At 73.0% G+C, this 56706-nt stretch carries 49 protein-coding genes and 1 rRNA gene (1 of these 50 only partly in view); 34 read left to right on the forward strand and 16 right to left on the reverse strand.

Annotated elements, in window-relative coordinates; translation table 11 throughout:
- The 3 genes from rrf to ACFWZH_RS32670 form a co-directional block, all read left to right on the forward strand.
- Positions 1-93 (forward strand): 5S ribosomal RNA (rrf, locus tag ACFWZH_RS32660); the annotation flags it as partial.
- 167 nt (positions 94-260) lie between these two features.
- A complete protein-coding gene (locus tag ACFWZH_RS32665) occupies positions 261-1460 on the forward strand; it encodes a hypothetical protein (RefSeq protein WP_384439704.1) in 1200 nt (399 codons plus the stop codon).
- Positions 1397-2143 (forward strand): hypothetical protein, encoded by a 747-nt coding sequence (locus ACFWZH_RS32670; RefSeq protein ID WP_384439689.1) that lies wholly within the window; start codon positions 1397-1399, stop codon positions 2141-2143. Before ACFWZH_RS32665 ends, ACFWZH_RS32670 begins: the two co-directional genes overlap by 64 nt.
- Before the next feature lie 98 nt (positions 2144-2241).
- Here ACFWZH_RS32670 and ACFWZH_RS32675 read toward each other — a convergent pair whose 3' ends face one another.
- The 5 genes from ACFWZH_RS32675 to ACFWZH_RS32695 all read right to left on the reverse strand — a co-directional run bounded on the left by ACFWZH_RS32675 (position 2242) and on the right by ACFWZH_RS32695 (position 8925).
- Positions 2242-4041 (reverse strand): IucA/IucC family protein, encoded by a 1800-nt coding sequence (locus ACFWZH_RS32675; protein WP_384439560.1) that lies wholly within the window; start codon positions 4039-4041, stop codon positions 2242-2244.
- A complete protein-coding gene (locus ACFWZH_RS32680) occupies positions 4038-4610 on the reverse strand; it encodes a GNAT family N-acetyltransferase (RefSeq protein WP_384439562.1) in 573 nt (190 codons plus the stop codon). The genes ACFWZH_RS32675 and ACFWZH_RS32680 overlap by 4 nt, the downstream gene beginning before the upstream one ends.
- Positions 4607-5926, reverse strand: coding sequence for a lysine N(6)-hydroxylase/L-ornithine N(5)-oxygenase family protein (locus ACFWZH_RS32685; RefSeq protein ID WP_384439565.1), 1320 nt, complete (start codon positions 5924-5926; stop codon positions 4607-4609). The genes ACFWZH_RS32680 and ACFWZH_RS32685 overlap by 4 nt, the downstream gene beginning before the upstream one ends.
- Before the next feature lie 31 nt (positions 5927-5957).
- Positions 5958-7499, reverse strand: coding sequence for a pyridoxal phosphate-dependent decarboxylase family protein (locus tag ACFWZH_RS32690; protein WP_384439568.1), 1542 nt, complete (start codon positions 7497-7499; stop codon positions 5958-5960).
- 157 nt (positions 7500-7656) lie between these two features.
- The gene (locus tag ACFWZH_RS32695; RefSeq protein ID WP_384439571.1) at positions 7657-8925 is read right to left on the reverse strand and encodes a DUF1015 family protein; all 1269 of its coding nucleotides are present in this window, start codon (positions 8923-8925) and stop codon (positions 7657-7659) included.
- Between the two features lie 176 nt (positions 8926-9101).
- Between ACFWZH_RS32695 and ACFWZH_RS32700 the strand changes: the two genes are divergently transcribed.
- Positions 9102-10127 (forward strand): HAD-IIA family hydrolase, encoded by a 1026-nt coding sequence (locus tag ACFWZH_RS32700; RefSeq protein WP_384439574.1) that lies wholly within the window; start codon positions 9102-9104, stop codon positions 10125-10127.
- A 61-nt stretch (positions 10128-10188) separates the two neighbouring features.
- Here the strand turns inward: ACFWZH_RS32700 and ACFWZH_RS32705 are convergent, their stop codons facing one another.
- Together ACFWZH_RS32705 and ACFWZH_RS32710 are read right to left on the reverse strand one after the other, a co-directional pair.
- The gene (locus tag ACFWZH_RS32705) at positions 10189-11079 is read right to left on the reverse strand and encodes a siderophore-interacting protein (protein ID WP_384439577.1); all 891 of its coding nucleotides are present in this window, start codon (positions 11077-11079) and stop codon (positions 10189-10191) included.
- 88 nt (positions 11080-11167) lie between these two features.
- Complete coding sequence (locus tag ACFWZH_RS32710) at positions 11168-12193, reverse strand: ABC transporter substrate-binding protein (protein ID WP_384439580.1); 1026 nt, start codon at positions 12191-12193, stop codon at positions 11168-11170.
- Positions 12194-12348: 155 nt separating this feature from the next.
- On the opposite strand from ACFWZH_RS32710, the gene ACFWZH_RS32715 reads away from it, so the two are divergent.
- The 3 genes from ACFWZH_RS32715 (at position 12349) to ACFWZH_RS32725 (ending at position 15390) form a co-directional block, all read left to right on the forward strand.
- A complete protein-coding gene (locus tag ACFWZH_RS32715; protein ID WP_384439582.1) occupies positions 12349-13329 on the forward strand; it encodes a FecCD family ABC transporter permease in 981 nt (326 codons plus the stop codon).
- Positions 13326-14420, forward strand: coding sequence for a FecCD family ABC transporter permease (locus ACFWZH_RS32720; protein ID WP_384439585.1), 1095 nt, complete (start codon positions 13326-13328; stop codon positions 14418-14420). Before ACFWZH_RS32715 ends, ACFWZH_RS32720 begins: the two co-directional genes overlap by 4 nt.
- A gap of 121 nt (positions 14421-14541) precedes the next feature.
- On the forward strand, positions 14542-15390 hold the full coding sequence (locus ACFWZH_RS32725; protein WP_384439588.1) for an ABC transporter ATP-binding protein: 849 nt from the start codon (positions 14542-14544) through the stop codon (positions 15388-15390).
- Here ACFWZH_RS32725 and ACFWZH_RS32730 read toward each other — a convergent pair.
- Positions 15374-15721: a sterol-binding protein gene (locus tag ACFWZH_RS32730; protein WP_384439591.1), complete on the reverse strand. Its 348-nt coding sequence runs from the start codon at positions 15719-15721 to the stop codon at positions 15374-15376. The two genes, ACFWZH_RS32725 and ACFWZH_RS32730, sit on opposite strands and share 17 nt — an antisense overlap.
- 74 nt (positions 15722-15795) lie before the next feature.
- Here ACFWZH_RS32730 and ACFWZH_RS32735 point away from each other — a divergent pair, with 74 nt between their 5' ends.
- Genes ACFWZH_RS32735 through ACFWZH_RS32745 form a run of 3 tightly spaced genes read left to right on the forward strand, consistent with a single transcriptional unit; the run spans position 15796 to position 17907 of the window.
- Entirely contained in the window at positions 15796-16146 is a 351-nt protein-coding gene (locus tag ACFWZH_RS32735) for a hypothetical protein (protein ID WP_384439594.1), read from the forward strand.
- A 7-nt stretch (positions 16147-16153) separates the two neighbouring features.
- Positions 16154-16969 carry a TlyA family RNA methyltransferase gene (locus ACFWZH_RS32740; RefSeq protein WP_384439597.1) on the forward strand — a complete coding sequence of 272 codons (816 nt, stop codon included), beginning with the start codon at positions 16154-16156 and terminating at the stop codon, positions 16967-16969.
- Complete coding sequence (locus ACFWZH_RS32745) at positions 16966-17907, forward strand: NAD kinase (RefSeq protein WP_384439600.1); 942 nt, start codon at positions 16966-16968, stop codon at positions 17905-17907. Before ACFWZH_RS32740 ends, ACFWZH_RS32745 begins: the two co-directional genes overlap by 4 nt.
- A gap of 41 nt (positions 17908-17948) precedes the next feature.
- Here the strand turns inward: ACFWZH_RS32745 and ACFWZH_RS32750 are convergent, their stop codons facing one another.
- Both ACFWZH_RS32750 and ACFWZH_RS32755 read right to left on the reverse strand, forming a co-directional pair.
- Complete coding sequence (locus tag ACFWZH_RS32750; protein WP_384439603.1) at positions 17949-19517, reverse strand: S41 family peptidase; 1569 nt, start codon at positions 19515-19517, stop codon at positions 17949-17951.
- A 204-nt stretch (positions 19518-19721) separates the two neighbouring features.
- Entirely contained in the window at positions 19722-21071 is a 1350-nt protein-coding gene (locus ACFWZH_RS32755; RefSeq protein WP_384439606.1) for an FtsX-like permease family protein, read from the reverse strand.
- A gap of 175 nt (positions 21072-21246) precedes the next feature.
- Here ACFWZH_RS32755 and recN point away from each other — a divergent pair, with 175 nt between their 5' ends.
- The 3 genes from recN (at position 21247) to ACFWZH_RS32770 (ending at position 25439) form a co-directional block, all read left to right on the forward strand.
- Positions 21247-22983: a DNA repair protein RecN gene (gene recN, locus ACFWZH_RS32760; RefSeq protein ID WP_384439692.1), complete on the forward strand. Its 1737-nt coding sequence runs from the start codon at positions 21247-21249 to the stop codon at positions 22981-22983.
- 60 nt (positions 22984-23043) lie between these two features.
- Positions 23044-23835, forward strand: coding sequence for a hypothetical protein (locus tag ACFWZH_RS32765; protein ID WP_384439695.1), 792 nt, complete (start codon positions 23044-23046; stop codon positions 23833-23835).
- Between the two features lie 440 nt (positions 23836-24275).
- Complete coding sequence (locus ACFWZH_RS32770) at positions 24276-25439, forward strand: glycosyltransferase family 4 protein (RefSeq protein ID WP_384439609.1); 1164 nt, start codon at positions 24276-24278, stop codon at positions 25437-25439.
- 47 nt (positions 25440-25486) lie between these two features.
- Here ACFWZH_RS32770 and ACFWZH_RS32775 read toward each other — a convergent pair whose 3' ends face one another.
- Both ACFWZH_RS32775 and ACFWZH_RS32780 read right to left on the reverse strand, forming a co-directional pair.
- Entirely contained in the window at positions 25487-27124 is a 1638-nt protein-coding gene (locus ACFWZH_RS32775) for a PucR family transcriptional regulator (RefSeq protein ID WP_384439612.1), read from the reverse strand.
- A 148-nt stretch (positions 27125-27272) separates the two neighbouring features.
- Positions 27273-28343 (reverse strand): LacI family DNA-binding transcriptional regulator, encoded by a 1071-nt coding sequence (locus ACFWZH_RS32780; protein WP_384439615.1) that lies wholly within the window; start codon positions 28341-28343, stop codon positions 27273-27275.
- 141 nt (positions 28344-28484) lie between these two features.
- Between ACFWZH_RS32780 and ACFWZH_RS32785 the strand changes: the two genes are divergently transcribed.
- The gene (locus tag ACFWZH_RS32785; protein WP_384439618.1) at positions 28485-29549 is read left to right on the forward strand and encodes a glycoside hydrolase family 16 protein; all 1065 of its coding nucleotides are present in this window, start codon (positions 28485-28487) and stop codon (positions 29547-29549) included.
- Positions 29546-30727, forward strand: a complete 1182-nt coding sequence (locus ACFWZH_RS32790) for a beta-1,3-glucanase family protein (protein WP_384439621.1) — start codon at positions 29546-29548, stop codon at positions 30725-30727. The genes ACFWZH_RS32785 and ACFWZH_RS32790 overlap by 4 nt, the downstream gene beginning before the upstream one ends.
- Before the next feature lie 63 nt (positions 30728-30790).
- Here ACFWZH_RS32790 and ACFWZH_RS32795 read toward each other — a convergent pair whose 3' ends face one another.
- Positions 30791-32593, reverse strand: a complete 1803-nt coding sequence (locus tag ACFWZH_RS32795) for a glycoside hydrolase family 15 protein (RefSeq protein WP_384439698.1) — start codon at positions 32591-32593, stop codon at positions 30791-30793.
- A gap of 412 nt (positions 32594-33005) precedes the next feature.
- On the opposite strand from ACFWZH_RS32795, the gene ACFWZH_RS32800 reads away from it, so the two are divergent.
- The 10 genes from ACFWZH_RS32800 to ACFWZH_RS32845 all read left to right on the forward strand — a co-directional run bounded on the left by ACFWZH_RS32800 (position 33006) and on the right by ACFWZH_RS32845 (position 45490).
- Positions 33006-34661, forward strand: a complete 1656-nt coding sequence (locus ACFWZH_RS32800; RefSeq protein WP_384439624.1) for a CTP synthase — start codon at positions 33006-33008, stop codon at positions 34659-34661.
- Between the two features lie 107 nt (positions 34662-34768).
- The gene (locus ACFWZH_RS32805; protein WP_384439627.1) at positions 34769-35395 is read left to right on the forward strand and encodes an NUDIX domain-containing protein; all 627 of its coding nucleotides are present in this window, start codon (positions 34769-34771) and stop codon (positions 35393-35395) included.
- 170 nt (positions 35396-35565) lie between these two features.
- On the forward strand, positions 35566-37749 hold the full coding sequence (locus ACFWZH_RS32810) for a tetratricopeptide repeat protein (protein ID WP_384439630.1): 2184 nt from the start codon (positions 35566-35568) through the stop codon (positions 37747-37749).
- A 168-nt stretch (positions 37750-37917) separates the two neighbouring features.
- On the forward strand, positions 37918-39033 hold the full coding sequence (gene ald, locus ACFWZH_RS32815; protein ID WP_384439701.1) for an alanine dehydrogenase: 1116 nt from the start codon (positions 37918-37920) through the stop codon (positions 39031-39033).
- 492 nt (positions 39034-39525) lie between these two features.
- Positions 39526-40542, forward strand: coding sequence for a ParA family protein (locus ACFWZH_RS32820; protein ID WP_384439633.1), 1017 nt, complete (start codon positions 39526-39528; stop codon positions 40540-40542).
- Positions 40539-41189 carry a hypothetical protein gene (locus ACFWZH_RS32825; protein WP_384439636.1) on the forward strand — a complete coding sequence of 217 codons (651 nt, stop codon included), beginning with the start codon at positions 40539-40541 and terminating at the stop codon, positions 41187-41189. The genes ACFWZH_RS32820 and ACFWZH_RS32825 overlap by 4 nt, the downstream gene beginning before the upstream one ends.
- A 181-nt stretch (positions 41190-41370) precedes the next feature.
- Positions 41371-42498: a segregation and condensation protein A gene (locus ACFWZH_RS32830; protein ID WP_384439639.1), complete on the forward strand. Its 1128-nt coding sequence runs from the start codon at positions 41371-41373 to the stop codon at positions 42496-42498.
- Entirely contained in the window at positions 42495-43196 is a 702-nt protein-coding gene (scpB, locus tag ACFWZH_RS32835) for an SMC-Scp complex subunit ScpB (protein WP_384439642.1), read from the forward strand. The genes ACFWZH_RS32830 and scpB overlap by 4 nt, the downstream gene beginning before the upstream one ends.
- Positions 43196-44317 carry a pseudouridine synthase gene (locus tag ACFWZH_RS32840; protein WP_384439645.1) on the forward strand — a complete coding sequence of 374 codons (1122 nt, stop codon included), beginning with the start codon at positions 43196-43198 and terminating at the stop codon, positions 44315-44317. The genes scpB and ACFWZH_RS32840 overlap by 1 nt, the downstream gene beginning before the upstream one ends.
- A 126-nt stretch (positions 44318-44443) precedes the next feature.
- Complete coding sequence (locus ACFWZH_RS32845; protein WP_384439648.1) at positions 44444-45490, forward strand: ADP-ribosylglycohydrolase family protein; 1047 nt, start codon at positions 44444-44446, stop codon at positions 45488-45490.
- A gap of 39 nt (positions 45491-45529) precedes the next feature.
- On the opposite strand, the gene ACFWZH_RS32850 is transcribed toward ACFWZH_RS32845, so the two are convergent.
- Positions 45530-46261 carry a DNA polymerase beta superfamily protein gene (locus ACFWZH_RS32850; RefSeq protein ID WP_384439651.1) on the reverse strand — a complete coding sequence of 244 codons (732 nt, stop codon included), beginning with the start codon at positions 46259-46261 and terminating at the stop codon, positions 45530-45532.
- Positions 46262-46496: 235 nt separating this feature from the next.
- Here ACFWZH_RS32850 and aroH point away from each other — a divergent pair, with 235 nt between their 5' ends.
- The 5 genes from aroH (at position 46497) to der (ending at position 50968) form a co-directional block, all read left to right on the forward strand.
- Positions 46497-46859 (forward strand): chorismate mutase, encoded by a 363-nt coding sequence (aroH, locus tag ACFWZH_RS32855; protein WP_384439654.1) that lies wholly within the window; start codon positions 46497-46499, stop codon positions 46857-46859.
- Positions 46856-47941, forward strand: a complete 1086-nt coding sequence (locus ACFWZH_RS32860) for a prephenate dehydrogenase (protein ID WP_384439657.1) — start codon at positions 46856-46858, stop codon at positions 47939-47941. Before aroH ends, ACFWZH_RS32860 begins: the two co-directional genes overlap by 4 nt.
- Before the next feature lie 86 nt (positions 47942-48027).
- The gene (gene cmk, locus ACFWZH_RS32865) at positions 48028-48759 is read left to right on the forward strand and encodes a (d)CMP kinase (protein WP_384439660.1); all 732 of its coding nucleotides are present in this window, start codon (positions 48028-48030) and stop codon (positions 48757-48759) included.
- Positions 48756-49412: a lysophospholipid acyltransferase family protein gene (locus ACFWZH_RS32870; RefSeq protein ID WP_384439663.1), complete on the forward strand. Its 657-nt coding sequence runs from the start codon at positions 48756-48758 to the stop codon at positions 49410-49412. The genes cmk and ACFWZH_RS32870 overlap by 4 nt, the downstream gene beginning before the upstream one ends.
- 95 nt (positions 49413-49507) lie before the next feature.
- A complete protein-coding gene (gene der / locus ACFWZH_RS32875; RefSeq protein WP_384439665.1) occupies positions 49508-50968 on the forward strand; it encodes a ribosome biogenesis GTPase Der in 1461 nt (486 codons plus the stop codon).
- A gap of 78 nt (positions 50969-51046) precedes the next feature.
- Here the strand turns inward: der and ACFWZH_RS32880 are convergent, their stop codons facing one another.
- Together ACFWZH_RS32880 and ACFWZH_RS32885 are read right to left on the reverse strand one after the other, a co-directional pair.
- A complete protein-coding gene (locus ACFWZH_RS32880; protein WP_384439668.1) occupies positions 51047-51388 on the reverse strand; it encodes a hypothetical protein in 342 nt (113 codons plus the stop codon).
- Positions 51389-51506: 118 nt separating this feature from the next.
- On the reverse strand, positions 51507-52316 hold the full coding sequence (locus ACFWZH_RS32885) for a hypothetical protein (RefSeq protein ID WP_384439671.1): 810 nt from the start codon (positions 52314-52316) through the stop codon (positions 51507-51509).
- Between the two features lie 284 nt (positions 52317-52600).
- Here ACFWZH_RS32885 and ACFWZH_RS32890 point away from each other — a divergent pair, with 284 nt between their 5' ends.
- From ACFWZH_RS32890 to ACFWZH_RS32905, 4 genes are all read left to right on the forward strand, one after another.
- The gene (locus ACFWZH_RS32890; RefSeq protein WP_384439674.1) at positions 52601-53299 is read left to right on the forward strand and encodes a transglycosylase family protein; all 699 of its coding nucleotides are present in this window, start codon (positions 52601-52603) and stop codon (positions 53297-53299) included.
- A gap of 157 nt (positions 53300-53456) precedes the next feature.
- Positions 53457-54710, forward strand: coding sequence for a glycosyltransferase family 4 protein (locus ACFWZH_RS32895; RefSeq protein ID WP_384439677.1), 1254 nt, complete (start codon positions 53457-53459; stop codon positions 54708-54710).
- Positions 54707-55699 carry a hypothetical protein gene (locus ACFWZH_RS32900; protein ID WP_384439680.1) on the forward strand — a complete coding sequence of 331 codons (993 nt, stop codon included), beginning with the start codon at positions 54707-54709 and terminating at the stop codon, positions 55697-55699. Before ACFWZH_RS32895 ends, ACFWZH_RS32900 begins: the two co-directional genes overlap by 4 nt.
- 107 nt (positions 55700-55806) lie before the next feature.
- Positions 55807-56706, forward strand: the 5' portion of a protein-coding gene (locus ACFWZH_RS32905) for a helix-turn-helix transcriptional regulator (RefSeq protein ID WP_384439683.1). 114 nt of this gene lie beyond the right edge of the window; the window shows 900 of its 1014 coding nt (coding positions 1-900); it begins with the start codon at positions 55807-55809; its stop codon lies beyond the right edge, outside the window.

A 56706-nucleotide genomic window follows, 5' to 3' on the forward strand; every position in this document is an offset into this window, starting at 1 on the left:
ACGCCCGGTTACATTCCGAACCCGGAAGCTAAGCCTTTCAGCGCCGATGGTACTGCAGGGGGGACCCTGTGGGAGAGTAGGACGCCGCCGAACAATATTTCAAGGACCCTTGGTCCCAGCGTTCATGCTGGGACCAAGGGTCCTTTTTGCTGTTTTGAAACAAGTACAGCCCGAAGCGCGCCGAACTGGTCGGTGCGCGAGAATGAATGCAGTACCGAAGACAGGAGTCACGTCGATGTCCACCAACTCTTCCGACGACCGTGGGGAGCGCCGCCCGCAGCGGCGCGACGACGGTGACCGCGGTGGTTTCCGGCGTGATGACCGGGGGCCGCGTCGCGACAGCCGCGACGGCGACCGCGGTGAGCGCGGCGGCTTCCGCCGTGACGAGCGTGGTGGCGGGCGCGGTGGGTTCCGCCGCGATGACCGTCCCGCCGGCGGCGACCGCGGGGGTTTCCGTGGTGGCGACCGTCGCGACGACCGGCCGCGTGGCCCGCGTCGTGACGATGAGCGTGGTGGCGGGTTCCGGCGCGAGGAGCGCGGCGGGGACCGTCCGGGATTCCGTCGTGACGACCGCTCGTCCGGTGGTGACCGCGGTGGCTTCCGTCGTGATGACCGGCGTGACGAGCGTCGGGACGATCGTGGTGGTGACCGTGGCGGGTTCCGTCGGGACGATCGTCGTGATGACCGCGGGGGCGACCGTGGTGGGTTCCGGCGTGACGACCGCGGTGGGTTCCGCGGTGGCGAGCGTGGCGGGGACCGTCCCGGGTTCCGGCGTGACGAGCGTCGGGACGATCGTGGTGGGGACCGCGGTGGTTTCCGTCGGGACGATCGTCGGGATGAGCGGCGTGATGACCGCGGTGGCGACCGTCCTTCGTTCCGTCGGGACGACCGGCGTGATGAGCGTCGGGATGACCGTGGCGGTGACCGCGGCGGGTTCCGTCGGGACGACCGCGGTGGCGACCGTGGTGGGTTCCGGCGTGACGACCGGGGCGGGGATCGTCCGGGCTTCCGTCGGGATGACCGCTCGTCCGGTGGTGACCGCGGCGGGTTCCGTCGGGACGACCGGCGTGACGACCGTGGCGGCGACCGCGGTGGGTTCCGGCGTGATGACCGCCGTGATGACCGCCGTGATGAGCGGCGTGATGACCGCGGTGGTGACCGTCCTTCGTTCCGTCGGGACGACCGGCGTGATGAGCGGCGGGACGACCGGGGCGGCGACCGTGGTGGGTTCCGTCGGGACGACCGCGGTGGCGACCGTGGTGGGTTCCGGCGGGACGACCGGGGCGGGTTCCGCAGGGATGACGAGCGCGGTGGGCGTCGGCCGTACGGCGCCGGCCGTGGCCGGGACGACCGTCGTGACGAGCGGCGGGACCGGGACCGGGAGCCGATCAAGCGGCTGCCGATTCCGGAGGACGTCACCGGTGACGAGATCGACAAGGATGTGCGGCAGGAGCTGCTGAGCCTGCCGAAGACGCTCGCCGACGACGTCGCCAAGAACCTGGTGATGGTCGCGAAGCTGCTGGACGAGGACCCGGAGCAGGCCTACGGGTACTCGCGGGTGGCGCTGCGGCTGGCCTCCCGGGTCGCGGCGGTGCGTGAGGCCGCGGGCTTCGCGGCGTACGCGGTCGGCAAGTACAGCGAGGCGCTGGCGGAGTTCCGGGCGGCGCGGCGGATGACCGGCGGTGTCGACCTGTGGCCGGTCATGGCGGACTGCGAGCGCGGTATGGGCCGTCCGGAGAAGGCGCTGGCGATGGCCGGTGAGCCCGAGGTGCAGAAGCTGGACCGGGCCGGGCAGGTCGAGATGCGGCTGGTCGCGGCGGGTGCCCGCAAGGACATGGGGCAGGCGGACGCCGCGGTGGTGACGCTGCAGAGCCCGGAGCTGGCGTCGAGCGCCGTCCACCCGTGGACCGCGCGGCTGCGGTACGCGTACGCGGACGCGCTGCTGGAGGTCGGGCGCGAGGACGAGGCGCGTGACTGGTTCGCCAAGGCGCTGGAGGCCGATCAGGGCGGCACGACGGACGCCTCGGACCGGCTCGCCGAGCTGGACGGGGTGGAGTTCACCGACGTGCTGGAGGAGTCCGGCGAGGCGGAGCAGAGCGACGACGCCGGGGCGGACTCCGGTGAGCGGCCCGACAAGGGCTGAGCCGGCGGGGGCCGGGCCGATGCGGGCTCGGGCCGTGTGAGCGAAGACGAAGGGCGGGATCCCGGTGGGGTCCCGCCCTTCGGCGTGTTCGGGGAGGGTCAGGGGGCGTAGGGGGCGATGGGGTTGCGGAGGGTGCCGATCAGCTGGAGGGCGCCGGCGGGGTCCTGCAGGTCGACCATCTCCTGGTTGTTGCGCAGCTGGAGGCGGTTGAGGCAGGACAGGGCGAACTCCTCGGCGAACATGTCGTACCGGTCGAACTTGTCGGCGAGGTGCGGGTGCGACGTCTGGTAGTCGGTGACGCATCCGGCGACCGTGCGCCAGAAGGTCTCCTCGTCGAGGACGCCGAGGTCGTCGAGGGTGCCGCTGAGGAAGCGGAAGAAGCAGTCGAAGACGTCGGTGAAGACCGACAGGAGCTTCTTGTCCTCGGGGACGTCGGCGCGGATGCGTTCGACGGTGGGGGGCAGGACCGCGTCGGGGTCCATGACGGCGATCTCTTCGGCGATGTCCTTGAAGATGACGCGGGCCACCGCGCCGTCCTCGACGACCAGGATGGCGTTCTCGCCGTGCGGCATGAAGACCAGGTCGTAGGCGTAGAAGGCGTGCAGGACGGGGGTCAGGTACGCGTCGAGGTAGCGGCGGAGCCAGACGGCGGGCTCCAGGCCGGATTCCTTGATCAGGGCGGCGGCGAAGGAGGCGCCACCCTGGTCGGTGTGGAGCAGGGAGGCCATGGTGGCCAGGCGCTGGCCCGGTTCCAGGGTGGGGACGGGGCTCTCGCGCCACAGGGCGGCGAGCATCTTCAGGTACGGGGAGCCCTTGTGGGTGGCCGCCTCGTACTGGCGGTGGTGGTAGCCGATCGCGGCGCGCTCGCGGATGATCGAGAAGCGGGCGGCCCGGAGGGTGTCGTCGGCGGAGATCAGGCGGGCCAGCCAGTCGTTGATGGCCGGGGTGGCCTCCATGTACGAGGCGGACAGGCCGCGCATGAAGCCCATGTTGAGGACCGAGAGCGCCGTCTTGACGTAGTGCCTGGTGGGCTCGGTGGTGTTGAAGAAGGTACGGATGGACTGCTGGGCGAGGTAGTCGTCGTCGCCGGGGCCCAGGCAGACCAGGCGCTGCTGGGCGACCTCCGCGGCGAAGGTGACGGACAGTTTGTTCCACCACTGCCAGGGGTGGGTGGGGAAGAGGTAGTAGTCGTCCGGGTCGAGGCCCAGGGTGGTGAGGGTGGTGTGGAAGCGGTCGCGGGTGGTGGCGTCGAGTTCGTCGCGCACCAGTGAGTCGTAGTCGAGGCCGGCGCCCGCGGTGAAGGTGGCGTGGTCGCGGCGGGCGGCGAGCCAGATCAGCCGGACGGGGGCCGCGGCCTCGGGGGCGTAGGCGTGGTACTCGTGGATGCCGAAGCCGAGGCGGCCGTTGTTGGCGACGAAGCAGGGGTGGCCCTCGGTCATGCCGGTCTCGACGGCCTGGAAGCCGGCCGTGGCGAGTTCGGTGGCGGTGGGCTGGTCGGCGGCGAGCTTGTAGGCGGTGCCGGAGAGGGTGGAGCTGATCTCCTCCAGGTAGACCGGGAGGATCTGGGCGCCGAGTCCCAGGGCGTCGCGGTGTTCGATGAAGAACTCCACGGCGTCGAGGGGGAGTTCGTCGTGGTCGCGGTGGCGGGTGATGCTGTCGGGGTCGATCTGCCAGTGGTCGAGCGCCTGTCTGCGGGCGGCGAAGCGGTATTCGGTGGTGCCGTCGTCGCTGCGCAGGGCGTAGTGGCCGTCGTGGGGCAGGCGCCTGGGGGTGAGCAGCCGTTCGTGGGCGAACTCGGCGAGGGCCTTGCGTATCAGCAGGCGGTTGGCGCGGGCCCACAGCGCGGGGGTGAGGTGGGCGACGGCGTCCTGGGCGGTCGGCCGGGTGCCGGCGGTCATCGGTGGTCTCCTTGGGCGGCCAGGAACTGGTCGCGGGTGCAGGTGCTGAGGCAGGCGTCTTTGGAGGGGAGCGAGACGGTGCGCTGGACCTCGAATCCGACGGCCTTGTTGAGGGCGTGGACGGCGGTGTTGCGGGTGTCCGGCTCGACGACGACGCGGCGGGTGGCCGGGTCGGCGAAGAGCATCTCCATGACGGTGGTGAGCACGGCGAGGGTGAAGCCGTGCAGGGGGGTGGCGGTGGGGGCGGTGAGGAAGTGCATGCCGACGTCGCCGGGCCGGGCGGCGTGGATGCCGACCAGTTCGCGGTGGGCAGGGTCGTAGCGCTCCATCAGGAAGGCCGGGGTGCCGTTGTGCAGGCCGAGGAAGGCGTCGTGGAAGGGGTCGGCGGCGATCCGCGCGAACTCCTTCTCGACGTCCGTCAGATCGCAGTCCTGCATGAGCCAGAAGACGGCTTTGGGGTGGGTGACCCAGCCGTGCAGCAGCTCGGCGTCGGCGGCCGGGTCGACCGGGCGCAGTGAGAACTCCCCCAGTGCGGGGTCGGTGCGGGTGAAGGCGGGGGCCTCGCTCATGCGGGGATCTCCATGGGGTGGTGCGGGCCGGCCGGGGCGGCGAACTCCTGGAAGGCGATGGCCTTTTCGACCGGGTAGTACTCGCGGCCGAGCAGCTCGCGGACGATGCACGAGTTGCGGTACGCGGCCATGCCGAGGTCGGGCGTGACGAAGCCGTGCGTGTGCAGCTCGGCGTTCTGCACGAAGATGCCGTGGCCGGTGGTGTCGATGCTGTAGTTGCGGGCCACGTCGTAGCGGCCGGCGTCGTCCCAGGCGATCCGGTCGCGGACCGGGGTGAGGAAGTCCGGTACGCGGTAGCGGTAGCCGGTGGCGAGGATCAGCCCCTGGGTGTCGAGGACGAAGCCGGTGCCCTGCTCCTCCTGGTGCAGGCCCAGGGTGTAGGTGCCGGTGGTCTCGTCGTAACTCGCGTGGTTCAGGGCGGTGTTGGTCAGCAGGCGGGTGGGGACCGGGCCGGCGAGGTTCTTCTGGTAGAGCAGATCGAAGATGTCGTTGATCAGGGCGGAGTCGATGCCCTTGTAGAGGTGTTTCTGGGTGGCGTTGAGGCGGTCGCGGGTGGCCTGGGGGAGGGCGTGGAAGTAGTCCACGTACTCGGGGGAGGTCATCTCCAGCGTGAGTTTGGTGTATTCGAGCGGGAAGAAGCGCGGGGAGCGGGTGGCCCAGGTCAGGTGGTAGCCGTGGCTGTCGATGTCCTGGAGGAGGTCGAAGTAGATCTCGGCGGCGCTCTGGCCGCTGCCGACGAGGGTGATGGAGTCCTTGGCCTGGAGGGCGGCCTTGGCGTCCAGGTAGTCGGCGTTGTGCAGCAGATCGCCGCCCAGGCCCTGGCAGGCCTCGGGGATGTGCGGCGGGGTGCCGGTGCCCAGGACGAGTTTGCGGGCGCGGTGGGTGGTGCGTTCGCCGGTGGGCAGGTGCTCGGCGTGGACGACGTACAGCTCTTCGCGGGCGTCGTACTCGACTGTGGTGACCTGGTGGGCGAAGCGGATGGAGTCGAGTTTGCCGGCGGCCCAGCGGCAGTAGTCGTTGAACTCGGCGCGCAGCGGATAGAAGCTCTCGCGGATGTAGAACGGGTAGATCCGCCCCGATTCCTTGAGGTAGTTCAGGAACGAGAAGGGCGAGGTGGGGTCGGCGAGGGTGACCAGGTCGGCCATGAAGGGCACCTGGAGGTGGCTGCTGTCGAGCATCATGCCGGGGTGCCATTCGAAGGACGCCTTGTTGTCCAGGAACAGGCCGTCGAGTCCGTCGATGGGCTCGGTCAGGCAGGCCAGGCCCAGGTTGAAGGGGCCGAGGCCGATGGCGATGAAGTCGTAAGGGGCGGACACAGGAGGGCTCCGAGGGGGTCGGCTTGGGAGGTCAGCGCGCGCTGAGCGCCGGCTGGGGCTGCTCGGTGAGGAAGCTGCCGGCGTGCTCGGCGATCAGGTCGAGGACGGTGGCGATGTCGTCGAGCGTGGTCTCCGGGTTGAGCAGGGTGAACTTGAGGTAGTGGCGTCCGTCGACCTTGGTGCCCGCGACGATCGCGTCGCCGGAGGCGAACAGGGCGTCCCGGGCGTGCAGATTGACCCGGTCGGCCAGCTCGGGGTCCTGGTCGGTGCCGGGGAGGTAGCGGAAGACCAGGGTGCTGAGCTGGGGCTCGACGACGACTTCGAAGCGGGGGTCGTCGTGGAGGAGTTTCCAGGCGTCCGCGGCGCGGTCGATGACCTCGTCGAAGAGCTCGCCGAGGGACCGGGCGCCCATGATGCGCAGGGTGAGCCAGAGTTTCAGGGCGTCGAAGCGGCGGGTGGTCTGGATCGACTTGTCGACCTGGTTGGGGATGCGCTGCTCGGTCATCCGGCGCGGGTTGAGGTAGTCCGCGTGGTAGGTGACATGGCGCAGGGTCGTGCGGTCGCGGACCAGGACGGCGCTCGAACTGACCGGCTGGAAGAAGGACTTGTGGTAGTCGACGGTCACCGAGTCGGCGCGTTCGATGCCGTTGAGCAGCTCGCGGCGGCGGGAGACCAGCAGACCGCAGCCGTAGGCGGCGTCGACGTGCATCCACGCGCCGTAGCGGTCGCACAGCTCGGCGATCTCGGGGAGCGGATCGATGGAGCCGAAGTCGGTGGTGCCGGCGGTGGCGACGACGGCCATGGGTATCAGGCCGTCGCGCCGGCAGCGGGCCAGCTCGTCGGCCAGGTCGGTGGTGCGCATCCGCTTGTCCGCGTCGGCCGGGACGCTGATGACGGCTTCCGCGCCCAGGCCGAGCAGGGTGGCGGCCTTGCGGATGCTGAAGTGGCTGCACTCGGAGGTGAGGATGCGCAGCCGGGGCAGTACGTCGGTGAGCCGGGCCGGGCCCCCCTGGGCCGGGGAGCCGTCGCGGGTCAGCTCCCGGCGGCAGGCCTCGTCGCGGGCGAGCAGCATGGCCTGGAGGTTGGACTGGCTGCCGCCGCTGGTGAAGATGCCGTCGGCCTGCTCGCCGAGGCCGATCCGGTCGGCCGTCCAGTCGATCAGCCGGCGCTCGATGAGGGTGCCGCCGGCGCTCTGGTCCCAGGTGTCCAGGGAGGAGTTGACGGCGGAGAGCACGGCCTCGCCGACGAGGGCGGGGATCACCACGGGGCAGTTGAGGTGCGCGAGATAGCGCGGATGGTGGAAGTAGACGGCGTCGCGGAGGTAGACCTCCTCGAGTTCGTCGAGCGCGGCGGCCGGGTCGTGCAGCGGGGTGTCGAGGTCGACGCCGGCGACCGTGGGTGCGAGGCCGTCGACGGAGATGCCGGTGAACGGGCGGGCGGTGCCGGCGATTTTGGCGCTGATCCGCGTGACGCTCTCGGTGACGGCGCTGTGGTAGCGGTGGGCCGTGGCGTTGTTGAGCAGATACGTCCGGCTGTCGGCCGGGTCCTCGGCGGAGTGCGCGAGGAGACTCATGGAGCGGTCCTCCCTGGTGCGGACTTGACCACGTCCTGCGCAGGGTGGGGTGTGTGCGCAGGGGCAGGGAGACCCGCCCGAGACGTAGTGAGGTAAGCCTAACCTAACTACGTCTCGGGGCTGGTCACAGGTGCCGCGGGCGGGCGGACGCCGGGATTCAGTTGGTGTCGGACTCGTCCAGGGTGCGCAGGACCAGACCGGTGGCGGGCTTGGGCCCGAAGGAGGTGGACTTGCGCGGCATCGTCACACCGCACTCGGCGAGTTGACGGACCGTCTCCTCCGATGTGGCGCGCATCAGGACGGCCGAGCCGCCGTGCCGGGCGGCCTGCTCGACGGCGGCCTCGGCGTGGTGCAGATACCCGATGTCGGACGGGTGGTCGGGGACGTGCCAGACCTCGTCCAGCAGGACCGAGTGCAGCACGGTCGCGTCCAGCTTCCGCCAGGCCTCCGGCCGGTCCCGGCGGATCGCGCGGTCCAGCAGCTCGGGGTCGGGGCGGTCCAGGAGGTGGAAGGAGTGCCGCCCGCCCGCCAGGACGAAGGCGGTGCCGGGCGTCTCGTCCAGGGCCGCCAGGGCGGCGGGCAGCTCGCCCGGGAGCGTACGGGTGCGGAAGGCGCCGGCCAGGTCCGCCAGCGCCTTGGCGGGCGGCAGGTGCGGCAGCACGCGATGGATCGCGCGGACCTGCAGCGGATAGCGGGTGGTGTCGACCAGCAGCACCAGCCCCGACGCCCAGGGCGAGGCGGGGCCGGCCCCGGGCCGCTGCTGGTACAGCCGCTGGTAGGTCGCCCAGCGGTGGTGGCCGTCGGCGATCAGGGCCTGCCGGCGGGCGAGATCGTCGTCGATGGCCGCGAGATCGGCGGGGTCGGTGACCGCCCACAGGCGGTGGGTGAAGCCGTCCTCCGTGGTCGTGGCGAGCAGCGGGGTGCCCTCCGCCACCCGCTCGACGACCGCGGTGGCCCCGTTCGCGGCGTTCCGGCCACGGTAGGAGAGCAGCAAAGGCTCGAAGTTTGCGGCCGCGGCCCGCATCAGGGCGGCCCGGTCCTCGACGACCTCGTCGATGACGTCCTCGTGCGGCAGCACCGGACCGTCCAGGCGCAGCGCGCCGATCAGCCCGCGCTGCAGCACCTCGCCGGCGCGCTGCTCGTAGACGTACAGCGCGGGCTCGGCGTCCTGCGTCAGCACGCCCTCGGCGCGCCAGCGGTGCAGGGTGTCGGCGGCCTGCCGGTGGCGGGTGGTGGGGTCCGCGGCGTGCGGGAGGATCAGCCGGACGATGTTGTACGGATCGGCGGTCTCCAGATGGCGCACGCCGTCCGGCCGGACCACCACGTCATAGGGCGGCGAGGTCACGGCGGTGAGGCTGCTGATCCGGTCCGGGGCGTAGCGCAGTCCACGGAACGGGAGGAGGCGGAGGCCGTCGGTACTGGTCATTGAAGAATGCTATGCCGCCGGCCCGATGAGGGAAGATCGGGGGACAGGCCGCTATGGCCGGAACTATCGGTATGCGCGGGGCGGGCGACGGTGCGCCCGGAGCACGCGGAGAACGCGCCCTTACGGTGCGCGGTGGGACGTTCGTCCCCATCATGGCAAGCGAGGAGCGAGACGGCATGAACGAGCAGATTCGCCAGCGGCCCGACGGGAGCCGGCGCCCGCTGAGCGAGGCGTACGACACGGCGCTGCTGGATCTGGACGGTGTCGTCTACGCCGGCGGACAGGCCATCGAGCATGCCGTGGATTCGCTGATACGCGCGCGGGACGGCGGGATGCACCTGGCGTATGTGACGAACAACGCGGCCCGCACCCCGCAGGCCGTCGCCGACCAGCTGACCGGCTTCGGCCTGCCGACCGGCGCCGGCGAGGTGATCACCTCGGCGCAGGCGGTGGCCCGGCTGATCGCCGAGCAGGTGCCGGCGGGCGCGCGGGTACTGGCCATCGGGGGCGAGGGGCTGCTGGTGGCGCTGCGCGAGCGCGGTCTGCGGCCGGTCTTCTCCGCGGACGAGGACCCGGCGGCGGTGGTGCAGGGCTACGACCCCACGCTGGACTGGGGGCGGCTGGCGGAGGCCGCGTACGCGGTGCAGCGCGGGGTGCCGTGGTTCGCCTCCAACACCGATCTGACCATCCCCAAGGAGCGCGGGATCGCGCCCGGCAACGGCGCGTTGGTGGAGGTGGTCCGGATCGCCGCGGGCGGGACGCCGCAGGTGGCGGGGAAGCCGCAGCCGCCGATGCACCGGGAGACGGTGCTGCGGACCGGCGCCGAGCGGCCGCTGGTGGTCGGCGACCGGCTCGACACGGACATCGAGGGCGCCTGCAACGGCGGGGTCGACTCGCTGCTGGTCCTCACCGGCGTCACCACCGCCGCCGAGCTGCTGGCCGCCCCGCCGCAGCACCGTCCGTCCTACGTGGACGCCGATCTGCGCGGGCTGCTCGCGCCCCAGCCGGAGGTGACCGCACAGGACGGCGGCTTCCGGTGCGGCGGCTGGCGGGCCGAGGCGGTCGGCGACGCGCTCGCCGTGACGGGCGCGGGTACACCGCTGGACGGGCTGCGGGCGCTGTGCGCGGCGGCCTGGACGGCGGCGGGCGACGGCAGTTGCGGCGCGGACGCCGGCAAGGCGCTGGCGCGGATCGGGATGTGAGGGCGGGGACTCCTGCCGCCCGGGGTGGCAGGAGTCCCCGCGGAGCCGGGCCGTGCGGCCTTCAGTCCTCGTCGGCCGGCGCCGTGCCGGCCGTCAGCTCCGCGATCAGGTCCTCCTCGGTGGCGCCGCGTCGCCAGTAGCCGGTGAACTTGACGGCCCGGCGGTCGATTCCGCGCTCGCCGACCAGGTGCCGGCGCACCGCCTTGACGGTTCCCGCCTCCCCGGCGATCCAGGCGTACGGCGTGCCGTCGGGCAGCTCGGCGGCGCGCAGCGCCTCCAGGACCGGCTCGCCGTGCGCCGCGGCCCCCGGGTCGCCGACCAGCCAGGTGATCTCGGCGTCCGCGAAGGTCGGCAGCTGCTGGCGGTCGTCCTCGTGGCCGACCTCGATCCAGACCTTGGCCCGGGTGCCGGGGGAGAGCGATGACAGGATGCCGGCGATCGCGGGCAGCGCGGTCTCGTCGCCGGTGAGCAGGATCCAGTCGGTGCCGGCCGGCGGCCGGAAGTCGACGCCGCCGTTGTCCTCGACGACCGGGGCGAGGACGGTCAGCCGGTCGCCGGGGCGGGCCCGGGCGGCCCAGCGGGAGGCCGGGCCGCCGGCCGTGACGGCGGCCTCGGGACCGGCGCCGTGCAGGGCGAAGTCGACATCGAACTCCTCCGCGCCGGGGCGCTGTTCGCGGATCGTGTACGAGCGCATCACCGGGCGCTCGGCCGGGTCCTGCGCCCGCCAGGCGGTGTACCAGCCCTCGCTCATGTCGTCGAAGACCGGCCGGTCCTGGTGGGGTTGCGGCAGGAAGAGCTTGAAGCGCTGGTCACGACCGCCGGACGCCAGCTCGTGAAGCCGGTCGCCGCCGAAGGTGACCCGCACCATGGAGGGGCTGATCCGCCGGGAGCGTACGACGTGCACCTCGAAGAAGCGGAACGGAGCGGTGGCGGGGGCGGCGGTCGTGGTCATACGGGAACCTCCCGGGACGATGGTGGGGTGGGGAGCGGCCGCGGTGGAACGCGGGGTCCGGTGGGCGCCGGTCCACCGCGGCGTGATGTCAGTTGACCTTCTTGGCGCCCTCGATCGCCTTGGTCAGCGATTCGATCAGCGGCGCGGCGCCGGCGTAGGAGAAGCGCGGCTCGCTGGACCAGGGGGTGATCTGGCCGGCCTTGACGGCGGGGAGCTTGGCCCAGGAGGGCTTGGCTGCCAGGTCCTTGGGCTGGAGGGTGGCGGTCCGGTTGTCCAGCAGGAGCACGTCGGCCTTGTACTTGTCGGCGTTCTCCCAGCTCAGGCTCTCGAAGTAGCCGCCCTTGTCCAGGTGGTCGGGGACGACCAGGTCGACGCCGAGGGACTTGTAGTACATGAGGTCGGCGTTGATGCCGGGGTTGGAGGCGTAGAAGAGGTCGGGGCTGCCGGAGCAGGCGAGCACCTTGACCGGGTGGGACTTGGCGGCCCGGCGCAGCGCCTCGGAGGCCTTCTCGAAGCGGGCCTTGGCGTCGGTGACCTTCTTGGCCTTGAGGTCGGCGCCGAGCGACTCGGCCAGCTCGGCGTAGCGCTCGATGATCTTGACGAGCGGGACGCGGGCGGAGGTGATGGCGACGGACTCGGCCAGCTTGGCGATCTTGTCCTTGCTGGTGTCCGGCACGAACCACAGCGCGTTCGGCTCGTACATGTTGGTGACCAGCAGTTCGGGGCGCAGTCCCGCGTACTTCTCCACGTTGAACTGGTTGTAGGCGTTGCCGATGATGGTGACCTTGTCGACGTCGAGGTCGCCGGCCTGCGGGTCGGGCTTGCCGTTCTTGAGCTTGGTGGGCCCGAAGACGCCGACTATCTGGTCGTCGATACCGAAGTCGTGCAGTGCGGCCGCGGTGCCGGTGAAGGCGACGATGCGCTGCGGGGTGCTCTTGAGGGAGACCTTCTGCTTGCGGTCGTCGGTGAAGGACCAGGGGCCGCCCTTGCCGCCGCCGGCACCCGCCGAGCCCTTTTCTCCACCGCACGCGGCGAGCAGGGCGCCGATGCCGACGGCACCGCCCGCGGCGAGGATGCCGCGGCGGGACAGGGTTACGCTTCGGGAGGTGCTCATGGTGGGTGTGCTTCTCTCTGGGAAGGGCCTGCTAGGTGGGGGAAGGGCCTGCGAGTTGAATGTGAGGGTAGGCTAACCTAACCCTCGTGTTGGTTGACAGTCCCCCCGAAGCAACAACGGCTCCGGCCTCCGCGGCACCCCGACGACGGAATGCCATGCGCTCCGCGGGGCTGCTCGCCTCCGTCGCCGTCCTGGCCGTCGTCACCGTCCTCGGCATCGCCATCGGCGCCAAGCAGATCCCTCTCGACCAGGTGTGGCACGGGGTGTTCCACTACTCCGGCTCCGACACCGACGTGGTCGTCCGCGATGTGCGCCTGCCCCGCACCCTGCTCGGTCTGATCGTCGGCGCCGCCCTCGGACTGGCCGGCACCGTCATGCAGGCGCTGACCCGCAATCCCCTGGCCGACCCCGGAGTTCTGGGCATCAACGCCGGAGCCTCGGCCGCGGTCGTCTCCGCCATCAGCTTCCTCGGTGTCACCTCACTGGTCGGCTATGTGTGGTTCGCGTTCGCCGGCGCCGCGCTCGTCTCCGTCGCGGTGTACGTCCTCGGCGGCACCCGCGGCGCAACCCCCGTACGCCTCGCCCTCGCCGGCACCGCGCTGACCGCGGTCCTCACCGGCTACCTCAACGCGGTCAACCTGATGGACACCGCGGCACTGGACAAGATGCGCTTTTGGACGGTGGGTTCGCTGGCCGCCGCCACCTGGCCCACCGTCACCCAGATCGCGCCGTTCCTCGCGGCCGGCGGCGTCCTGGCACTGCTGATCGCCCGGCCGCTGAACGCGATCGCGCTCGGCGACGACCAGGCGCGGGCGCTCGGCGCCCGGCTGACCCGCACCCGGGTGCTGGCGATGCTCGCCATCACCCTGCTGTGCGGCGGGGCTACCGCCGCCTGCGGCCCGATCGTCTACGTCGGCCTGATGGTCCCGCATGTCGTACGGGCCATCACCGGGCCCGACATGCGCTGGATCCTGCCGTACTCCGCGGTGCTCTCGCCGGTGCTGCTGCTCGGCGCGGACGTCCTCGGGCGGGTCGTGGCCCGGCCCGGAGAGCTGCAGGTCGGCATCGTCACGGCCGTCGTCGGCGGCCCGGTCTTCATCTATCTCGTACGGCGTCGGAGGATGGCCCAGCTGTGAGTACGACCGTCAAGCCCGGGCGGGGTCCCGGAAAGGGAAGCGGGACCGGGGCGGTCCGGACGGTGCGGGCCGTGCGTACGCAGGGCGGGCTCTCGCTGCGCCTGGACGTGCGCGCCGTCGTCGTCGGACTGCTGCTGCTGGCCCTCGCGCTGGCCGCCGGCATCGCGCTGATCGGCTCCGGCGACTACCCGATGACACCGGCCGAGGTGGTCGCCACGCTGACCGGCGGCGGCGACGCCGGCCAGCAGTTCATCGTCCAGGACCTGCGGCTGCCGCGGGTGCTGGTGGGGCTGCTGGTGGGCGCCGCGTTCGGGGTCGCCGGGGCGGCCTTCCAGACCGTCACGCGCAACCCGCTGGGCAGCCCGGACGTCCTCGGCTTCGCCCAGGGCTCGTCCGTCGGCGCGCTGACCGCCATCGTCTACTTCCAGGCCGGGACCTTCGCGGTCGCCGCCGGTGCGGTCGCCGGTGGGGTGGTCACCGGACTCGCCATGTTCCTGCTCGCCTGGAAGGGCGGCATCCACGGCTACCGCTTCGTGCTCGTCGGCATCGGGGCCAGCGCCATGCTCTACGCGATGGTGCTCTACCTCATGACCAAGGCGAACATCGTCGAGGCGACCCAGGCCACCACCTGGATGACCGGTTCCCTCAGCGGGCGCGACTGGGCCCAGGTCTGGCCGCTGGCCGCCGTCTGCGCCGTCTGCCTGCCGCTGGTGCTCTGCTACGGGCGGCCGCTGCGGATGCTGGAGATGGGCGACGACGCCGCCTACGCGCTGGGCGTACGGGTCGACCGGGTCCGCGTCGTGGTGCTGCTGGCCGCGGTCGTGCTCGTCGCCTCCGCCACCGCGGCGGCCGGGCCGATCTCCTTCGTCGCGCTCACCGCGCCCCAACTGGCGCGGCGGCTCACCCGCTCGCCCGGCCCCAACCTGCTGCCGGCCGCCCTGATAGGCGCCGTCCTGCTGGTCGCGGCGGACTGGTCCTCCCAGCAGCTCTTCGGCGCCGACCAGCTGCCGGTGGGCGTGCTGACCGGCGTCCTCGGCGGCGGCTATCTGCTGTGGCTGCTGGCCACGGAGCGCCGGGCGGGGCGGATATGACGCGCGGCGGGGCGGGCAGGGCACGCCCGAGACGGTGCCCACGGTCCGGTGCGCGTCCACCGGCACCGGACCGGCGGCCGCCGGGCAGCAGCAGCGACACGACAACCCCAGGAGTTTCGAAGTGAGCCGTCTCACGGCCGAGAACGTCACCCTCGCCTACGACCAGCGGGTCATCGCCGAGAACCTCTCGGTCGCCATCCCCGACCACTCCTTCACGGTCATCGTCGGCCCGAACGCCTGCGGCAAGTCCACGCTGCTGCGCGCCCTGTCGCGGATGCTCAAGCCGGCCGCCGGATCGGTGCTGCTGGACGGCTCCGCGATCTCCTCGCTCCCGGCCAAGAAGGTCGCACGGACGCTGGGGCTGCTGCCGCAGTCCTCGATCGCCCCGGACGGCATCACCGTCGCGGACCTGGTGGCGCGCGGCCGCTACCCGCACCAGGGACTGCTGCGGCAGTGGTCCGCCGACGACGAGCGGATCGTCCAGGAGTCGATGGCGGCGACCGGCGTCGGCGCCCTGGCCGACCGCTATGTCGACGAGCTGTCCGGCGGACAGCGGCAGCGGGTGTGGATCGCGATGGCGCTCGCCCAGCAGACGCCGCTGTTCCTTCTGGACGAGCCGACGACATACCTGGACATCCAGCACCAGATCGAGGTGCTGGACCTGTGCGCGGAGCTGCACGAGGAGCAGGGACGCACGCTGGTCGCGGTGCTGCACGACCTCAACCACGCCGCCCGCTACGCCACCCACCTCATCGCCATGAAGGACGGTGCGGTCGTCGCCCAGGGTGCGCCGGCCGACGTCGTCACGGCGGAGCTGGTGGCGCGGGTCTTCGGGCTGGCCTGCCAGGTCATCGACGATCCGGAGACCGGGACGCCGCTGGTGGTGCCGGCGGCGCGCAAGCCGCGCACGCCGCGTACCGGCGCCGTGGCGGCGACCGGCAGGAGCGCGGCGACTACAGCAGCGTCCTGAGGCGCAGCAGGTCGCGCAGGCCGGCCTCCAGCTTGACGCGACCGCTGCCCCAGGCCCTGGCGAAGTTCAGCTGCCCGTCGACCAGCGCGACCAGATCGTCGCCCGCCATCGTCAGGCGGATCTCGGCCTTGTTCGGCGGCGGGCCGGGGACGCAGGTGACGTTCTGGATGGTGCCGCCGGCCAGCCGTCCGAGGAACGTCACATCGAGGTCCGTGATGCGGCAGCTGAGCGAACGGTCGAGTGCGGCGGCGCTGCGGACGTTGCCGTCAGCCGAGGACAGGTTCTGGGCCAGCCGGTCGAGCGCGGCACGGCACTGGTCGAGAGTTGCCATCGTGACCGACGATACGCCAGGTCGTGGGCGGCTCGTTCGTCCGTGACCCCGCTCGTCGGGGTAGCGTCGGGGGCATGGAAGAGCCGACGTCCGGCCCGGAGCCGGAGGTCCCCGCGGGGGCCGTGGGGAGCGAGCCAGCGGAGCCCGCAACGCCTGGGCCGGCGGAGCCCGTATCGCCCGGGGAGTCCGAGACCCCGGCCGCGCCCGAGGGGCCGCGGCCGCTGGGGGTGGGGGTGGTGCCCACCGGCCAGTCCGCGGTCGACGCCGGGCTGCGCCGACTCGCCGACGCCGACCACCTCCCGTCGAGCGGTCACCTCCAGGTGTACGAGGATGTCCACCGTGGGCTGCGCGATGTGCTGGCCGGTCTCGACCAGCACCCCGGGCCGCCCGCCCCTTCCTCGACGACGTACGACAACAGGAGCTGAACCACAGGTGGCAGGAGTGGCACGACGCCGACTCGACGCGGAGCTGGTGCGCCGCAAGCTGGCCCGTTCGCGCGAGCACGCGAGCCAGCTGATCGCCGCGGGCCGGGTGACCGTCGGCGGCGCGACCGCGACCAAGCCGGCCACCCAGGTGGAGACCAGCGCGGCCGTGGTCGTGCGGGCGGACGAGAGCGACCCGGACTACGTCTCGCGCGGTGGCCACAAGCTCGCGGGGGCGTTCGCCGCCTTCGTGCCGCTCGGCCTGAAGATCGAGGGCCGGCGGGCGCTGGACGCGGGCGCCTCGACTGGTGGTTTCACCGACGTTCTGCTGCGGGCCGGCGCCGGTCATGTCGTCGCCGTGGACGTCGGATACGGACAGCTCGCCTGGTCGCTGCAGAGCGATGAACGGGTCACCGTGAAGGACCGCACCAACGTACGCGAGTTGACGCTGGAGCAGATCGACTCCCGGCCCGTCGACCTGATCGTCGGCGATCTCTCCTTCATCCCGCTGGGGCTCGTACTGCCCGCGCTGGTGGGCTGCGCGGCGCCGGACGCGGACCTCGTGATGATGGTCAAGCCGCAGTTCGAGGTCGGCAAGGAGCGGCTGGGCAGCGGCGGAGTCGTGCGCAGCGCACAGCTGCGGGCGGAGGCGGTGCGCGCCGTAGCGAACCGGGCGGCCGAGCTGGGACTTGGCGTACTTGGAGTAGTTGCCAGCCCGCTGCCTGGACCTTCCGGGAATGTCGAGTACTTTCTGTGGCTGCGCGCCGGGGCGCCTGCACTCGACCCGGCGGACGTCGACCGTGCAGTGGCGGAGGGGCCTCGTTGACCACTACCCAGGCAGTTGAAGGCAGCGCAGCACACGAGAACAACGGAGCCGAGCGGACGGTGTTCCTGCTCGCACACACCGGCCGCCCCGCGGCCATCCGCAGCGCCGAACTCGTCGTCCAAGGGCTGCTGCGCAGCGGGATCGGCGTACGGGTGCTGGCGGAGGAGGCCGCGGATCTGCCGCTGCCGCCGGAGGTCCAGCGCGTCGACTCCGAGCAGTGCGCCGCCGAGGGCTGCGAACTGCTGGTGGTCCTGGGCGGCGACGGCACGCTGCTGCGCGGCGCGGACTTCGCCAGGACGTCCGGGGTGCCGATGCTCGGCGTCAACCTCGGCCGGGTCGGCTTCCTCGCGGAGGCCGAACGCGACGACCTCGACAAGGTCGTCGACCGGGTCGTCACCCGTGCCTACGAGGTCGAGGAGCGGATGACGCTCGACGTCCTGGTCCGCAACAACGGCAGTGTCGTGCACACCGACTGGGCCCTGAACGAGGCGTCGGTGGAGAAGGCCGCACGCGAGCGGATGCTGGAGGTGGTGACGGAGGTCGACGGGCGGCCCGTCTCGCGCTTCGGCGGTGACGGCGTGGTCTGCGCGACCCCGACCGGTTCGACCGCGTACGCCTTCTCGGCCGGCGGCCCCGTGGTCTGGCCCGAGGTCGAGGCCCTGCTGATGGTCCCGATCAGCGCGCACGCCCTCTTCGCCAAGCCGCTGGTCACCTCGCCCCGTTCCGTCCTCGCGGTCGAGGTGCAGCCCAAGACCCCGCACGGTGTGCTGTGGTGCGACGGCCGTCGCAGCGTCGAACTCCCCGCCGGCGCCCGCGTCGAGGTCCGCCGCGGCGCCGTACCCGTGCGCCTGGCGCGTCTGCATCATGCCTCCTTCACGGATCGTCTGGTCGCCAAGTTCGCCCTTCCGGTGGCGGGGTGGCGGGGGGCGCCTCACTAGGGCACCGGGGCCCGCCCGGCGCGGGCCCCGCCCGGGGCGCCTCAGTGGCGGCCCCGTGGAGCCGGGTGTGCGAGGAGCTTCCTGGCGCGGGTGAGGGCGGAGTCCTGCCGGGCGGAGAGTTCCTCCTCGGTGAAGACCGGGGTGGGGACGGCCGGGGGTATGCCCGGACCGTCGAAGGTGCGGCCGTCGGGGGTGAGGAACTCCTCGTTGGGCAGGCCGAAGGTCCAGCCGTTCGGGAGCCTGCGGTCCAGAATGTCGGAGAAGACGCCCTGGGTGTTCTCGCCGATGCGCGTGGGGGCCGGGGAGCGGCCCATCAGGGACTGGGTGAAGATCTCGCCCGCGCTGATGGTGAGCCGGCCGGTGAGGACCGCTATCGGGCCGGTGTAGACCGGGCCGTGGTACGGGCGGATGCGGGCCGGCTGGGGGGTGGTGAACCTGCCCGGGTCGCGGGGGTCGTTCCGTGCCCGCTTGCGGTAGGCGGGATAGGGGCGGTCGGTCAGACGTGAGGCGATGCGCAGGCCGAGGGGATCGGCACCGCCGCCGTTGAGCCGTACGTCGACGATCAGGCCGCGCAGGGCCGCCGGGCCCTTTGTCCGGGCCTTGGTGAACACCGAGTTCAGGGCGCGGTCGAGCTCGGCGACATCGCCGGCGTAGTCGCCCTTGTCGGTGTAGCCGGCGAACTGGGTGACACGGAAGTAGCCGATGCGGCCGGGGAGCTCGGCGTAGGTCAGCTTGCCCTGGGCCCAGTGCCGCTGGACGGTGCCCGTGCCCAGGTTCGCGGCGATCGCTTTGTCGATACGGGCGGTGGATGCGGGAGTGGGCAGGACGGTCCCGGGGCGTTTGCCCGCGAACCACCGGTCGGGGCCCGCCACGACCCGGGTGTGCGCGTCGTGCAGCGGCTCGATCATCTTCCGGAACACAGCGAAGAGTTCGCCGTCGCTGGTCCTGGCGGTGATGCGGGGGCGGTAGCGGTCGCGGACCGCCGCCCAGTCGATCTTCTTCGCGCGGAAGAAGGGGTAGTTCTCGGCATAGGTCTGCCACAGGACGTCGAAGGCCGCCCGGGGGTCGCGCGACGGGCGCTGTGCGCAGCGGGCCGGCAGCGCGTCGATGCGGTGCAGCGACCGCCGGCCGACATTGTCCTCCACGGTCAGGTGGGCGCGGTCGGCGCCCGCCGGGGCCACGGTGACCGGGGACGAGTCGGGGACCGCGAAGCGGATTCGGCCGGCCGCGTCCGGGGCGCCGGTGCGGGTGCCCTCGACGGCCCCGGGAAGGCAGCTCACGGCGGTGGTCTCGTACGTCCGCAGGCCGCCGCCCTTGATCGTGACGAGGGTGCCGTAGCCGTCCATCCGCCAGACGCCCTCCAGCGAGCCGGCCGCGGCGCGGGCGGAGCGGTCCGCGGCGGGCTCTTGTGGGGCGGCACCGGCGTCCGTGCCGGAGCGGTCCGCGCCGCCCGGGCCGGCACAGGCCGCCGTGGCGGTCAGCGCGGCGGCGACGGCCACGGCGGCGAGCGGCAGCAGCGGCGAGCGGCGGGGGCGCCCCGGGCGGCCGGGCCGGGTGCCGGACCGACTCTCTGTGCCGGATGGGTCGTCCGTGCCGAATTGATCGCTCATGTTGCTTCGGTCCTCATGCTGGATCGGTGATCGGTGATCGGTGATCGGTGATCGGTGATCGGTGATCGGTGATGGGTGATGGGTGATCGTGATCGCTAATTGGTGATCGGCGATCGGTGCCGAATCGGTGGTTCAGGTCGGGATCGGACGTTCACGGAGGCGTGCCTCGTGAAGGGGCCCGGCCGAGCCGCGTGCGTGCCGGCCTCAGGCCGAGGCAAGGGTTTCCGTGGCGCGGCGGCGCAGGCCGATGTGGACGGGCAGGCCGGTCGCGAGCAGCGCGAGCAGCAGGGTGCCGCCGGCTATCGCACCGGCCGTCGTCCAGGGCAGATACGGCAGCGCGTCGCCGAACGCCTTCTGCAGCAGCGGAGCGAGGGTGAACAGCGCGACGGCCGTGCCGAGAACGAGGGCGGTGCCCGCGACGACGGCCGCTTCCCAGGCGGCCATCGCCCGCACCTGGCGCGGATGCGAGCCGACCAGCCGCAGCAGCGCCAGATCGCGGCGGCGCTCGGCGGTGATCATGGCCAGGGTGTTGGCCGCGGCGATGGCGGCGAAGCCCGCGTACAGACCCGTACCGATGTAGTCCAGCCACACCTCGTCGGCCGGGCCGGCGGATCCGGTCCGGTGCTGGGCGGTGGTGTGCACCGCGATCTTCGTCGTGCCGAACGCCACCACCAGGACCAGCGGGACGACGGCGGCGGAGAAGCGCCGGGACTGCGTCGTGACGTTCTGCATCGCCAGCTCGGCGGCGCTGCCGAACCGCCCGATCAGCCGGGACACCAGCCAGGCGGCCGGACCGATGAGGCGCGGGCCCAGCAGCCCCACACCCACGCAGAAGAGCAGCAGCACCACGAAGGCCCCCTGGCCGGCCTCCTCGGCGGACTGGCCGGCGAGCAGCCGGGAGAGGAGCACGCCACCCGCCGTCGCCGCGAGCCCCAGGGGCAGCCTCAGCAACCCCAGCTTCCGCCGGCCCGCCGCCGCCTCCTCGAGCGCCCGCGCGGGGCGCAGCGCCGCGAACCGGCTGGCCGCGAGCACTCCGGCGATCGCGGAGGTCACCACCGCCACCGCCAGGCACACCGGCAGCGCGGCCCAGCCGAACCGGAAGGGAACCCCGTGGGGAACGAGGCCGTGGTCGACCATGCCGTCGAACCACCAGCGCGCCGGCGCCGCGCCCAGCGCCCAGCCGGCGAGCGCCGAAGGGACGGCGGCCGCCACCGCCTGCGCGGCGGTCGCCCGCCGGATCTGCCAGGGGCGGGCGCCGATCGAACGCAGCATCGCGAACTCACGATGCTGCTGGGCGACGGCCGTGCCCATCGTCGAGGCGACCACGAAAATCGACATATAGACCGAGCCGAGGAGGAGGACGAGGGCGATGTCCCCGACGCCGTGGGCCGCCATCGCCCGTCGCGCGGCGGGCGGCACGTCCTCCGCGCCCGTCGCGGTCAGCATCGTCATCGAGGCGCTGATCACTGTCGCGGCGAACAGCGTCGCCACCGCCGTCCCCGTGAATGCGGGCCGGTGACCCCGCAGCGCCGCCCGCGCCAATCCGCTGGACATGAGCACACCTTTCGTTTCGCACTGTGACCAGCGTGATCGCTGAGCGTGATCACGCACCATGAGGAATCCACCCGTCTTTCGGTGGGGTTTTCCGCAGTACGGGGCGAAGGAGGAAGGGGGAGGCCGTCGCGGGGCGGCCCTTGGACCTCGTAAGGTCTTATCCGTGTTGGAGGAGATGCGGATCCGGTCCCTGGGCGTCATTGACGACGCCGTTGTCGAGCTGTCCCCGGGCTTCACGGCGGTGACCGGCGAGACGGGCGCCGGCAAGACCATGGTCGTCACCAGCCTCGGCCTGCTGCTCGGCGGCCGCGCCGACCCCGCCCTGGTGCGGATCGGCGCCAAATCGGCGGTGGTGGAGGGCAGGATCAGCGTCGGCGCCCAAGCCCCCGCCGCGGTACGGGCCGAGGAGGCCGGCGCCGAGCTGGACGACGGAGCGCTGTTGATCAGCCGTACGCTCTCCGCCGAGGGCCGTTCACGTGCCCACGTGGGTGGCCGCTCCGTACCGGTCGGACTCCTGGGGGAGTTGGCCGACGACCTGGTCGCCGTGCACGGCCAGACCGACCAGCAGGGACTGCTGCGGCCGGCCCGCCAGCGCCAGGCCCTGGACCGCTACGCCGGGGACGCGGTCGCCGTCCCGCTCGCCAAGTACACCGCCGCCCACCGCCGGCTGCGCGCCGTCGCCACCGAGCTGGAGGAGCTGACCACCCGGGCCCGGGAACGCTCCCAGGAGGCGGATCTGCTGCGCTTCGGCCTCGACGAGATCGCGGCGGCCGAACCGCAGCCCGGTGAGGACACCGACCTGGCCGCCGAGGCCGAGCGGCTCGGGCACGCCGAGGCGCTGGCCTCCGCCGCGACCGCCGCGCACGCCGCGCTGGCCGGCAACCCCGAGGACCCCGAGGGCGTCGACGCCACCACCCTGGTCGCCGGTGCGCACCGCGCGCTGGAGGCCGTACGAAGCCACGACCAGGAGCTTGCCGCGCTCGCCGAGCGGCTCGGCGAGATCGGGATCCTGATGGCGGACGTGGCGGGCGAGCTGGCCAGTTACGCCGACGGCCTGGACGCCGACCCGTTGCGGCTCGCCGCGGTCGAGGAGCGCCGCGCCGCCCTGAACCACCTGACCCGCAAATACGGCGAGTACGGCAAGGACATGGCGGCGGTTCTGGCGTGGTCGGAGCAGAGCGCCGCCCGGCTCGCCGAGCTGGACGGCGACGACGACCGGATCGGTGAGCTGACCGCGGAGCGCGATGCGCTCCGGGCCGAACTGGGGGAGCTGGCCCAGGCGTTGACCGACGCCCGGACGGCGTCCGCGGAGCGTTTCGCGGCCGCGGTCACCGCCGAACTCGCCGAACTCGCGATGCCGCACGCCCGTGTGACCGTCGAGATCCGCCAGACCGAGGTCGCCGAGGACGCGGACGGGATCGAGGTGGGCGGCCGCACCGTGGCCTACGGACCGGCCGGTGCCGACGAGGTCGAACTGCTCCTCGCCCCGCACCCGGGCGCACCGCCCCGGCCGATCGCCAAGGGGGCGTCCGGCGGTGAGCTGTCCCGGGTGATGCTCGCCGTCGAGGTGGTCTTCGCCGGCTCCGATCCCGTACCGACGTACCTCTTCGACGAGGTCGACGCGGGCGTCGGCGGCAAGGCGGCCGTCGAGGTCGGCAGGCGGCTGGCCAGGCTCGCGAAGTCGGCGCAGGTCGTGGTCGTCACACACCTTCCGCAGGTCGCGGCGTTCGCGGACCGGCAGCTGCTGGTGGCCAAGACGAACGACGGGTCGGTCACCAGAAGCGGTGTCACCGTCCTGGAGGGCGAGGAGCGGGTCCGCGAACTCTCCCGGATGCTGGCCGGCCAGGAGGACTCCGAAACGGCCCGAGCGCATGCGGAGGAACTGCTCGAAACGGCGCGCAAGGGTAGCTAGTGGACACGCCTTAGGGTGGCCGCAGTTGAGCGCGGCGCGGTGCCGGGCGAGGGGAGCGACATGGCGGCGGTGGCAGGCGGCAGGGTGCTGGGGCGGATCTCGGCGCTGCTCGGGGCGGCGGGGGCGACGCGGGCCGCGTACGCGGCGCTGCGGAACCGGCCGCCCGGTGGCGCCGCCCTGTGGGAGCGCAAGAACCACGCCGGTCGAACCGTGGACCTGCACGCGGGGCTCGCGACGACCGCGGGCACCGCGCTCGCCGCCGTCACCGCGCCGGGCCTGCCCGCCCGCACCCGCACCGCGACGGCGCTGGCCGTACTGGCCGCCGGGGGCTGCGGGGCGTACGACGACGTCTTCGGCGCGGACGACCCCCGGCGGGGCTTTCGGGCGCATCTCTCGGCGCTGCGGGACCGCGAGGTCACCAGTGGAGCGGTGAAGCTGTTCGGGATCGGTGCCGCCGGGCTCGCGGCCGGGGCCCTGCTGAAGGAACGCCCGGCCGACAAGCTGCTGGCGGGCGTGGTGATCGCGGGCTCGGCCCATCTGGTGAACCTCCTGGACGTCCGTCCGGGCCGGGCGGTCGGCGCCGTGCTGGCCATCGGGGCGCCCGGGCTGCTGCGGCGCGGTCCTGCGGGAGCGCTGTCCGCCGCTCCCATGGGCGCCGCGGCCGCCGTCGCCGGGGACGACCTGGGTGAGCGCACCATGCTCGGGGACGCCGGGGCGCACGCGCTCGGCGCGGCCCTCGGGCTCGCCGTCGTGACGGCGAACGGCCGTCGCGGACTGGCCGCACACGCCGCCGGGCTGATCGCCGCCGCGGCGGCCGGGGACCGCGTCAGCCGGGCGGCCGCGGCGCTCTGACGCCTCGCGTCCGTCCACTGGACCGTCGATCGGCCATCCGCCCCCGACCGTCGATACGGACCGGGGCCGGGCGCGCCCCGGGGAACGGCGTGCGCGCCCCGTATCGCCGCGGCGGGCGCACTCCGGAGGGGCGACTCACCCGAAGGGACCGTGGACCCGCGCGGGCGGTTTGTCGCCCATGTGGGTGATCCGGTGGGCGCTGGGGTGAGACTTCCCACCGGAACGGCGGGCGGACGGTGCCGAATTGACGGCGCCGGGCTGGCATCCTGGGGCGCGGTACGCAGTTCCGCGTGCGTGCGCCGTGCCGCTGCCCGTCTGTCCGGGCGGGCCGGTGGTCGCCCGGCCGTGTGCCACAGCCTCCCTCAGCAGGGGGCCGACCTGCCGGTACGGTCCCTCCCGCCCTCGCCCCCGCCCCGAATCGACCCAGGAGCCCCGCCCACGTGATCAGCACCCCGACCTCGACGCACGGGCTGTCGCCGCTGCGCACGGTCCAGGTGCTGGGGCACGGCAGCGCGGGCAGCGCGGCCCATGTCCGCTCGCTGGCCGAAGGGCTGGTCGCGCGCGGCGTACGGGTGACCGTCTGCGCCACACCGGAAGCCGAGGCGGTCTACGACTTCACCGGCGCCGGGGCGCGGTTCGTGCACGTACCCCCGCGGACGGACCCCGCGAGCGTGGCGTTGCTGCGCAGCGCGTGCTGGGATGCCGACCTGGTCCATGCGCACGGCCTGCGGGCCGGTCTGCGCGCCTCGATGGCACTGCGCGGACTGCGCGGCCCCAGGGGAGGGCGACGGGTTCCCCTGGTCCTCACCTGGCACACCAAGGCGCACACCGAGGGCGCGCGGGCCGGGCTGGTGCATCTGTTGGAACGGCGCGTGGCGCGGGCCGCCGCCGTGGTTCTGGGCGTCTGCTCCGATCTCGTGGACCGAGCGCGAGAGCGGGGCGCCCGCGACGCACGGCTCGCGCCGGTAGCGATTCCGCGCCCCCGGTCCGATGGCGCGCCGCCCGAGCCGGAGGACCAGGACCGCACGCGCCACAAGGAGCGCGCCGAACTGGGCGCGGTGGACCGCCCGTTGCTGCTCGCGGTCGGCCGCCTCGACCGCAGTCAGGGCCATGACCTGCTGCTGGACGCGGCGCACGCATGGTGCGCGCTCGATCCGCAGCCGCTGGTGGCCATCGCTGGAGAGGGCGACCAACGGGCCGCGCTGCAGCGGCGGATCGACACCGAGCAGCTGCCCGTCCAGCTGCTGGGCCGCCGCGACGACGTGCCCGGACTGCTCGCCGCCGCCGACCTGGTGGTGCTGCCCAGCAGGTGGGAGGCGCGCTCGCTGATCGCCCAGGAGGCGCTGCGCGCAGGGGTGCCACTGGTCGCCACCGACACCGGGGGCACCCGTGAACTGGTCGGCCGGGCCGCGGAACTGGTCCGATACGGGGACGCCACCGCCATGGGCCGTTCCGTTCTCGCGCTGCTCGGCGATCCCGCACGCCGGGACGCGCTCGCGGCCGCGGGCCGTCTCCAGGCGGCCGGCTGGCCGAGCGAGAACGACACCGTCGCCCAGGTACTCAGCGTCTACGACGAGTTGACGCAGCCGGTCCAGCCCCTCTAGGCGCGCTTTCCCGGGCGTGGGTGAGGGGGCAGCACACCCGGCTGTCCTCAGGCCTTGTCCGTATGGCGCCGGGCGCGCAGGGCCAGCCGCAGGCCCAGAACCGTCTGCGGATCGTCCAGGTCGGTGCCCAGTAGCTGGGCGATGCGGGCCAGCCGGTCGTACAGGGTCTGGCGGTTGACGTTCAGGTCGCGGGCGGTCTCCGCCTTGCGGCCGGCGCTGGCGAGATAGGCCTCCAGCGTGGGCAGCAGCGGCTGGCGGGCACCGCGGTCGTGGGCGAGCAGGGGGCCGATGGCGCGCTCCACGAAGTCGGTGAGCACACCCTGCTCGCCGTGTTCGCGCATCCGCCACAGCAGCAGCTCGATGTCGAGGCGGCGCGCGTCGTACCAGGGCTGCTCCGGCAGGCCCTGGGCCGCGGCCGCGGCCTGTGCCGCATGGCGCAGGCCGGGCCCCGCCGCCGCCCAGTCGCCCGCCGTGCCGACGACGACCACCGGGCGGTGCGCGGTCGGCCGGTCCAGGCCCGCGCGCACGACGCCGGCCCGCAGCGCCTCGGCGATCCGGTCGGCGAGCGCCTCGCGGTCCTGGCCGGCGCGCAGCGCCACGAGCACCGGGACCCTGCCCTCCACCGGACGCACGCCGAGGAGCACCGGCACCCCCGGGGCGGTGAGCTCCTCGCGCAGGGCCTGGGCGAGCAGCGCCCAGCTGCCGGGGGTGGGCAGACCGGCGGGCAGCCGCATGACGACCGGGAGGACGGGGTCCGAGCCGGGCCGGAAACCCAGCAGGCGGGCCTGCGCGGGCGCCTCGGCCGCGGAGATCCGGCCCTCCGCCAGGTCGGCGAGGAAGTCGCCGCGTCCCCGGGCGGCGAGCACCTCCTCCTGGCGGGACTGGAGCATGACGACGGCGAGCAGGTCGGCGGCGCGCTCGGCGGCGATCCGGTGCACCGGCGCCACGGGGGCGTTGACGGGCAGCAGGACGAGGCGGGCGCGGACCGCGTCGGGGCCGTGGCCACCGCCGGGCACATCGATGCGTACGCCGCGCTCGCGCAGGCCCTCCCAGGCCAGCAGAGGGTCGGCGTCCGCGGGCCCGCCGCCCTCGGCGCCGGTTTCCGGGCCCGCCGCGTACAGCGGGCTGCCGTCGGGGGCCTCCAGACAGAGCGGGTTGCCGGTGAAGACGGCCAGCAGCCGCAGTACCTCCGGGGCGCCGCCCCCGCGCAGCAGGACATCCGTACAGCGGCGCAGGATCTCGTCGGCGCGCCGCAGCAGTGCGTAGTGGCTGTTGATGATCTCGGTGTGGATCGCCTCGGTCACCGTGACGTACGGGACCTCGCGGTGCAGCTGGATCAGCGGCAGGCCGCAGTCCCGGGCGGCGTCGACCAGCGCCGAGGGCAGGGATTCGAAACGAGAGCCCAGCTCCACGACGAGAGCGGCGATCTCGCGGTCCGCGAGCTTGCGGATGAAGGCCCGCTGCTCGGAGGGCCGGGCGCCCAGCCCCAGACCGGTGGTCAGCAGCAGCTCGCCGCCCTTGAGCAGCGAGGCGATATGCGGGACCTCGCCCGCGTGCACCCATCGCACCGCGCGGTCCAGGCGGTCCGCGCCGGCCAGCACCTCCGGCAGCCCGCGCCGCAGTGCGGGCAGCTCCAGCGCCCTGCGTACCGTGATCTCGGCGTCGATCTGTGCTTCCGGCCCCATGGCGAGGAACGGTACCCGTAGTCCGCTATCCGGAGGCGCACGGTACGGCGCGGGGGCGGGCGCCCGGGGCGTTCGTCGCCCCGCCCGGAGGTGATCCGGCCGCTGCGCCCCACCACTCACCCCCGCCCCACCACTCACCCCCGCCCCGTCATGTCGACTCCCGCACCACCAGCCGCGCCTCAGTGATCACCGGCGCCGGCTCCGCCGCGTCCGCTCCCTCCGCCCCCTCGGTCCCGCCCGCCCTGCGCGGATCCAGCAGCCGCAGCAGCAACCGGGCCATCAGCCGCCCCATCTCCTCCACGTCCTGGCGGACCGTGGTCAGTGGGGGATCCGCCCAGGCCGCCGGCTCCAGGTCGTCGTAGCCGACCACGGCCACATCGTCGGGGACCCGGCGCCCGCGCGCCCGCAGTGTGCGCAGGGCGCCGTTCGCCATCAGGTCGGAGCAGGCGAAGACGGCGTCCAGGTCCGGTGCCGCGTCGAGGAGCCGGGCCATGGCGCGTTCGCCGCCCTGCGCGGTGAACCCGCCGTCGGCGATCAGCCGGGGGTCCGGCTCCGCCGTGCCCAAGGCCTCCCGGTAGCCGTCGAGCCGGTCCAGCGCCGAGGTCTGGTCGAGCGGCCCGGTGATCACCGCGATCCGGCGGCGGCCGCGGTCGATCAGATGGCGTACGGCCTGGCGGGCCCCGTCGCGGTTGTCGGTGTCGACGTACAGCGGCCGTGGTGCCCGGTCGGCGCCCGCCCAGCCGGGCCGGCCACCGTAGACGGTGGGCAGTCCGGCGCGCTCGGCCATGGCGGGCAGCGGGTCGTCGTGGTGCAGCGAGAACATCAGCGCGCCGTCGACATGGCCGGCCGACAGATAGCGCCCGATGCGGTCGTAGTCGGCGCGGTGCTCGACGAACATCAGCAGGAGCTGGGTGTCGGCGGCGGCCAGCGCGCGGCTGATGCCGCGCAGTTGGCGGCCGAAGAAGGGGTCGGTGAAGACCCGGGTCTCCGGTTCCGCGATGACCACGGCGACCGCGCCGGTGCGGCGGGTGACCAGCGTGCGGGCCGCGCTGTTGGGTACGTAGCCCAGCTCGCGCACCGCCTGCCGGACCCGCTCCTGGACCACCGCCCGTACGCCCGCACCGCCGTTGACGACGCGGGACACCGTCGCGCGGGAGACCCCGGCGCGCGCCGCGACCGCCTCCAGCGTCGGCCGTGGGCCGTTCGGCTCAGACACCATCGAACTCCTTTTTCCACGCGGTGACTTGACGGTGTGCCGTCGAGTCGGCAGGGTTCACAGCACACGATATGAGAGCGCTCTCACGCCGGGTACCCCCACGGAACTCCTCACGACCCCCCACTGTGCCGAGGAGAGAATGTCATGAGCATGAGAAAATGGTCCGGCATACCGGCCGGATACCTCACCAGAGCGGTGCTCCGCACCGCGAGCGCCGCACTCGTCACCACCTGTGCCCTCACCCTCCCGACGGCCTCAGCGGCGTCGGGCCGGCCGTCCCGAGCCGAGGCCGAGGGCGCCCCCGCCCGCTTCGACGAAGTCTGGCGCACGGACTTCGACGGCGCCGCCGGATCGCGCCCCTCCACCGACGACTGGATCACCGACACCGGTACCGGCTACCCGGGCGGCCCGGCCAACTGGGGCACCGGTGAGCGCCAGACCTACACCGACCGCCCCGAGAACCTTCAGCTCGACGGCGCCGGCCACCTCAAGATCACCGCGCTGAAGGACGGCGCCACCTGGACCTCGGGCCGTATCGAGTCCCGGCGCAGCGACTTCGCCGCCCCGGCCGGCGGCAAGCTGCGGATCGAGGCGAGCATCCGGATGCCCGACGTCTCCGGTGCCGACGCGCTCGGCTACTGGCCGGCCTTCTGGACGCTGGGCGCCGACTACCGGGGCAACTACTGGAACTGGCCGGGCATCGGCGAGTTCGACATCATGGAGAACGTCAACGGGATCAACAAGGTCTGGGGCGTGCTGCACTGCGGCGTCAACCCCGGCGGGCCGTGCGACGAGACCCAGGGCAAGGGCGACTCCCGCGCCTGCCCGGACAGCTCCTGCCAGGCCGGATTCCACACCTACGCGCTGGAGCTCGACCGCACCGACAGCGCCGCGGAGTCGCTGAACTGGTACGTCGACGGTCAGCGGTTCCACACCGTCGCCGCCTCCGAGCTGGGCGCCGACACCTGGGCCAAGGCCACCCACCACGGCCACTTCCTGCTGCTCAACCTCGCGATGGGCGGGGCGTTCCCGGACGGCGTCGCCGGCTCCGCCACCCCCACCGACGCCACCCGGCCCGGCGGCTCGCTCCTCGTCGACCATGTCGCGGTCTTTGTGCAGCCGCCCGCGCAGGCCCGTACGGGCGACGGGACCGCCGCCGCCCCCGCCCCCACCGACCGGCGCACCACCCCGCAAGGAGTCCGCTCGTGATCACTCGCCGCAGCCTGCTCGGCTCTCTCGCCGCCGGCGCCGCGACCGCCTCCGGATTCGCCCTGGCCGGCCGGGCGATCGGCGCCCCCGCCCCGACCGCGGCCCCGGCCCGCCGGTCCGCCGCCGCGATGCCGCTGCACATCGTCAACGACTCCGGTGAGTACGCCCATTCCTCGGTCTGGATCTATATCGTCGGCAACGACGGCACCCAGCAGGTGCATGTCACCCCGGACGGCGAGCTCAAGCCCGTCGCACTGGCCGACAACGGTCCGGACGGCTTCACCGACTACGCCATCCCGCTCGCCGCCGGCGGCACCACGACCCTCCAGCTGCCCCAGATGTCCGGCCGGATCTACACCGCGCTCGGCGGCAAGCTGAAGTTCAAGGCCGTCGAGGACGGCAACGGCAAGGCCGCGCTCGCCTATCCGGCGGGCTGGGTCTCCGGTGACCCCAACTACGACGTGCTGCACGACTGCGCGGAGTTCACGTACAACTCCGGCGGGATGTACTGCAACACCACCATGGTCGACATGTTCAGCGTCCCGCTGGCGATCAAGCTCTCCGGAGCCAAGGAGCAGACCACCGGCACGCTCAAGGACGGCGCCCGCGCCAAGATCTTCGCCGACGTCCGGGCCACCGAGGGCTTCGACCGCCTGGTCATCGGCGACCGGCGGGTGATCGCCCCCGGCCACGGCCTGGACAGCGGGCTGTTCGCCGAGGACTACCTCGCCCCGGCCATCGACGAGGCCTGGTCCGCCTACGCGACCAGGGACCTGACCGTCACCACGAACGCGGGCGCCTTCACCGGTCGGGTCAGCGGCGGCCGGCTCGCCTTCACCGGCCCCGGCACCGTCTCCTTCGACAAGCCGTCCACCCGCGACGTCCTCTTCTGCGACGGCACCCTCGCCGCACCCAACGACGGCACCACCGGCCCGGTGGCCGCCATCCTGGGCGCCGCCCTCAACCGCTCCACCCTGACCTCGCACGCCGGCCAGCCCACCACCGACCCGGCCGCCTTCTACCAGCAGCGGCTGACCAACCACTACGCCAAGGCCATGCACGCCGCGACCCGGGACGGCAAGGCCTACGGGTTCGCCTTCGACGACGTCGCCGGCTTCGCCTCGTACATCGAGGACGGCGCCCCGAAGGAGATCACCCTCACCCTGACCCCCTTCTGACCCACACACCGCGGCCGCCCCCGGAACCTGCCGGGGGCGGCCGCGAGGTGTCACCTCGCCGGGCTACCCCCCGTAGGCCCCGCTGGCCGTCAGCCGCAGCGCCGTGTCGATCAGCGGAACGTGGCTGAACGCCTGCGGGAAGTTGCCCACCTGGCGCTTGGCCCGGGGGTCCCACTCCTCCGCCAGCAGCCCCAGGTCGTTGCGGAGCGAGAGCAGCTTCTCGAAGAGCTTGCGGGCCTCGTCCACCCTGCCGATCATCGCCAGGTCGTCGGCGAGCCAGAACGAGCAGGCCAGGAACGCCCCCTCGTCGCCCTCCAGGCCGTCCACGCCGACGCCCTCACCGGCCGTCGGATAGCGCAGCACGAAGCCGTCCTCGGTGCCCAGCTCCCGTTGGATCGCCTCGATCGTGCCGATGACGCGCTTGTCGTCCGGCGGCAGGAAGCCCATCTGCGGGATCAGCAGCAGCGAGGCGTCCAGCTCCTGCGAGCCGTAGGACTGGGTGAAGGTGTTGCGCTCCTTGTCGTAACCCTTCTCGCAGACGTCCCGGTGGATCGTCTCGCGCAGGTCCTTCCAGCGCTCCAGCGGGCCGTCGACGTCCCCGGACTCGATCAGCTTGACCGTGCGGTCGACCGCGACCCAGGTCATGACCTTGGAGTGCACGAAGTGCCGGCGCGGGCCGCGCACCTCCCAGATGCCCTCGTCCGGCTCGTCCCAGTGCTTCTCCACCCACTGGATCAGCTTGAGCTGGAGCAGCGAGGCGTAGTCGTTGCGGGCCAGACCCGTCATATGCGCCAGGTGCAGCGCCTCGGTGACCTCGCCGTAGACATCGAGCTGGAGCTGGCCGGCGGCGCCGTTGCCGACCCGCACCGGGCGTGAATTCTCGTACCCGGGAAGCCAGTTGAGCTCGTTCTCGCCCAACTCCCGCTCGCCGGCGATGCCGTACATGATCTGCAGGTTCTCCGGGTCGCCGGCCACCGCCCGCAGCAGCCACTCCCGCCAGGCCCGCGCCTCTTCGCGGTAGCCGGTGCGCAGCAGGGAGGACAGGGTGATCGCCGCGTCCCTCAGCCAGGTGAAGCGGTAGTCCCAGTTGCGGACGCCGCCGAGGCACTCCGGCAGCGAGGTCGTCGGCGCCGCCACGATCCCGCCGGTCGGCGCGTACGTCAGCGCCTTGAGCGTGATCAGTGAGCGCACCACCGCGTCACGGTAGGGACCGTGGTACGTGCAGTGCTCGACCCACTCGCGCCAGAACTCCTCGGTGGCCTCCAGCGACCCCTCGGGGTCCGCGACGGCCGGCTGCTGGTGGTGCGAGGGCTGCCAGCTGATCGTGAACGCGATCCGCTCGCCCGGCGAGACGGTGAAGTCGGAGAAGGTCGTCAGGTCCTTGCCGTAGGTCTCCGCCTCGGTGTCCAGCCACACCGAGTCCGGGCCGGCGACCGCGACCGTACGGCCGTCGACCTTGTGCACCCACGGCACCACCCAGCCGTACGCGAACCGCATCCGCAGCTCCGAGCGCATCGGGACGCGTCCGCTGACGCCCTCCACGATGCGGATCACCTGCGGTGCGCCGTCGCGCGGCGGCATGAAGTCGATCACTCGGACGGTACCGCGCGGGGTGTCCCACTCGGATTCCAGTACGAGTGAATCGCCGCGATAGCGCCGGCGGTCCGCCGGCCGCGGTTCGGCACCGTTGACCGGCCCGATCCGCCAGAAACCGTGCTCCTCTGTGCCCAGCAGTCCTGCGAAGACCGCCGGCGAGTCGAAGCGGGGCAGGCACAGCCAGTCGACCGTCCCGTCCCTGCACACTAGAGCGGCGGTCTGCATATCGCCGATAAGTGCGTAGTCCTCGATGCGCCCGGCCACGTGCATCTCCCGTCGAACTGGAGTCACGCCCCCCATGGGACGTTGTGAATCGGTCCGTCCTGCCCATGAAACGTCGCCGAGCAGCGGGACCGGAAATCGGGCGGGGGTGGTGCCTTCCCGGACGGCTCGTTGCGAGTGTCCGAGCAGGATACGACGCACGCGGGTGATCCGCGCGACGCTCGCGACGAGTGAGGTGCTCCGATCGGGTGGCCTCCGTCACGTGACACGGTCAAGTATGGGCCGCTCGGGATTGCCGCTGCGTGGCCGGGAGCGACCATGGCCGGTCGCTGATAGCCTGGTACCCCGTGGACCGGTGGGCACGAGAACCCCCGAACCGCAGCGACGGCACCCCTGAAAACTCCGGACGGCGCCGCCTCGCACCTCTCCACCTCGCGACCACGGGAGCTCCCTCTTGGCCATGCCGCCCAAATCCTCGACGACCAAGCACCTCTTCGTCACCGGGGGCGTCGCCTCCTCGCTGGGCAAGGGGCTCACGGCCTCCAGCCTGGGTGCCCTCCTGAAGGCGCGGGGCCTGCGGGTCACGATGCAGAAGCTCGACCCGTACCTCAACGTCGACCCCGGCACGATGAACCCGTTCCAGCACGGCGAGGTCTTCGTCACCAACGACGGTGCCGAGACCGACCTGGACATCGGCCACTACGAGCGGTTCCTCGACGTCGACCTCGACGGCTCGGCGAACGTCACCACCGGCCAGGTCTACAACACCGTGATCGCCAAGGAGCGCCGCGGTGAGTACCTCGGCGACACCGTGCAGGTCATCCCGCACATCACCAACGAGATCAAGCACCGCATCCGGCGGATGGCGACCGAGGACGTCGACGTCGTGATCACCGAGGTCGGCGGCACGGTCGGCGACATCGAGTCGCTGCCGTTCCTGGAGACCGTCCGCCAGGTCCGCCACGAGGTCGGCCGCGACAACGTCTTCGTCGTGCACATCTCGCTGCTCCCCTACATCGGCCCGTCCGGTGAGCTGAAGACCAAGCCGACCCAGCACTCGGTCGCGGCGCTGCGCAACATCGGTATCCAGCCCGACGCGATCGTGCTGCGCGCCGACCGCGAGGTGCCCACCGCCATCAAGCGCAAGATCTCGCTGATGTGCGACGTGGACGAGGCGGCGGTGGTCGCCGCCATCGACGCCCCGTCGATCTACGACATCCCCAAGGTGCTGCACGCCGAGGGACTGGACGCCTACGTCGTGCGCAAGCTGGACCTGCCGTTCCGCGATGTGGACTGGACCCAGTGGGCGGACCTGCTCGACCGCGTCCACAACCCCGACCACGAGGTCAAGGTCGCGCTGGTCGGCAAGTACATCGACCTGCCCGACGCCTACCTCTCGGTCACCGAGGCGCTGCGCGCCGGCGGCTTCGCGAACAAGGCCCGGGTCAAGGTCAAGTGGGTCGCCTCCGACGACTGCAAGACCCCGGGCGGCGCCGCCGCCCAGCTCTCCGACTGCGACGCGATCTGCATCCCCGGCGGCTTCGGCGACCGCGGTGTGGACGGCAAGGTCGGCGCGATCACCTACGCCCGTGAGAACCGCGTCCCGCTGCTGGGCCTGTGCCTGGGCCTGCAGTGCGTGGTCATCGAGGCGGCCCGCAACCTGGCCGGCATCGAGGGTGCCAACTCCACCGAGTTCGACCCGGCCGCCGCCCACCCGGTGATCTCCACGATGGCCGAGCAGATGGACATCGTCGCAGGTGAGGGCGATATGGGCGGCACGATGCGGCTCGGGATGTACCCGGCCAAGCTGGCCGAGGGCTCGATCGTCCGCGAGGTCTACGGCGACCAGCCGTACGTCGAGGAGCGCCACCGCCACCGCTACGAGGTCAACAACGCCTACCGCGGTGAGCTGGAGAAGAAGGCCGGGCTGCAGTTCTCCGGCACGTCGCCGGACAACAAGCTCGTCGAGTACGTCGAGTACCCGCGCGAGACGCACCCCTACCTGGTCGCCACCCAGGCGCACCCGGAGCTGCGCTCCCGCCCGACCCGCCCGCACCCGCTCTTCGCCGGGCTGGTGAAGGCCGCGGTCGCGCGGAAGACGGGCGCCGCGAAGTAAGCGGTCCAGCGGCGGATACGGTTGCCGGGGTACGGCCTCCTTCTGGAGGGCGTGCCCCGGTTTCTGCGTTGGTCGAGCTTGTGCACATACAGAGAGGACGTCGCGCCATGGCGATCAAGGACACCCCGGAGGAGTGGACGGTCACCGCGACCACGACGCCGTTCACCGGTAACAAGACCAGCGTGCGCACCGACGAGGTGGTCATGCCGGACGGCACCACGGTCACCCGCGACTACCAGGTCCACCCCGGTTCCGTGGCCGTACTCGCCCTCGACGGCGAGGGCCGGGTGCTGGTGCTGCGCCAGTACCGCCACCCCGTACGCCACAAGCTGTGGGAGATCCCCGCCGGGCTGCTCGACGTTCCCGGTGAGAACCCGCTGCACGCCGCGCAGCGCGAGCTGTACGAGGAGGCCCACGTCAAGGCCGAGGACTGGCGGGTGCTGACCGACGTCTACACCACGCCCGGCGGCTGCGACGAGGCGGTGCGGATCTTCCTGGCCCGCGATCTGTCCGAGGCCGAGGGGGAGCGGTTCGAGGTCTCCGAAGAGGAGGCCGACATGGAGCTGGCGCGGGTGCCGCGCGAGGAGCTGGTGCGCGGCGTGCTCGCCGGTGAGCTGCACAACAACTGCCTCGTGGTGGGGGTGCTGGCGCTGATCGCCGCCGAGGGCGGTGCGGGGCTCGACGCGCTGCGGCCGGCCGACGCGCCGTGGCCGGCCCGTCCCTTCGAGGCCTGAGCGCCGGCCGTCCGACCGGCCGCGTACCGGTCGGATGATCCGCCGATCCGATCGGGTGACCCGACCGACGCGCTCCGCACGGGACGTGACGGGGCGTGAACTACGCTCGACGGCGACCCCGTCCGCGCTCGCGGGCGGGCTCGTACGCGCAGGTGGACGGAGCGTGACCGGTGACGGATCAGGCGGTGGGCGGGGAGCACCTCCCGCCGGGGACGGCGGGCGTGCCCGCCGCGGCGGCAGCGGGCCGGTCGGACACGGGGCCCCGCCGGGACGATGCCGCCGCCCGCCCCGCCGTCCCGGCCCCCCTCCCCAAGCCCGCCACCCCGTTCGAGCGGGGCGGACCCGGGTCCGCGCGGTCGGCCACGGGGTTCGCCGGCCGCCGCCGTGAGCTCAAGGAGCTGCGCGCCGACATCGCCCGGGCCGGTCTGGACACCCTCTCCGGACGCAAGGGCGCGCGCAGCCGGGTGCTGCTGATCGCCGGACGCCCCGGCTCCGGCCGTACGGCGCTCGCCGAGGAACTGCTGCGCGAGCTGGCCGACGGCTACCCCGACGGGGTATTGCGGGCGACGCTGACCGGGCCGGGCGCCCGGCCGGCCGACACCGGGCGCACCGCCCGCGACCTGCTGGCCGACCTCGGCGAGGACGCCCCGCCGGGCGCCGCGGACGACGAGCTGACCGAGCGGCTGCGCGCTGCGCTCGCCGGGCGCCGTGCCCTGCTGTTCCTCGACGACGCCCCGGGCGCCGACGAGGTAGAGCCGCTGCTGCCGGACGCCCCGGACTGCCTGGTGCTGGTGGTCTCCCAGGGGCCGCTGACCGGCATTCCGGACGTCCGGCCGTGCGCCCTGGGCGGCCTGGACAGCACGGCCTGCGTCGAGGTCCTCGCCCGCTACGCCGGACCGACCCGGATCACCGTCGACCCGCGGACCGCCGAGAGCGTCGCCGAGATCTGCGGTGGCCAGCCCGCCGCGCTGGTCCTGGCCGGTGCCTGGCTCGCCGCCCGCCCCAAGTCCTCGGTCGCCGATCTGCGCCAGGCGCTGGACGCCGTCCCGCTGCCCGACGACCTGCCCAGCGGCGCCCGCCCGCTGTTCCGCGCCTTCCACCTCGCCCACGCCGCGCTGCCGCCGACCGCCGCGCGGATACTGCGGCTGATCACCCTGGCGCCGGACGGCCTCGTGGACGCGCAGATCGCCTCCGCGCTGGCCGGCTGCTCGGTGGCCGCGGCGGCCACGGCGCTGGGCGACTTCGCCGCGCTCGGCCTGCTGCGGCCGCTCTCCTCCGGGGACGAGGCCGATCCCGGCACCCGTACGCCCGACGCCGCGCTGCTCCCGCGGTACCGCCTCCCCGGCTGCCTCGATGCGCTGGTGCGCGAACTGCTGCGGGAGCACGAACGGCCGGCCGAGATCCAGCTGGCCCGGGCCCGGATGCTGGAGCGGACCGTACGGCTGCTGCAGTCGTGCCGGGCGATGGGCGAGCCGGACGGTTCCCCCGCCCGCCGGCAGGTCGCCGCACTGCCCCGCTCGCTGCGCTTCAGCTCCCCGAGCGCCGCCGCCCAGTGGCTGCGCAGCCGCCGCGGCGCGCTGCTCGACGCCGCCCGGATCGCCGTCGCGGACGGTGAACTGGACACCCTGGACCGGCGGTTGATGGCCGCGCTGACCAGGACGCTGCTCGCGCACCGGGGGCCGAAGGCCGCGGCGCCCGACCTCTATGCGCTGCACGGGCTCGTCCTGAAGGTCGCCGAGCGGCGCGGGCTGGCCCGCGAGCAGGCCGCCGCGCTGCTCAACCTCGCCGATCTGGACGGCCAGGCGGGCCGGACCGCTCAGGCGGCCGCCCGCTACCGGGGCGCTCTGGAGGCGGCCCGTTCGGTGAAGGACCCGGTGGCCACCGTGCGGGCGCTGGAGTCGCTGGGGGAGACCTACACCGAACTGGGCGACTGGCAGCGGGCCGCCGACTGGTTCGGGCGGGCGCTGGAGCTGCGGCTCGCCCGCGGCGAGGCCGGTGCGGCGGCGCGGCTGCACGGCCGGATCGGCGGTGTGTACGTCTGCGCAGGGCGGTGGGGGGAGGCGCTCAAGGAGTGGCGGGCGGCCGCAAGGACGCATCGCCGGCTCGGCGAGACGGCCGGCCAGGCGCGGGCGATGGGGGAGGTGGCCCGGGTCCAGGAGCGCGCGGGACGGCCCGAGGAGGCGTTGCGGACCTGCCTGGAGGCGCTCGAAACCGCCCGCAAAGCGGACGACGGACGGCTTCAGGCGACCCTCCAGCTGCGGATTGCGGACACCCTCGAACGGCTCGGAGACCCGGCAGCGGCAGGGGTCCATCGCGCCGTGGGGGAGCGCCTCCTCGAAGATCACCCGGAGTGACCTGCGAAATCGGTAGTGCCTCTGGCAGAAATTAATGCTTTGCAAGGCTAGACAAGAGCAGGTCCTTCAATAGACTGGCTGGGCCGCGTACGGCGCGGTCAGTTCCGTCATGCATCGCATGAGGGGATAATTCCTCCTGCACCCTCTCATTCAAGGACCGTGATCGACGTGAAGGTCGGCATCCCCCGCGAGGTTAAGAACAACGAGTTCCGCGTGGCCATCACGCCCGCCGGAGTCAACGAACTCGTCCGCCACGGCCACCAGGTCTTCATCGAGAAGGACGCCGGTCTCGGCTCGTCCATCACGAATGAGGAGTACGTCTCCGCCGGTGCCACCATCCTCGGCACCGCCGACGAGGTCTGGGGCACCGCCGACCTGCTGCTGAAGGTCAAGGAGCCGATCGCGGAGGAGTACCACCGCCTCCGCAAGGACCAGACGCTCTTCACCTACCTGCACCTGGCCGCCTCCAAGGAGTGCACGGACGCCCTGCTGGAGTCCGGCACCACCGCCATCGCCTACGAGACCGTCGAGACGGCCGGCCGCGCTCTGCCGCTGCTCGCCCCGATGTCCGAGGTCGCGGGCCGGATCGCCCCGCAGGTCGGCGCGTACCACCTGATGCGCCAGGCCGGCGGCCGCGGCGTGCTGCCCGGTGGTGTGCCCGGTGTCGCCGCCGGCAAGGCCGTCGTCATCGGCGGTGGCGTCTCCGGCTGGAACGCGGTGCAGATCGCCGTGGGCCTCGGCTTCCACGTCACCCTGCTCGACAAGGACATCAACAAGCTCCGCGAGGCCGACAAGATCTTCGGCACCAAGGTGCAGACGATCGTCTCCAACGCCTACGAGCTGGAGAAGGCCGTCGTCGAGGCCGACCTCGTCGTCGGTGCCGTCCTGATCCCCGGCGCCAAGGCCCCCAAGCTGGTCACCAACGAGCTCGTCGCCAAGATGAAGCCCGGAAGTGTCCTTGTCGACATCGCGATCGACCAGGGCGGCTGCTTCGAGGACTCCCGTCCCACCACGCACGCCGAGCCGACCTTCGAGGTCCACAACTCGGTCTTCTACTGCGTCGCCAACATGCCCGGCGCGGTGCCGAACACCTCCACCTACGCCCTCACCAACGCCACGCTGCCCTACATCGTGGAGCTGGCGAACCGCGGCTGGGTCGAGGCGCTGCGCCGTGACCCGGCGCTGGCCAAGGGCCTGAACACGCACGACGGCAAGGTGGTCTACCAGTCCGTCGCCGAGGCCCACGGCCTCGAGCACGTCGAGCTGCGCACCCTCCTCGGCTGAGGTCGCGTCAACGAAGCGTGTCAACGCTGCACATCCGGCCGGGCCTTGGCGACAGGGCCCGGCCGGTCGCGTGTGCGCCCCGCGATGTGCGCCGTTCCGGAACGTCGTCTCTCAACTCGCCGCGAACGTAACCCTTTAACCGATTCGCGTACCCCCGAAACATCGGTCCGATACTGCTCGCGCCCTTGACATCGGGGGGTCCGGTTACCGACACATCGTGCCGGGTCCGGTGGATTGTGTTGCTGCGGACGCCCGACACGCCATAGAGTCGCCAACCGTCGGCATGGTGCCACGCTGACCTATCGATAAAGTTTCCTGGTCACGTCCAAGGAGGTAAGACGACTTGTGAATGAGTCGACATTTACTCCCGGAGGCGGTCACCCAGGAGCGGTTGCACGGGGCCAGGGTCCCTCGGGGCTCGAGGCTGTCGGCTCCGTAGCGGTCCACACCTTCGCAGCCCACCAGAGCATTTCCACGACAGCCCACCAGAGTATGGACGGCCATCACGTGAACGCCATGGCCGGCGACCGGGGCAGTGGAGAACCCGCCCGTCTCGCCGACTACGACGACCTGCCCCAGGGGCACTTCTACGATCCGGACGCGGAGTACGAGCCGGACCCCGAATATGCCGCGACGCTCGCGCCGGACGCCGCGCGCCAGCGCCGCGAACGCGTCGGCCCGACCGGACGCCCGCTCCCCTACTTCCCCATCCCCGGCCCGCTCTCGGAGCACGGGCCGGCGAAAATCATCGCGATGTGCAACCAGAAGGGCGGGGTCGGCAAGACCACCTCGACCATCAACCTGGGTGCCGCACTCGCCGAATACGGACGACGGGTGCTGCTCGTCGACTTCGACCCGCAGGGTGCCCTGTCGGTCGGACTCGGCGTCAACCCGATGGAGCTCGACCTGACGGTCTACAACCTGCTCATGGAGCGGGGCATGTCGGCCGACGAGGTGCTCCTGAAGACCGCGGTCCCCAACATGGACCTGCTGCCCAGCAATATCGATTTGTCAGCGGCAGAGGTGCAGTTGGTCAGCGAGGTCGCCCGGGAGTCGACGCTGCAGCGGGCCCTGAAGCCGCTGCTGGCCGACTACGACTACATCGTGATCGACTGTCAGCCCTCCCTCGGTCTGCTCACCGTCAACGCGCTGACGGCGGCTCACAAGGTCATCGTGCCGCTGGAGTGCGAGTTCTTCGCGCTGCGCGGTGTCGCGCTGCTCACCGAGACGATCGAGAAGGTCCAGGAGCGACTCAACCCCGAGCTGGAGTTGGACGGCATCCTGGCGACGATGTACGACTCCCGTACGGTGCACAGCCGTGAGGTGCTGGCGCGCGTCGTCGAGGCCTTCGACGACCACGTCTACCACACCGTCATCGGCCGTACGGTCCGCTTCCCCGAGACCACGGTCGCGGGCGAGCCGATCACCACGTACGCCTCCAACTCCGTCGGTGCCGCCGCCTATCGCCAGCTCGCCAGGGAGGTGCTCGCCCGGTGTCACGCCGAGTGAGTTTGCCGGGAGCCGACGAACTGTTCCGTACCACCGGGGGAGTGGGGCTGCAGCCCTCCAGCCCCCGTCGCACCACGAACGGTTCGGCGGCCGCGGCCAACGGCGAGGCGACCCGTGTGCCGGCGCCGGCCGGCGAGCCCGAACCGGCGTCGGAGGCGCCGGAGGCGGGCACCGCCGTCCGGCAGCGGCGCTCGGGCGGCGGCGGCTCGGAGGCGACGGCCGGCGACGGCGGCCCGGCGACCCCGCCCCGGGTGCCCGCGGTCGCGCCCCCGGGCGAGCACAGCGGCCGTGAGGGGGACGGCGACGGCGCCAAGGGCCACCGGGCCCAGGCGGGTCAGTCCGGCTCCTCGGGTCCGGACGCCGCCGCGGCGGCCGTACAGGCCGGCGGCCAGGGCCGCCGTCGCGGAGGCGGCCGCGGCGCCAACCGCCGCCCCAGCGGCCGGGAACGGCACGACGAGAAGATCACCGTCTATGTCTCCGCCGAGGAGCTCATGGACCTGGAACACGCCCGCCTGGTGCTGCGCGGCGAGCACGGCCTCGCCGTCGACCGCGGCCGGATCGTCCGTGAGGCGGTCGCCGTCGTCCTCGCCGACCTGGAGTCGCGGGGCGACGCCAGCATCCTGGTACGGCGGCTCCGCGGCCGCTGAGGCGGTGCCCGGGCGGTGTCGCCGCGGTGCAAAAACGTCCCGCCGGGTGGGGCTCGGCCGCGTCGGGGCCGGTCGACGGCGTTTGTGCGGGCGACGCGGGATAGCCTGCCTTCTTCGCGGGTCATCCCGCGCGTGACCAGCCCGTCGCCACCGGCACGGGACCGCAGCACCATGGACCGCGATGCCGACGACCAACGACGACACCCCCGCGCCCCGCGCCCGCAGACCTCTCGGGCGCGGGCCGGGTGCGGGGCCGGTGGCGGACGAAGCACCTGTCGTTCACGAGGCGCCGGTCGCGGACGAGGCGCCTGTGGCACCGGAGGCACCGGAGCCGGCGGCTGCGCCTGAGGTGACGGACGAGCCCGAGGTGACCGCTGCGGAGCCGGCGGCCGCGCCGGAGCCGGTGGACGAGGCCGGGCCCGCCGGTGAGCTCCCGGTGGCGGCCGCCTCCCAGGAGGCTCCCGGTGAGGGCGGCGACACGACCTTCACCCTGCGTCTCGACAACTTCGAGGGCCCCTTCGATCTTCTGCTGCAGCTGATCTCCCGGCACAAGCTGGATGTCACCGAGGTCGCGCTGTCCAAGGTGACCGATGAATTCATGGCGCACATCCGGGCCATGGGGCCGGACTGGGACCTGGATCAGACCACCGAGTTCCTCGTCGTCGCGGCGACGCTGCTGGATCTGAAGGCCGCCCGGCTGCTGCCCGCGGCCGAGGTGGAGGACGAGGCGGACCTCGCGCTCCTGGAGGCCCGTGATCTGCTCTTCGCCCGGCTGCTGCAGTACCGCGCCTACAAGCGCATCGCGGACATCTTCAGCGGCCGGCTGGCGGACGAGGCGCGCCGCCACCCCCGTACGGTCGGGCTGGAGCCGCACCACGCCGAGCTGCTGCCCGAGGTCGTGATCAGCATCGGGGCCGAGGGCTTCGCCGGGCTCGCGGTCAAGGCGATGCAGCCCAAGGCCAAGCCGCAGGTCTACGTCGATCACATCCACGCGCCGTTGGTGAGCGTGCGGGAGCAGGCCGAGGTGGTGATGGCGCGGCTGCGGGAGGCGGGCGAGACCACCTTCCAGGAGCTGGTCGCGGACGCGCCGGACACCCTGACCGTCGTGGCGCGCTTCCTGGCCCTGCTGGAGCTCTACCGGGAGCGGGTGGTGATGTTGGACCAGGAGGAGGCCCTGGGGGCGCTGACGGTGCGCTGGACGGGCGCGGAGGGGGCCGAGCCGGTGGTCACCGACGAGTTCGACCAGGAACCGTCGCAGCGCGCCTCGGAGGCGGAGCAGGGCGGGCGAGCGGAAGAGGAGCGGGCATGAGCGGCACGGCCGGTGGCGAGGCGTACGACATCACCGAGGCCGGTGCGGACGGCGGCGGCCGCGAGGCGGACTCCGAGGCGCCGGCGGGGGCGCTGGGCGTCGCCGAGCTGGCGCTGAAGCCCGCGCTGGAGGCCGTCTTGATGGTCGTCGACGAGCCGGCGACCGAGGAGCACCTGGCCAGGGTGCTGCAGCGGACCCGGCGGGCGGTCGCGCTCGCGCTGCGCGAGCTGTCCGACGACTACGCCCGCGAGGGCCGCGGTTTCGACCTCCGCCTGGTGGCCGGCGGCTGGCGCTTCTACTCCCGTGCCGAGTACGCGGACGCGGTGGAGAGCTTCGTCCTGGACGGCCAGCAGGCCCGGCTCACGCAGGCCGCATTGGAGACTCTGGCCGTGGTCGCGTACCGTCAGCCGGTCAGCCGTTCCCGTGTCTCGGCCGTTCGCGGAGTCAACTGTGACGGTGTGATGCGCACGCTCCTCCAGCGCGGCCTGGTGGAGGAGGCGGGGACGGAACCTGAAACAGGTGCGATCCTGTACAGGACGACGAATTACTTTCTGGAGCGGATGGGCCTGCGCGGCCTGGACGAGCTCCCTGAGCTCGCACCGTTCCTCCCGGAGGCGGACGCGGTCGAGGGTGACTCCGCGGAAGGTATCCCGTCGTTCGACGTAGACGACAGCGGCGACTCTCAGACGGATCATTGATGCGAAGCAGCGGCAGGAACAACAGGGACAGCGGGCGCGGCAACTACCGCGGCGCGGGCAACAAGAAGGACGAGAAGCAGCAGCGCTCCGGCCGCCCCCGCCCTGAGGAGCGCCGCTACGACGTGGGCGGCACCGGCGGGGCCGGCGGCTCCTCGGAGCGGAAGGACGAGCGCAAGGGCGGCGGCAGCCGGGGCGCGGCGGCCCGGGGCGGTGCCAAGGGCGGCCCCCGTACGGGCGCCGCCTCCAAGGGTGCCCGTCCGGGCGGCAAGGGCGGCGGTCCCCAGCGCGGCCGCGGCCAGGCGCCCGCGCGTCCGCGTGAGTACGACGCCCAGGTCGAGGAGCGCAACCGCGCGCGGCACAACAAGCCGCAGGTCAAGACCCCCAAGACGTTCGGGGACCAGGAGGGCGAGCGGCTGCAGAAGGTGCTGGCCCGGGCCGGTATGGGCTCGCGGCGGGCCTGCGAGGAGCTGATCGACCAGGCGCGCGTCGAGGTCAACGGCCGCATCGTCACGGAGCAGGGCGTCCGGGTCGACCCGGAGAAGGACGAGATCAAGGTCGACGGCCTGACGGTCGCCACCCAGTCGTACCTCTTCTTCGCGCTGAACAAGCCGGCCGGTGTCGTCTCCACGATGGAGGACCCGGACGGCCGCCAGTGCCTGGGCGACTACGTCACCAACCGCGAGACGCGGCTGTTCCACGTCGGCCGGCTGGACACCGAGACCGAGGGCATCATCCTGCTCACCAACCACGGTGAGCTGGCGCACCGCCTGACGCACCCGCGCTACGGCGTCAAGAAGACCTACCTGGCCGCCATCCAGGGCCCGCTCCCGCGCGACCTGGGCAAGCAGCTCAAGGACGGCATCCAGCTGGAGGACGGCTACGCCCGCGCCGACCACTTCCGCGTCGTGGAGAACACCGGCAAGAACTACCTCGTCGAGGTGAGCCTCCACGAGGGCCGCAAGCACATCGTGCGCCGGATGCTCGCCGAGGCCGGCTTCCCCGTCGACAAGCTGGTGCGGACGGCCTTCGGCCCGATCGCGCTGGGCGACCAGAAGTCGGGCTGGCTGCGCCGGATGACCAACACCGAGGTCGGCATGCTGATGCGCGAGGTCGAGCTGTAGGGGCCCACGCCGCCGGGGTCCGCCACCGGGCCCCGTGGGCGACTCCCGGCGGCGCGCCGGGGTCGCCCTTGCGCCACCACCCCACCACCCCTTAACGTCACCATGACGATTAAGGGGTGGTTTTTCATGCGGTTCACGGGGGCGGCCCGGTCCACGGGCGGGGCGGGATCCAAGTCGGCGGCGACCGGCGCGCTGATCGGGCTGGCGCTCGGTGACGCGCTCGGCTTTCCCACCGAGTTCAACGACGTGCCGGCGATCCTGGCCAAGTGCGGCCCGTGGCGGCGGATGGCGCTGCCCGACCCCGCCATCGTCACCGACGACACCCAGATGACCCTGGCGCTGGGGCGCGGGCTGCGAACGGCCCTGGCGGGCGGCGAGCCGGCTCCGGAGCGCCTCGTACCCCCGGTGCGCGAGGAGTACGTCGCCTGGTGGCGCTCGCCCGACAACAACCGGGCGCCGGGCGGCACCTGTCTGCGCGCCTGCGAGCTGCTCGGCGACCCGGACCGGCCATGGGCCGAGGCCAGCCAGATCGGGTCGAAGGGCTGCGGCGCCAACATGCGGGTCGCGCCCGTCGCCCTCGTGCCGGGACTGACCCCGCAGCAGCGCTCCGGCGCCGCCCAGCTGCAGTCCGCGCTGACCCACGGGCACCCCACCGCGCTCGCCGCGAGCGATCTGACCGCCCGCGCGGTGCGCGCCCTCGCGGACGGCGCCCGGCCCGCCGAACTGCCCGGCCTGCTGCGCGCGTACGCCCACGGGCGGCGCACCGTCTACCGGGAGGACTGGCTCGGCGATCTGTGGCAGCGCGGCCAGGACCCGTCGCCGACCGCGTTCACCGCCCGCGGCTGGGACGAGTGCCTGGGCGTCCTGGACCGGCTGGAGGCGGCGCTGGCCGCACCGGACACCGAGGCCGATCCCTGTCTGGCCACCGGCGCCGGCTGGATCGCGGAGGAGGCGCTGGCCACCGGACTGCTGTGCTTCCTGCTCTTCCCCGACGAGCCGCTCACCGCGCTGCGCCGGGCCGCCTGCACCTCCGGCGACTCCGACTCGATCGCCTGCCTCACCGGGGCCTTCGCCGGCGCCCACCTCGGTGCCGGCGCCTGGCCCGAGGAGTGGGCCGCCCGTATCGAGTACCGCGACGAGCTGCTGGCGCTCGGGGCGGCCTGGGACGCCTAGGCCCCGACCCGCCTGACAGGCCCCAAGACCCCGGGCCCGTCAGGCGGCCCCGGACGCCGAGGAGCCTCCTTGGCCAAGAGCCGAGGCCCGCCGGGCCCGGAAGAGGAAATCGGCGACCCGGGCCCGGTCCGGCTCGGCCGGCAGCGGTGAGCCGGACACCGCCGCCTCGGCCTCCTCCGACAGCCGCGCCATCCGCCGCTCGACCACGTCCCAGGCCACCTCGCCGCGCCGGACCGCCAGCAGCTCCTCCCGTTCGTCGCCGACGTCCAGCGTCAGCGCGCCCGTACGGAGCAGATCCCGTGAGCAGGTCAGCAGGCGCAGCAGGTGCATGGCGGGCTTCCAGCGGGGCGCGCCGTGCCGCCGCAGATCGGCCCGCAGTTGTTTGAGCTGCCCGGTGGCGTAGCCGGCGAAGGTGCGGTGGACCTGGCGGGACAGGAACGCCTCGCGCAGCGCGAGCAGCTCCCGTCCGGTGCCGTCGAGGCGCTCGACGAGGGGGGAGTGCAGGCACTCCAGGACGGTGGGGTTGGCGCGCAGCGCCAGCTGGCAGAAGCGTTCCAGCTCCCAGGAGAACTCCTCCTCGCGGGGCCCCTCCACATGGGTCGGCGGCTTCTCGAAGCCCCAGAAGAGCCTGGTCGGGGCGAGGTACACCCCGCGCCGGTCGGTGTCGCTGCTCGCGGTGGCCAGCCCGAAGGCGCGCGAGCCCATCACACACGCGTAGATGGTGTGCTCGGCGACCAGTGAGTGGCCCGATTGGCCGATGGCTGCGGACATGGCGGCGATTGTGGCCGGGGGAGGGGTGATGTGTCACCAGGTTTGCGCGCCGGGGTGCGGGGCCGGTACGCGGCCGATCACCACCGGTGCACGGCCGCTCGCCGCACCCGTGCACCGCCCTCCCGGCCCGCTGCACGGTCACCCGTCGTGTACGGAATGTCAGTGCGGCTGGTTACGCTGATCAGTGCGTGCACAGGTGCGTGAACGCGGCACACGACGCAAGGGGAGCAGTGACGTGGCGGTACGAGCGGTCCGCGGGGCCGTCCAGCTGGAGCGGGACGACGCCGGACATATGCAGGAGCAGGTCGGCGAGCTGCTCACCGCCATTCTGGAGCGCAACGGGCTGCTCGTGGACGACCTGATCAGCGTGTGGTTCACCGCCACCCCGGATCTGCACAGCGACTTCCCGGCCGTCGCCGCGCGCGCCCTGGGCATCACGGACGTCCCGCTGATCTGCGCCCAGGAGCTGGCCGTCACCGGCGCCATGGAGCGCGTGGTGCGGGTGCTCGCCCATGTCGAGACCGACCTGTCCAAGGCCGGGATCGCCCATGTCTACCTCGGCGCGGCCGGGACGCTGCGAAAGGACATCGCGCAGTGAGGACCGCACTCGTCATCGGAACGGGCCTGATCGGCACGTCGGCCGCCCTCGCGCTCAACGCACGGGGCGTGCAGGTCTTCCTGGAGGACCACGACCAGGCCCAGGCCCTGACGGCCGCCGCGCTCGGCGCGGGCGTCGCCGAGGCGCCCCCCGGGCCGGTCGACCTGGCCATCGTGGCCGTGCCGCCGGCCCATGTCGCGGCGGCGCTGGCCGACGCCATACGGCGCGGCGCGGCCCGCGCGTACATCGACGTCGCCAGCGTCAAGGGCGGCCCGCGCCGCGAGCTGGAGGCGATGGGCTGCGATCTGACCGGCTACCTCGGCACGCACCCCATGGCCGGGAAGGAGCGCTCCGGTCCGCTGGCCGCCACCGCCGACCTCTTCGAGGGCCGCCCCTGGGTGCTCACCCCGACCCGCGACGGCGACACCGAGGTGCTCAACCTCGGCCTGGAGCTGGTCGCGCTGTGCCGGGCCGTCCCCGTGGTGATGGACGCGGACGCCCACGACCGCGCCGTGGCCCTGGTCTCGCACACCCCGCAGCTGCTCTCCAGCCTCGTCGCCGCCCGTCTCAAGGGCGCCGACGAGACCGCCGTGCGGCTGTGCGGCCAGGGCATCCGGGATGTGACGAGGATCGCGGCCTCCGATCCGGCGATGTGGATCGACATCCTGTCCGCCAACCCCGGCCCGGTCGCCGACGTGCTCGCCGAGATCGCCGCCGATCTGGACGAGACCGTACGCTCCCTGCGCGCCCTGGAGTCCGCCGACGAGGAGAAGCGCGGCAGCGGCGCCGGCGGCATCGAGGACGTGCTGCGGCGCGGCAACGCCGGGCGCGAGCGGGTCCCGGGCAAGCACGGCGCCGCCCCGGCCGCGTACGAGATCGTCGCGGTCTACATCGGCGACCAGCCCGGCGAGCTGGCCCGGATCTTCGCCGACGCCGGCCGCGCCGGGGTCAACATCGAGGACGTCCGCATCGAGCACGCCACCGGTCAGCAGGCGGGCTTCATCCAGCTCATGGTCGAGCCGCAGGCGGTGCCGGGGCTGACCGCGGAGCTGCGGGAGCGGGGCTGGTCCATCCGGCAATGAGACCGTGGACGGCGCCGTGCGGGTGAGCCAGTAACCTTGTGCGAGGCCCTCATGGCCTTGGACCCCCGCCCCGTGTAACAAGAAAGGTGTTCGTCACCGTGGAAACCGCCGCTCGGACCGCCCCGGCTGCAGTGATTGTCGCCATCGACGGCCCCGCAGGCACGGGCAAGTCCAGTACGTCCAAGGCCGTCGCCGCCAAGCTGGGATTCGGCTATCTCGACACCGGTGCCCAGTACCGCGCGATCACCTGGTGGATGCTGAGCAACGGTATCGACGTCCAGGACGCGACCGCCGTGGCCGACGCCGCCGCCAAGCCCGTGATCGTCTCCGGCACCGACCCGGCCGCCCCGACCATCACGGTCGACGGCCTGGACGCCGCGGGCCCGATCCGCACCCAGGAGGTCACCGCCGCGGTCAGCGCCGTCAGCGCGGTCCCCGAGGTGCGGGCCCTGATCACCGACCTGCAGCGCTCCATCGCCGCCTCGGCGCCGCGCGGCATCGTCGTCGAGGGCCGGGACATCGGCATCACGGTCCTGCCGGACGCCGACCTCAAGATCTTCCTGACCGCCTCCCCGGAGGCCCGGGCGGCCCGCCGCAGCGGCGAGCTCAAGGGCAAGGAGGCCACCGACCTGGCCGCCACCCGCGAGGCGCTGATCAAGCGGGACGCCGCGGACTCCTCCCGCAAGACCTCCCCGCTGGCCAAGGCGGACGACGCGGTCGAGGTGGACACCACCGAGCTGTCGCTGGAGCAGGTCATCGAGTGCGTGGTCACCCTCATCGAGGGCGTCAGCGCCGAAAAGGCGGGACTCGCGCGGTGACCGACCGGGGCGGGGCGCCGAGCGCCGCGGGTGCCGCGCTCGGCCGGCGGATCGGCATCGGCCTGATGTACGGCCTGTGGCGACCGCGGGTGCTGGGCGCCTGGCGGGTGCCGTCGTCCGGCCCGGTGATCCTCGCGGTCAACCACTCGCACGGCATCGACGGCCCGATGCTGATGGGCACCGCGCCCCGGCCGGTGCACTTCCTGATCAAGAAGGAAGCCTTCGTCGGCCCGCTGGACCCGTTCCTGCGGGGTATCGGGCAGCTGAAGGTGGACCGCAGCACCGCCGACCGCAAGGCGATCACCGACGCGCTCGGGGTGCTGGAGGACGGCGGGGTGCTGGGGATCTTCCCGGAAGGCACTCGCGGCGAGGGGGACTTCGCCTCCCTGCGGGCGGGCCTGGCGTACTTCGCGGTGCGCTCCGGGGCGCCGGTCGTGCCGGTGGCGGTGCTCGGCGGCAGGGACCGCCACAGCCGGCTGACGTCGGCCGTGCCACCGCTGCGGGCCCGTATCGACGTCGTCTTCGGCGACGCCTTCGAGGCGGGCGACGGCACGGGGCGGCGCACCCGCAAGGCGCTCGACGAGGCGACGGTACGCATCCAGGAGCGGCTCACCGCCCACCTGGCCGAGGCACGGCGCCTGACCGGGCGCTGACCCACACTTGAGCAGTGGACCGCGGACGAGCGGCCCACCGCTCACGAAGACCACGCGGCGGCAGCCGCACATTGAATGCGTGAGGAACGGACTTCATGAACGACCAGATCCCCACCGGCGACGAGCACGGTGCGCTTGGCGACGCCGAGTACGCGGAGTTCATGGAGCTCGCCGCGCAGGAGGGCTTCGACCTCGAGGAGGTCGAGGGCGACATCGCCGCGGCCGGCCACGGCCCGCTGCCCGTCCTCGCCGTCATCGGCCGCCCCAACGTCGGCAAGTCGACCCTGGTGAACCGCATCATCGGCCGCCGCGAGGCGGTCGTCGAGGACAAGCCGGGCGTCACCCGTGACCGCGTCACCTACGAGGCCGACTGGAACGGCCGCCGCTTCAAGGTCGTCGACACCGGCGGCTGGGAGCAGGACGTGCTCGGCATCGACGCCTCGGTCGCGATGCAGGCCGAGTTCGCCATCGAGGCCGCGGACGCGGTCGTCTTCGTCGTCGACGCCAAGGTCGGTGCGACCGACACCGACGAGGCCGTCGTCAAGCTGCTGCGCCGCGCCGGCAAGCCGGTGGTCCTGGTCGCCAACAAGGTCGACGGCCCGTCCGGCGAGGCCGACGCCGCCATGCTGTGGTCGCTGGGCCTCGGCGAGCCGCACCCGATCTCCGCGCTGCACGGCCGGGGCACCGGCGACATGCTCGACGCCGCGCTGGAGGCGCTGCCCGAGGCGCCCGCGCAGACCTTCGGCCAGACCGTCGGCGGCCCCCGCCGGATCGCGCTCATCGGCCGTCCGAACGTCGGCAAGTCCTCGCTGCTGAACAAGGTCGCCGGTGAGGAGCGGGTGGTGGTCAACGAGCTGGCCGGCACCACCCGCGACCCGGTCGACGAGATGATCGAACTGGGCGGCAAGACCTGGAAGTTCGTGGACACCGCCGGTATCCGCCGTCGGGTCCACCTCCAGGAGGGCGCCGACTACTACGCCTCGCTGCGCACCGCCGCGGCCGTGGAGAAGGCCGAGGTCGCGGTCGTCCTGATCGACGCGGGGGAGTCCATCAGCGTCCAGGACCAGCGGATCATCACGATGGCCGTGGAGGCCGGACGCGCCCTGGTCATCGCCTACAACAAGTGGGACACCCTCGACGAGGAGCGCCGCTTCTACCTGGAGCGCGAGATCGAGCGGGACCTCGTCCAGGTTCCGTGGGCGATGCGGGTGAACGTCTCCGCGCGCACCGGCCGCCACATGGAGAAGCTGGTCCCGGCGATCGAGACCGCGCTGGCCGGATGGGAGACCCGCATCCCCACCGGGCGGCTGAACGCCTTCCTCGGCGAGATCGTGGCCTCCCACCCGCACCCGATCCGGGGCGGCAAGCAGCCCCGCATCCTCTTCGGCACCCAGGCCGGCACCAAGCCCCCGCGCTTCGTCCTGTTCGCCTCCGGCTTCCTGGAGGCCGGCTACCGCCGCTTCATCGAGCGCCGTCTGCGCGAGGAGTTCGGCTTCGACGGGACGCCGATCCACATCTCGGTGCGGGTGCGCGAGAAGCGCACCAAGAAGAAGTAGCGAGCGGGGCGTCCCGGCCGACCGGGACGCCCCGGGCGCCGACGCGGCCGCCTGGCGCGACGCCGGCCCGGGAGGGGCTCAGCGGCCGTGCTGGCGGCCGTCGCGCTGACCGGGGGGCAGCGCCGGGACGTGGCCGCGCGGGTGGTACGGCTGGCGGCCCACGACCTCCCAGTGGCCCGTGGAGGCCGTCGTACGGCCCCAGTTCCCCGTGCCGCGCAGCGTCTCCGAGGTCTCCGGCTCGTCCGAACGGTCCCCGGGCAGGGCCCGGAAGGAGCGGCGGTATTCGGCGTACAGCGCGTCATAGATCGGCGTGGCCGAGCCGCGGTCAGTCGTGTGCGTCGGCCCGTGGTCGTGCGACGGGCGCATGCCGGGGATCTGGTGGGAGTACGGGGCGCGGGAGGAGGGGTCGTATGCGTGCACGTATGTGCCAACGACCCCGATGGCCGCGGGATGCGGCTTTCCTGCGGAAATGGCCGATCGCGAGGGCAGACCGGCCGAATCGGCGGTCCCGCCCCCGCGATCGGGTGGCACGGGAAGGTCAGGTGCCGGCCAGCGGCATCGCCGCGGCGACCAGGGCGTCCTGCGCGGCGGCCTCCTCCAGCGCCTGCCGCATCAGGTCCTCACGGGGCTGATGGCCGATGGTGCCCGCCGGCGCGGCGTACATCAGCACCGTCTGGGCCTTGTTGGCGGCGGCGCGCCAGCCGTCGGAGACCGCCAGCGGCTGGTGGGCCTGCCACCAGGCGGCCTGGCTGCCGGCGCTGCCGGGCTGCAGGACGGCGTGCAGCTTGCCCATGGCCAGCAGCGCGGACCAGCCCGGGTTGAGGGTGGGGAGCCGGTTCATGTCCTTCACCGGCTGGAAGCCCTGCTCCATCAGGAGCGGAAGGAAGTCGTCGCTCAGGCCGGCGGAGCCGGGGCGGGCGATCGGACCGTCCGGCTCGACCACCAGGGCGGGGCGCAGATCGCCCTCGATCAGCACCAGACCGCAGGTGATCCCGAGGGTCGCCTGGCGTTCGTTGGTGGGAGCCGGGCCGGTCGGCGCGGTGGCCGGTCCAGGGGTACGGGGGGCGGCGTCCTCGCCGGTGATGGAGCGCACGGCTCCCTGGAGCTGCTCCTCCGACACCGGGACGACCTGCGAGGGGATGCATGTGGCATGGGCGAACGCGAGTACCGCGGTCTCCTCGCCCACGAACAGGACGGTGCTGGTGCGCTCCTGCTCGCTGTCGCCCGGGGTGCGGCAGGAGGTGCAGTCGTAGCTGCCGGGGGCGTCGCCACCGGCCAGCAGGCGGTCGGCTTCTTCGTCGCCGATCTCGGCGCGAACGTCGTCGCTGACGTCGAGCATGCGCGGCACGGGTGGCTCCTCGATCTCTGTGCGTCTGCCGGGCGGTCTCCCGGCTCGTACAAGGACAACGGGTGACCTGCGGCAGGAGTCACGCGACGACGGGAACAGAATCGAACCAATCCCCGCACAGCGGAAAACCAAGGAAAGGCGCCTAGGAACCGGTCACTTACCGCCAGCTTTCGCGTAGAAGGTGGCGCAGTTGGCGGCGTTTTGTACACCGGAGCGGGTGGGACCGGGGCGTGGAGGGCGCGGCGCGGCGGTCGGCGGCGGACGGCTGCTTACCGTCACCGGCTATGTCGGACAACTCTTCGGCGCCACGGCGCCACGTGGGATCCGCGGGGCTGCTCACCGCGGTGGTCACGGCCGTGGTCCTGTGCCTCCCCGGTGGCGCGGCCGCCGGCGTGGGGCCGGACGGCGGTGGCGGTGGCGACGGCGGCGGTGGTGGCGGCGGCGCGAAGAAACGTCACGCCTGCGCCGACGACCAGTGGCCCTGGGGCTGCCTCGCCGAGTGCGAGAGCAGCGGCGACTGGCGCACCAACACCGGCAACGGCTACTACGGCGGCCTGCAGTTCTGGCAGCCCACCTGGGAGGCGTTCGGCGGGCTCCGCTACGCGCGGCGGGCCGACCTCGCCACCCGCGACGAGCAGATCCACATCGCCAAGAAGGTGCAGGCCGCCCAGGGCTGGGGCGCCTGGCCCGTGTGCGCCAGGCGCTACGGCCTGCTCGCCAAGGCCCGTACGTACGTCGTGCGGCGCGGGGACACGCTCGGCGAGATCGCCCGCACCCACCACGTCAAGGGCGGTTGGCGGGCGCTGTACAAGGCCAACAGGGCGATCGTGGGCGCCAACCCGAACCGGCTGCGGGTCGGGACCAGGCTGGTGCTTCCCGGACCGGCCGCCCACGGGCACAAGGGGCAGCACCAGCATGCGGCCTCGGAGGAGGGATGGGAATTGTGGCCCGAAGGTTCCCTGCTGTCGCTACCGATGCCCTAACTCTTTCGGAACATCTTGGCGAAAGCCCCCAACCTGGAACCCCGTTTCGCGGTCTTCCCCTGCAGTGAACAGGACGCGTCGCGCCATCGGGAGGGGAGCGCGACGTCGTCCGCGGGCAGCGCGGGAACGACCGGAAGACCAGGGGACACGGGGACGGATGCACATCTCATTCCTGATTCACAACGCATACGGGATAGGGGGGACGATCCGCACGACGTTCAATCTGGCCCGCACGCTCGCCGAGCGGCACGACGTCGAGATCGTCTCCGTGCTGCGCCACCGCGACGCCCCGGTCTTCGACCTCGGCCCCCGCGTCGCGCTGCGGCACCTCGTGGACATCCGGGAGGCCGGACCGGACGGCGCCGACCCCGCGCACGCCCGTCCCGCCAGGGTCTTCCCCGCCGCCGAGGGCCGCTTCGCCCAGTACAGCGAGCTCACCGACCGCCGGATCGCCCAGCACCTGCGGCACACGGAGGCGGACGTGGTGGTCGGCACCCGGCCCGGACTCAATGTGCACATCGCCCGGCAGACGCGCCGCGGGCCGGTCCGCATCGGCCAGGAGCACCTGACCCTGGACACCCACAGCCGGGCGCTCAAACTGGCGCTGCGCGGCGCCTATCCGCGCCTGGACGCGGTCACCACCGTCACCGAGGCCGATGCCCGCGCCTACCGCAGCGGGCTGCGGCTGCCCGGAGTGCGCATCGAGGCGGTGCCCAACAGCGTGCCCGCGCCCGCCCTCGAGCCCTGCGACGGCAGCGGCAAGTGGGTGGTCGCGGCCGGCCGGCTCGCCCGGGTCAAGCGCTACGACGTCCTCATCCGGGCCTTCGCGCAGGTCGCCGCGGAGCGCCCCGACTGGCGGCTGCGGATATACGGCGGCGGGGCCGAGAAGGCCGCGCTGCGGGCTCTGATAGACGAACTCGGCCTGTACAACCACGTCTTCCTGATGGGCCCGGCCAACCCCTTGGAGCCCGAGTGGGCCAAGGGCTCGATCGCCGCGGTCTCCTCCAGCCTGGAGTCCTTCGGGATGACGATCGTCGAGGCGATGCGGTGCGGTCTGCCGGTCGTGGCCACGGACTGCCCGCACGGGCCCGGCGAGATCATCGCCGACGGGGTGGACGGCAGGCTGGTGCCGGTCGGCGATGCGCAGGCGATGGCCGGCTCGCTGCTCTCGCTGATCAACGACGACGACGCCCGCAAGCGCATGGGCCGCGCGGCGCTGGCCGCCTCCGCCCGCTTCGACCCCGACCGGGTCGCCGGGCGCTATGAGGCCCTCTTCGACGAGCTGCTGGCGCGCCGACGGGCCAACCGGCTGCGTGGCGGGCTGCATCGGGCCAGGGGCGCGCTGCTCAGTGGCGCCTACGCCACCAAGGACGCGGCCCGCACCGTGCTGGGAGGGGTGCGGACGGCATGACGGGGTCGAGCCAGTTGACCGCGAGCGGAAACGAGACGAAGGAGTCGGCCGCCATCGATCAGGAACCCACGGCCGCGGCGGGCGCGGGCGGCGAAGGCGGCGAGCGGCGGTCCGCCGCGCCGCGGGGGCGCGCCGGCGGGGCGAGTGCGCCCGGCGAACTGCGGGCGGACTGCATCGCCGACTCCGCGGGCGGCCTCACCTTCGATCTGACCGCCCCGGAGGGCACCGCGGCCGCCTGGAGCGCGGCGCTGGTGCTGCGGCTGCGCGGCGGCGACGGCGCGGACGACGAGGTGCGGCTGCCGCTCGGCCCGAACGGCGCCGGCCGGCTGCGCGCCGTGCTGCCCAGCACCGTCGCGCTCGCCGAGGGCCGCTGGAACGCCTACGCGGACCTGGGCGACGGCCAGGACCCCCGGCGCCTGCTGCCCGGCGTCAACGACCTGCGCTCGCTGGTGGACCGCCGTCCGCTGGCGGGCATCGGACGGCTCGGGGTACGGATCCCGTACGCGACCAAGTTCGGCAATCTCGCGCTGCGCAGCTGGCTGCGCGGGCCGCACGCCGAGGCCGGCGACATCCTCGTGGGGCCCGACGGCATGACGGTCTCCGGCCGGCTCTACGGTGCCGTCCCGGCCGCCGGCGCCCACGCCGAGGCCCGCGCCCGGCGCATACCCGGGCGTCCGGGCGACGTCCCGGCAGCCGTCACCGTCCCGCTGACCGTCGACGGCCCGGAGTTCGCCTTCACGCTGCCCTACGAGGAGCTGGCCGCCCACTGGGCGCAGGGCACCGAGCCCTGGGACCTGTGGCTGCGCCCCGCCGACGGCGCCCGGCCGGTCCGGATCGCCCGCCTGCTGGACGATGTCGCGGACAAGAAGCAGGTCTTCAGCTATCCGGCGCTGCCGGTGCGGTGCGCGGCCGGCCAGGTCAGGATCGGCCCGTACTACACGCTCGACAACGACCTGGCCGTACGGGTCGCCGGACCGGACGGGAGCTGACGGGCGTCCGCCGCGGTGGCCCCGGACAGCGGCGGTCCCGGACAGCGGCGGCCCCCGCGGCGGCATCGAGGACCGCGGCTGTCCGCGAACACTGCGAGACTTCGGGCATGTTGGAGACCTCGGCACGTCTGCTCCGCCTGCTCTCGCTGCTGCAGGCCCACCGGGAGTGGTCCGGCGCGGACCTCGCCGCCCGGCTCGACGTCACCCCGCGCACGGTGCGCCGGGACGTCGACCGGCTGCGCGAGCTGGGCTACCCCGTCCACTCCGCGCCCGGGACGGCCGGCGGCTACCGGCTCGGCGCCGGCGCCGAACTCCCCCCGCTGCTGCTGGACGACGAGGAGGCGGTGGCGGTCGCCGTCGGGCTGCGCACGGCGGCCGCCGGCGGCGTCGAGGGCATCGAGGAGACCTCCGTACGGGCGCTGGCGAAGCTGGAGCAGGTGCTGCCGCACCGGCTGCGGCGCCGGGTCGGCGCGCTGAACGCCTTCACCGTCCCGATGCTCGGCGGCCGCGGCCCCCGGGTGGACCCGGGCCTCCTCACCGAGCTCGCGCACGCCTGCCGCGACTCCCAGTGCCTGCGGTTCGCGTACGAGGCGCACGACGGCACGGTCACCCGCCGCACCGTCGAACCGCACCGGCTGGTCTGCGCCCAGCGCCGCTGGTACCTCGTCGCCTGGGACGCCGACCGCGCGGACTGGCGCACCTACCGTGCCGACCGGATCACCCTCACCCCGCCGCACGGCCCCCGCGTTCCGCCCCGTACCCCTCCGGCCGAGGACCTGGCCGGGTACGTCTCGCAGGGCGTCTCCACCCGGGTGTACGCCGAGCGGGCCACCGTGCTGCTGCACGCCTCGGCCGAGGAGGCCGCGGCGCGCATCAGCCCGTCCGCCGGGGTGCTGGAGGCGGTCGACGAGCACCACTGCCTGCTGCGCACCGGGGCGCCCAGCCTCGAGGCGATGGTGGTCCACCTCGTGCTGACCGGATTCGACTTCGAGGTCCGTGAGCCGCCG

It is taken from the genome of Streptomyces sp. NPDC059008 (genome assembly GCF_042749045.1).
GTDB lineage: Bacteria > Actinomycetota > Actinomycetes > Streptomycetales > Streptomycetaceae > Streptomyces.

Excerpts from the sequence above, each read along its gene's own strand:
- ACFWZH_RS32680 (WP_384439562.1), bottom strand. The coding sequence starts at position 4,610 with ATGAGCGAGGCCCCCGCCTTCACCCGCACCGACCCCGCACTGGGGGAG.
- ACFWZH_RS32715 (WP_384439582.1), top strand. The coding sequence starts at position 12,349 with ATGCGCTCCGCGGGGCTGCTCGCCTCCGTCGCCGTCCTGGCCGTCGTC.
- ACFWZH_RS32830 (WP_384439639.1), top strand. The coding sequence starts at position 41,371 with ATGCCGACGACCAACGACGACACCCCCGCGCCCCGCGCCCGCAGACCT.
- ACFWZH_RS32690 (WP_384439568.1), bottom strand. The coding sequence starts at position 7,499 with ATGAGTCTCCTCGCGCACTCCGCCGAGGACCCGGCCGACAGCCGGACG.
- ACFWZH_RS32795 (WP_384439698.1), bottom strand. The coding sequence starts at position 32,593 with ATGCACGTGGCCGGGCGCATCGAGGACTACGCACTTATCGGCGATATG.
- ACFWZH_RS32675 (WP_384439560.1), bottom strand. The coding sequence starts at position 4,041 with ATGACCGCCGGCACCCGGCCGACCGCCCAGGACGCCGTCGCCCACCTC.
- ACFWZH_RS32705 (WP_384439577.1), bottom strand. The coding sequence starts at position 11,079 with ATGACCACGACCGCCGCCCCCGCCACCGCTCCGTTCCGCTTCTTCGAG.
- scpB (WP_384439642.1), top strand. The coding sequence starts at position 42,495 with ATGAGCGGCACGGCCGGTGGCGAGGCGTACGACATCACCGAGGCCGGT.
- ACFWZH_RS32735 (WP_384439594.1), top strand. The coding sequence starts at position 15,796 with ATGGAAGAGCCGACGTCCGGCCCGGAGCCGGAGGTCCCCGCGGGGGCC.
- ACFWZH_RS32775 (WP_384439612.1), bottom strand. The coding sequence starts at position 27,124 with ATGGGGCCGGAAGCACAGATCGACGCCGAGATCACGGTACGCAGGGCG.
- ACFWZH_RS32765 (WP_384439695.1), top strand. The coding sequence starts at position 23,044 with ATGGCGGCGGTGGCAGGCGGCAGGGTGCTGGGGCGGATCTCGGCGCTG.
- ACFWZH_RS32695 (WP_384439571.1), bottom strand. The coding sequence starts at position 8,925 with ATGACCAGTACCGACGGCCTCCGCCTCCTCCCGTTCCGTGGACTGCGC.
- ACFWZH_RS32805 (WP_384439627.1), top strand. The coding sequence starts at position 34,769 with ATGGCGATCAAGGACACCCCGGAGGAGTGGACGGTCACCGCGACCACG.
- ACFWZH_RS32785 (WP_384439618.1), top strand. The coding sequence starts at position 28,485 with ATGAGCATGAGAAAATGGTCCGGCATACCGGCCGGATACCTCACCAGA.
- ACFWZH_RS32850 (WP_384439651.1), bottom strand. The coding sequence starts at position 46,261 with ATGTCCGCAGCCATCGGCCAATCGGGCCACTCACTGGTCGCCGAGCAC.
- recN (WP_384439692.1), top strand. The coding sequence starts at position 21,247 with ATGCGGATCCGGTCCCTGGGCGTCATTGACGACGCCGTTGTCGAGCTG.
- ACFWZH_RS32890 (WP_384439674.1), top strand. The coding sequence starts at position 52,601 with ATGTCGGACAACTCTTCGGCGCCACGGCGCCACGTGGGATCCGCGGGG.
- der (WP_384439665.1), top strand. The coding sequence starts at position 49,508 with ATGAACGACCAGATCCCCACCGGCGACGAGCACGGTGCGCTTGGCGAC.
- ACFWZH_RS32730 (WP_384439591.1), bottom strand. The coding sequence starts at position 15,721 with ATGGCAACTCTCGACCAGTGCCGTGCCGCGCTCGACCGGCTGGCCCAG.
- ACFWZH_RS32820 (WP_384439633.1), top strand. The coding sequence starts at position 39,526 with ATGGACGGCCATCACGTGAACGCCATGGCCGGCGACCGGGGCAGTGGA.
- ACFWZH_RS32900 (WP_384439680.1), top strand. The coding sequence starts at position 54,707 with ATGACGGGGTCGAGCCAGTTGACCGCGAGCGGAAACGAGACGAAGGAG.
- ACFWZH_RS32750 (WP_384439603.1), bottom strand. The coding sequence starts at position 19,517 with ATGAGCGATCAATTCGGCACGGACGACCCATCCGGCACAGAGAGTCGG.
- ACFWZH_RS32845 (WP_384439648.1), top strand. The coding sequence starts at position 44,444 with ATGCGGTTCACGGGGGCGGCCCGGTCCACGGGCGGGGCGGGATCCAAG.
- ACFWZH_RS32710 (WP_384439580.1), bottom strand. The coding sequence starts at position 12,193 with ATGAGCACCTCCCGAAGCGTAACCCTGTCCCGCCGCGGCATCCTCGCC.
- ACFWZH_RS32755 (WP_384439606.1), bottom strand. The coding sequence starts at position 21,071 with ATGTCCAGCGGATTGGCGCGGGCGGCGCTGCGGGGTCACCGGCCCGCA.
- ACFWZH_RS32895 (WP_384439677.1), top strand. The coding sequence starts at position 53,457 with ATGCACATCTCATTCCTGATTCACAACGCATACGGGATAGGGGGGACG.
- ACFWZH_RS32840 (WP_384439645.1), top strand. The coding sequence starts at position 43,196 with ATGCGAAGCAGCGGCAGGAACAACAGGGACAGCGGGCGCGGCAACTAC.
- ACFWZH_RS32700 (WP_384439574.1), top strand. The coding sequence starts at position 9,102 with ATGAACGAGCAGATTCGCCAGCGGCCCGACGGGAGCCGGCGCCCGCTG.
- ACFWZH_RS32800 (WP_384439624.1), top strand. The coding sequence starts at position 33,006 with ATGCCGCCCAAATCCTCGACGACCAAGCACCTCTTCGTCACCGGGGGC.
- ACFWZH_RS32780 (WP_384439615.1), bottom strand. The coding sequence starts at position 28,343 with ATGGTGTCTGAGCCGAACGGCCCACGGCCGACGCTGGAGGCGGTCGCG.